This window comes from Motilimonas sp. 1_MG-2023 (genome assembly GCF_030547455.1).
GTDB lineage: Bacteria > Pseudomonadota > Gammaproteobacteria > Enterobacterales > CBDFNC01 > Motilimonas.
The window spans coordinates 115,344-173,014 of the sequence record NZ_JAUOPX010000003.1; the positions used below are offsets into that span (position 1 = coordinate 115,344).

General features: G+C 43.0%; 51 protein-coding genes (2 of these 51 cut by a window edge). 37 read left to right on the top strand and 14 right to left on the bottom strand.

Annotation, left to right across the window (positions count from 1 at the left end):
* The 3 genes from putA to Q4519_RS02595 all read left to right on the top strand — a co-directional run.
* Window positions 1–301, top strand: partial view of a bifunctional proline dehydrogenase/L-glutamate gamma-semialdehyde dehydrogenase PutA gene (gene putA, locus Q4519_RS02585; protein WP_303509175.1) — the 3' end only. The gene continues 2,828 nt to the left of window position 1, outside the view; 301 of the gene's 3,129 nt are visible here — the last part of the coding sequence; the start codon falls outside the window, past its left edge; the stop codon is at window positions 299–301.
* Complete coding sequence (locus Q4519_RS02590; protein WP_303509177.1) at window positions 301–1,032, top strand: hypothetical protein; 732 nt, start codon at window positions 301–303, stop codon at window positions 1,030–1,032. Before putA ends, Q4519_RS02590 begins: the two co-directional genes overlap by 1 nt.
* A 305-nt stretch (window positions 1,033–1,337) precedes the next feature.
* Window positions 1,338–2,354: a DUF2860 domain-containing protein gene (locus Q4519_RS02595; protein ID WP_303509181.1), complete on the top strand. Its 1,017-nt coding sequence runs from the start codon at window positions 1,338–1,340 to the stop codon at window positions 2,352–2,354.
* Between the two features lie 39 nt (window positions 2,355–2,393).
* Here the strand turns inward: Q4519_RS02595 and Q4519_RS02600 are convergent, their stop codons facing one another.
* The 4 genes from Q4519_RS02600 to Q4519_RS02615 are packed head-to-tail and all read right to left on the bottom strand — an operon-like array spanning window position 2,394 to window position 5,680.
* Window positions 2,394–3,689, bottom strand: a complete 1,296-nt coding sequence (locus tag Q4519_RS02600) for an ATP-binding protein (RefSeq protein ID WP_303509184.1) — start codon at window positions 3,687–3,689, stop codon at window positions 2,394–2,396.
* A 2-nt stretch (window positions 3,690–3,691) separates the two neighbouring features.
* Entirely contained in the window at window positions 3,692–4,405 is a 714-nt protein-coding gene (locus tag Q4519_RS02605) for a response regulator (protein WP_232801880.1), read from the bottom strand.
* Window positions 4,406–4,440: 35 nt separating this feature from the next.
* A complete protein-coding gene (locus tag Q4519_RS02610) occupies window positions 4,441–4,845 on the bottom strand; it encodes a DUF3019 domain-containing protein (RefSeq protein ID WP_303509187.1) in 405 nt (134 codons plus the stop codon).
* The gene (locus Q4519_RS02615; protein WP_232801878.1) at window positions 4,835–5,680 is read right to left on the bottom strand and encodes a MipA/OmpV family protein; all 846 of its coding nucleotides are present in this window, start codon (window positions 5,678–5,680) and stop codon (window positions 4,835–4,837) included. The genes Q4519_RS02610 and Q4519_RS02615 overlap by 11 nt, the downstream gene beginning before the upstream one ends.
* Window positions 5,681–5,931: 251 nt before the next feature.
* Here Q4519_RS02615 and Q4519_RS02620 point away from each other — a divergent pair, with 251 nt between their 5' ends.
* Window positions 5,932–6,939, top strand: a complete 1,008-nt coding sequence (locus Q4519_RS02620; protein ID WP_303509191.1) for a DUF2860 family protein — start codon at window positions 5,932–5,934, stop codon at window positions 6,937–6,939.
* A 3-nt stretch (window positions 6,940–6,942) separates the two neighbouring features.
* On the opposite strand, the gene Q4519_RS02625 is transcribed toward Q4519_RS02620, so the two are convergent.
* On the bottom strand, window positions 6,943–8,499 hold the full coding sequence (locus Q4519_RS02625) for a hypothetical protein (protein ID WP_303509194.1): 1,557 nt from the start codon (window positions 8,497–8,499) through the stop codon (window positions 6,943–6,945).
* 493 nt (window positions 8,500–8,992) lie between these two features.
* Between Q4519_RS02625 and Q4519_RS02630 the strand changes: the two genes are divergently transcribed.
* The 26 genes from Q4519_RS02630 (at window position 8,993) to Q4519_RS02755 (ending at window position 42,230) form a co-directional block, all read left to right on the top strand.
* On the top strand, window positions 8,993–10,975 hold the full coding sequence (locus tag Q4519_RS02630; RefSeq protein WP_232801875.1) for a type VI secretion system Vgr family protein: 1,983 nt from the start codon (window positions 8,993–8,995) through the stop codon (window positions 10,973–10,975).
* Between the two features lie 47 nt (window positions 10,976–11,022).
* Complete coding sequence (locus Q4519_RS02635; RefSeq protein WP_232801874.1) at window positions 11,023–11,598, top strand: Twin-arginine translocation pathway signal; 576 nt, start codon at window positions 11,023–11,025, stop codon at window positions 11,596–11,598.
* Between the two features lie 16 nt (window positions 11,599–11,614).
* Window positions 11,615–11,917, top strand: coding sequence for a PAAR domain-containing protein (locus Q4519_RS02640; RefSeq protein WP_232801873.1), 303 nt, complete (start codon window positions 11,615–11,617; stop codon window positions 11,915–11,917).
* 244 nt (window positions 11,918–12,161) lie between these two features.
* Entirely contained in the window at window positions 12,162–13,613 is a 1,452-nt protein-coding gene (locus tag Q4519_RS02645; RefSeq protein ID WP_303509202.1) for an ImpA family type VI secretion system protein, read from the top strand.
* A 43-nt stretch (window positions 13,614–13,656) separates the two neighbouring features.
* Window positions 13,657–14,178: a type VI secretion system tube protein Hcp gene (locus Q4519_RS02650; protein ID WP_232801871.1), complete on the top strand. Its 522-nt coding sequence runs from the start codon at window positions 13,657–13,659 to the stop codon at window positions 14,176–14,178.
* A gap of 15 nt (window positions 14,179–14,193) precedes the next feature.
* Window positions 14,194–14,694 (top strand): type VI secretion system contractile sheath small subunit, encoded by a 501-nt coding sequence (tssB, locus tag Q4519_RS02655; protein ID WP_232801870.1) that lies wholly within the window; start codon window positions 14,194–14,196, stop codon window positions 14,692–14,694.
* A 2-nt stretch (window positions 14,695–14,696) separates the two neighbouring features.
* The gene (gene tssC / locus Q4519_RS02660; RefSeq protein ID WP_303509209.1) at window positions 14,697–16,175 is read left to right on the top strand and encodes a type VI secretion system contractile sheath large subunit; all 1,479 of its coding nucleotides are present in this window, start codon (window positions 14,697–14,699) and stop codon (window positions 16,173–16,175) included.
* A gap of 36 nt (window positions 16,176–16,211) precedes the next feature.
* A complete protein-coding gene (locus Q4519_RS02665; RefSeq protein ID WP_303509212.1) occupies window positions 16,212–17,606 on the top strand; it encodes a type VI secretion system contractile sheath large subunit in 1,395 nt (464 codons plus the stop codon).
* Window positions 17,606–18,034, top strand: coding sequence for a type VI secretion system baseplate subunit TssE (gene tssE / locus Q4519_RS02670; protein WP_232801867.1), 429 nt, complete (start codon window positions 17,606–17,608; stop codon window positions 18,032–18,034). Before Q4519_RS02665 ends, tssE begins: the two co-directional genes overlap by 1 nt.
* Entirely contained in the window at window positions 18,027–19,781 is a 1,755-nt protein-coding gene (tssF, locus tag Q4519_RS02675) for a type VI secretion system baseplate subunit TssF (protein WP_303509214.1), read from the top strand. The genes tssE and tssF overlap by 8 nt, the downstream gene beginning before the upstream one ends.
* On the top strand, window positions 19,772–20,707 hold the full coding sequence (locus Q4519_RS02680) for a type VI secretion system baseplate subunit TssG (protein ID WP_232801865.1): 936 nt from the start codon (window positions 19,772–19,774) through the stop codon (window positions 20,705–20,707). The genes tssF and Q4519_RS02680 overlap by 10 nt, the downstream gene beginning before the upstream one ends.
* Window positions 20,708–20,756: 49 nt before the next feature.
* Window positions 20,757–23,384 carry a type VI secretion system ATPase TssH gene (tssH, locus tag Q4519_RS02685; RefSeq protein WP_303509220.1) on the top strand — a complete coding sequence of 876 codons (2,628 nt, stop codon included), beginning with the start codon at window positions 20,757–20,759 and terminating at the stop codon, window positions 23,382–23,384.
* A gap of 37 nt (window positions 23,385–23,421) precedes the next feature.
* Window positions 23,422–25,986 carry an MFS transporter gene (locus Q4519_RS02690; protein ID WP_303509222.1) on the top strand — a complete coding sequence of 855 codons (2,565 nt, stop codon included), beginning with the start codon at window positions 23,422–23,424 and terminating at the stop codon, window positions 25,984–25,986.
* Window positions 25,983–26,969: an ABC transporter substrate binding protein gene (locus Q4519_RS02695; RefSeq protein ID WP_303509225.1), complete on the top strand. Its 987-nt coding sequence runs from the start codon at window positions 25,983–25,985 to the stop codon at window positions 26,967–26,969. Before Q4519_RS02690 ends, Q4519_RS02695 begins: the two co-directional genes overlap by 4 nt.
* A 49-nt stretch (window positions 26,970–27,018) precedes the next feature.
* Entirely contained in the window at window positions 27,019–27,705 is a 687-nt protein-coding gene (locus Q4519_RS02700; protein ID WP_232801861.1) for an ABC transporter substrate-binding protein, read from the top strand.
* Between the two features lie 3 nt (window positions 27,706–27,708).
* Window positions 27,709–28,686 (top strand): type VI secretion system-associated FHA domain protein, encoded by a 978-nt coding sequence (locus Q4519_RS02705; protein WP_232801860.1) that lies wholly within the window; start codon window positions 27,709–27,711, stop codon window positions 28,684–28,686.
* Window positions 28,686–29,171 carry a type VI secretion system lipoprotein TssJ gene (gene tssJ, locus Q4519_RS02710; RefSeq protein WP_232801859.1) on the top strand — a complete coding sequence of 162 codons (486 nt, stop codon included), beginning with the start codon at window positions 28,686–28,688 and terminating at the stop codon, window positions 29,169–29,171. Before Q4519_RS02705 ends, tssJ begins: the two co-directional genes overlap by 1 nt.
* Window positions 29,172–29,193: 22 nt before the next feature.
* Window positions 29,194–30,525 carry a type VI secretion system baseplate subunit TssK gene (gene tssK, locus Q4519_RS02715; RefSeq protein WP_232801858.1) on the top strand — a complete coding sequence of 444 codons (1,332 nt, stop codon included), beginning with the start codon at window positions 29,194–29,196 and terminating at the stop codon, window positions 30,523–30,525.
* Window positions 30,526–30,537: 12 nt separating this feature from the next.
* On the top strand, window positions 30,538–31,692 hold the full coding sequence (icmH, locus tag Q4519_RS02720) for a type IVB secretion system protein IcmH/DotU (protein WP_303509235.1): 1,155 nt from the start codon (window positions 30,538–30,540) through the stop codon (window positions 31,690–31,692).
* A gap of 22 nt (window positions 31,693–31,714) precedes the next feature.
* The gene (gene tssM / locus Q4519_RS02725; protein ID WP_303509237.1) at window positions 31,715–35,113 is read left to right on the top strand and encodes a type VI secretion system membrane subunit TssM; all 3,399 of its coding nucleotides are present in this window, start codon (window positions 31,715–31,717) and stop codon (window positions 35,111–35,113) included.
* Window positions 35,114–35,902 (top strand): protein kinase, encoded by a 789-nt coding sequence (locus Q4519_RS02730; RefSeq protein ID WP_303509240.1) that lies wholly within the window; start codon window positions 35,114–35,116, stop codon window positions 35,900–35,902. It begins immediately after the preceding gene.
* Entirely contained in the window at window positions 35,889–37,367 is a 1,479-nt protein-coding gene (locus Q4519_RS02735) for a YdiU family protein (protein ID WP_303509242.1), read from the top strand. Before Q4519_RS02730 ends, Q4519_RS02735 begins: the two co-directional genes overlap by 14 nt.
* A 156-nt stretch (window positions 37,368–37,523) precedes the next feature.
* Entirely contained in the window at window positions 37,524–37,721 is a 198-nt protein-coding gene (locus tag Q4519_RS02740) for a hypothetical protein (RefSeq protein ID WP_232801853.1), read from the top strand.
* Between the two features lie 523 nt (window positions 37,722–38,244).
* Window positions 38,245–39,729 (top strand): DUF3360 family protein, encoded by a 1,485-nt coding sequence (locus tag Q4519_RS02745; RefSeq protein WP_232801852.1) that lies wholly within the window; start codon window positions 38,245–38,247, stop codon window positions 39,727–39,729.
* A gap of 281 nt (window positions 39,730–40,010) precedes the next feature.
* Entirely contained in the window at window positions 40,011–41,675 is a 1,665-nt protein-coding gene (ettA, locus tag Q4519_RS02750; RefSeq protein ID WP_232801851.1) for an energy-dependent translational throttle protein EttA, read from the top strand.
* A 189-nt stretch (window positions 41,676–41,864) separates the two neighbouring features.
* Window positions 41,865–42,230, top strand: coding sequence for a PilZ domain-containing protein (locus Q4519_RS02755; RefSeq protein ID WP_232801850.1), 366 nt, complete (start codon window positions 41,865–41,867; stop codon window positions 42,228–42,230).
* Between the two features lie 151 nt (window positions 42,231–42,381).
* On the opposite strand, the gene Q4519_RS02760 is transcribed toward Q4519_RS02755, so the two are convergent.
* A complete protein-coding gene (locus Q4519_RS02760) occupies window positions 42,382–42,801 on the bottom strand; it encodes a gamma-glutamylcyclotransferase (protein ID WP_303509248.1) in 420 nt (139 codons plus the stop codon).
* A gap of 153 nt (window positions 42,802–42,954) precedes the next feature.
* Here Q4519_RS02760 and Q4519_RS02765 point away from each other — a divergent pair, with 153 nt between their 5' ends.
* A complete protein-coding gene (locus tag Q4519_RS02765) occupies window positions 42,955–44,928 on the top strand; it encodes a sodium:proton antiporter (protein ID WP_232801849.1) in 1,974 nt (657 codons plus the stop codon).
* Between the two features lie 114 nt (window positions 44,929–45,042).
* Here Q4519_RS02765 and Q4519_RS02770 read toward each other — a convergent pair whose 3' ends face one another.
* The gene (locus Q4519_RS02770; protein WP_232801848.1) at window positions 45,043–45,642 is read right to left on the bottom strand and encodes a LysE/ArgO family amino acid transporter; all 600 of its coding nucleotides are present in this window, start codon (window positions 45,640–45,642) and stop codon (window positions 45,043–45,045) included.
* 274 nt (window positions 45,643–45,916) lie between these two features.
* On the opposite strand from Q4519_RS02770, the gene Q4519_RS02775 reads away from it, so the two are divergent.
* The 3 genes from Q4519_RS02775 to Q4519_RS02785 all read left to right on the top strand — a co-directional run bounded on the left by Q4519_RS02775 (window position 45,917) and on the right by Q4519_RS02785 (window position 47,449).
* Complete coding sequence (locus tag Q4519_RS02775) at window positions 45,917–46,339, top strand: thiol-disulfide oxidoreductase DCC family protein (protein WP_232801847.1); 423 nt, start codon at window positions 45,917–45,919, stop codon at window positions 46,337–46,339.
* Window positions 46,308–46,586 carry a hypothetical protein gene (locus Q4519_RS02780; RefSeq protein WP_303509256.1) on the top strand — a complete coding sequence of 93 codons (279 nt, stop codon included), beginning with the start codon at window positions 46,308–46,310 and terminating at the stop codon, window positions 46,584–46,586. Before Q4519_RS02775 ends, Q4519_RS02780 begins: the two co-directional genes overlap by 32 nt.
* Window positions 46,587–46,699: 113 nt before the next feature.
* The gene (locus tag Q4519_RS02785) at window positions 46,700–47,449 is read left to right on the top strand and encodes an SDR family NAD(P)-dependent oxidoreductase (RefSeq protein ID WP_303509259.1); all 750 of its coding nucleotides are present in this window, start codon (window positions 46,700–46,702) and stop codon (window positions 47,447–47,449) included.
* A gap of 3 nt (window positions 47,450–47,452) precedes the next feature.
* On the opposite strand, the gene Q4519_RS02790 is transcribed toward Q4519_RS02785, so the two are convergent.
* Both Q4519_RS02790 and radA read right to left on the bottom strand, forming a co-directional pair.
* Window positions 47,453–47,869, bottom strand: a complete 417-nt coding sequence (locus tag Q4519_RS02790; RefSeq protein WP_303509262.1) for a GFA family protein — start codon at window positions 47,867–47,869, stop codon at window positions 47,453–47,455.
* Window positions 47,870–47,914: 45 nt separating this feature from the next.
* The gene (radA, locus tag Q4519_RS02795; RefSeq protein ID WP_232801843.1) at window positions 47,915–49,279 is read right to left on the bottom strand and encodes a DNA repair protein RadA; all 1,365 of its coding nucleotides are present in this window, start codon (window positions 49,277–49,279) and stop codon (window positions 47,915–47,917) included.
* A gap of 159 nt (window positions 49,280–49,438) precedes the next feature.
* On the opposite strand from radA, the gene Q4519_RS02800 reads away from it, so the two are divergent.
* Window positions 49,439–51,784: a PilZ domain-containing protein gene (locus Q4519_RS02800; RefSeq protein ID WP_303509269.1), complete on the top strand. Its 2,346-nt coding sequence runs from the start codon at window positions 49,439–49,441 to the stop codon at window positions 51,782–51,784.
* Between the two features lie 47 nt (window positions 51,785–51,831).
* Here the strand turns inward: Q4519_RS02800 and serB are convergent, their stop codons facing one another.
* Complete coding sequence (gene serB, locus Q4519_RS02805) at window positions 51,832–52,875, bottom strand: phosphoserine phosphatase SerB (protein WP_303509271.1); 1,044 nt, start codon at window positions 52,873–52,875, stop codon at window positions 51,832–51,834.
* A gap of 108 nt (window positions 52,876–52,983) precedes the next feature.
* Between serB and Q4519_RS02810 the strand changes: the two genes are divergently transcribed.
* Complete coding sequence (locus Q4519_RS02810) at window positions 52,984–53,622, top strand: AhpA/YtjB family protein (RefSeq protein ID WP_232801840.1); 639 nt, start codon at window positions 52,984–52,986, stop codon at window positions 53,620–53,622.
* A 75-nt stretch (window positions 53,623–53,697) separates the two neighbouring features.
* On the opposite strand, the gene Q4519_RS02815 is transcribed toward Q4519_RS02810, so the two are convergent.
* A complete protein-coding gene (locus Q4519_RS02815; RefSeq protein ID WP_232801839.1) occupies window positions 53,698–54,234 on the bottom strand; it encodes a hemerythrin domain-containing protein in 537 nt (178 codons plus the stop codon).
* Window positions 54,235–54,381: 147 nt separating this feature from the next.
* Window positions 54,382–55,059: a uracil-DNA glycosylase gene (gene ung / locus Q4519_RS02820; RefSeq protein ID WP_303509274.1), complete on the bottom strand. Its 678-nt coding sequence runs from the start codon at window positions 55,057–55,059 to the stop codon at window positions 54,382–54,384.
* A 365-nt stretch (window positions 55,060–55,424) separates the two neighbouring features.
* On the opposite strand from ung, the gene grcA reads away from it, so the two are divergent.
* Window positions 55,425–55,805, top strand: a complete 381-nt coding sequence (gene grcA, locus Q4519_RS02825; protein ID WP_232801837.1) for an autonomous glycyl radical cofactor GrcA — start codon at window positions 55,425–55,427, stop codon at window positions 55,803–55,805.
* An 86-nt stretch (window positions 55,806–55,891) separates the two neighbouring features.
* Here grcA and tesB read toward each other — a convergent pair whose 3' ends face one another.
* The gene (gene tesB, locus Q4519_RS02830) at window positions 55,892–56,761 is read right to left on the bottom strand and encodes an acyl-CoA thioesterase II (RefSeq protein WP_232801836.1); all 870 of its coding nucleotides are present in this window, start codon (window positions 56,759–56,761) and stop codon (window positions 55,892–55,894) included.
* Window positions 56,762–57,002: 241 nt separating this feature from the next.
* Window positions 57,003–57,671, bottom strand: the 3' portion of a protein-coding gene (gene thrC, locus Q4519_RS02835) for a threonine synthase (RefSeq protein WP_303509279.1). It continues 609 nt past the right edge of the window; only the last 669 of its 1,278 coding nucleotides appear in the window; its start codon lies off the right edge, out of view; it ends in the stop codon at window positions 57,003–57,005.

The following is a 57,671-nucleotide window of genomic DNA, read 5'->3' on the forward strand; positions in this document are numbered from 1 at the left end:
TGGCGGAGCTTTTGGCCCAATTCTACATGTATTACGTTATGAGAAGCACCAGTTACCTCATTTAATACAGCAGATTAACCAGATGGGATACGGTTTAAATTGTGCCATCCATAGCCGTAATCAAACCAGCATTGATCAGTTGGCGAATCAATTACAAATGGGCACTATTTATGTTAACAGCCGCCAAACAGATACCACCATTGGTGCAAAACCGACTGGCGGTTGGGGCTTATCAGGTACAGGGCCAAAATCCGGCGGACCGACTTACTTAACCGCATTTAGTCAATTGGAGCCATATTAATGTCTAACCCTTGGCAAGCCGCACATACGCAATTTCAAGTTTGGGGGAAGTTACCCCAATCCCATAGAGACCATGTCTTGCGTCATTGGATCAGCGAAGTACCAAGCCATGTTGAACACATCAAGCTATCTAATGAAGCGCAGCAAACCATAGATGAAATATGTCTGTGTGGTGAGTATTTTTGCACCTTAGCTGAGCGAAATTTCAATCCGCAAACCTTAACTGGCGTTACTGGCGAGCGAAATGAGCTGCATTTTCACGGCAGAGGCATCTTCATAGTGGGCGAACTCGATCAAACTAAACCGACACTGTTTAACTTTACTCGTTTAATCAGCTTAACCGTTGCAGCTTTGTTATGTGGCAACAGCGTACTTTTACACTACATACACCCACTTGAAAAATGGCAAAAATGCTTACTTATTTCACTGTCTAAATCACTGCCCAATGAGTTATTTCAACTCACCCATCACTTAGATTGGTTACAAATGAACCAACACAGCAATATAGCCGGTGTCGCCTATCTTGAGCACCCCAATCCGGATAAAACAGAGAGCTTTCATCGTTTACTCAACCAACGGCAAGGCCCATTTATCAGCCAAGTCGGTATCTCCCATCAAGCCAGCTTACAACAGGCGTTTCATCCAGAGTGTTTATTGCCCTTTATCGGTGAAACCTGCATTAGCCAAAATTGCACCTCGATAGGAGGCCATATAGAGCTGTTAAATCGTTAATCTTTGCATACCCAATCAACTTGAAGGCGCATATTTCAGGGCTAGTTTTACACACCTTTATACTAAATGGTTCATTTTGATAAGGGAACAGCCATGATCAACGCTCAATACCTTACCTAAATGTATGTAACCCCTTACTGACGTCAAGTATCTCTAGACCGATTGGGTATAGTCATTGATTTTGAACTAAAATAAGCCACTAAACGTAAACCGACACATAAGTATGTTTTATTTGCTCTAAGCAAGCTAAATTAAGCTTAATTACACCATTTTTAACCTGTCTCGAATCACAAGGAACGTACTCCATGTTTAGCGAAAAAATGCTTGCGACAAAAGCGACCATCACCTTGGCCATCTTGAGCGCATTTTATTTACCTCAAGCCATGGCTCGGCCCCTTGCCAATGAAGCAGGTTGGGGCTTAACGCTTAACATCAATGGCGGTTTTAGTCAGTCTCAGTCGCAAATGAAAACCGATGACGACAATGAGATAACCGTCGATTTGAACAATTCAGGACAACAAGTTAATTCAGGCATTATTTTCCCTCTGGCTCGGCTTTCTTATACCTTTGAAGATTTAAAAACGCAGTTGTTTGCAGGTAATAGTTTAGAGAACGTGTCTCAAGGTCAATTCCAATTGGAGCTAGGCGCCACTCATCAATTTTCCGATACCAGTAAACTCACCTTGGCTTGGTTTCCACGGTTGCCTAGTTTTAGTAAAACTTGGCAAGACCCCTATGTTGTGAATCAATCACGTCAAAAAACTGACCAAGACTCGCAAGGCGCGAGACTGGCGTGGGAGAACATCGGCGGCAGCTTATTCAGTTTTAAATACGGCTTTGCTAAAAATCAACTGGATAATGAAACCAGCGGCACTGCCCTTGCTTTAGCGAACGAGCAAAAGCGTTTACTCGATAGAAATGCTAACTATCACCGTACCACTTTAGAAATGCTCGTCCCCATGGGCAATGGCCTATTTTTTGAACCAGCACTCACTTACACCTTAGGGGATGCGACTGGCCAAGCGATGAGCTACGACGAATACGGTACTCGTTTAAGTTTGATTAAAATAATGGATAAACATCGTATTACAGGTAATGTGTTTTATAGCCAAGCAAGGTATGACGTCAGCAACCCGATTTTTAACCGCACCCGCCAAGATGATAAGTGGGGGCTTTTCGCTTTTTATAGCTATAAAGCTCCATTGGGTTGGCAAAATGCTAGCTTCACATTATTTGGAGCTTGGGCCAACACCGACTCTAATATTCAATTCTATGAATCAGACATGCTCAGTGTTGCTGCTGGTATGGCTTATACATTTTAATATTTAACCTCAGTTTTGCTTATCCACTATTCGGGCTAATTATTCAATGATTTTAAGACGGAGCCTAAAGCAACAGCCCGTTAAGTGAGTAGGTGTAATCAGCTGAATATCGCCTTGATGCCACTGTGCAACCTTATGTGCAATCGCCAACCCTAAGCCATAATTACCTTGCTCTCGGCTGCGGCTGGCCTCTAATCGCACAAAGGGCTTAAACACACTTTGCCACTTTGCAACGGGGATCCCAGGGCCATCGTCTTCCACTTCAATCACCCAATACCCCTCTTCTACCATAACCCTAAACTCAAGTTGGTGTTTTGCAAATCGCACACCATTAGACAAAATATTTAATACCGCGCGACTTACCCATACTTTATCGGCATAAACCAACTGTTGATTGGCCTTATTAATAAAATGAATGTCCTTTCCTTGCTGCTCTGCCAGCATCTTTGCCTGCCGGTGAATATCAGTTAACAAAGCGCCTATCTGATGCTGCTCAATGGATAGCTTATCTCTTCGTTTGTCTAAACTAGAATAATCTAAAAAGGCACTGACCATTTGTTCCATTTGTTCAAGATCCCGCTCCATCCTTAAGATCATTTGATCCTTTTCATTCGCATCTTCGGCATCAAGTGTTGCTTCAACACCAAAACGCAAACAAGCCAACGGCGTACGTAAATCATGGGATAAACCACTTGCTAGCATACGGTTTTCAGCAATAAGAGCTTCAATCTGCTGAGCCATTCTGTTAAAGCTTTCTTCAAGCCAATGGATATAAGAAAAGCGACTTGCCGGAATGCGGCTATCCAGCTTTCCTTTGCCGAACTCAGTCGCCATTCGGTGGATCAGGCTTAGTCGCCTTGTTAAAGGAAAAAGCCAAAGAGCCATTAAAAGCCCTGCGCCAAGGTAAAAAGCCAAAGTGAGCCATAAATCAAGTGGGGATGGACTATCAATTTCAGGTAAATCAAGATAGAGCTGATAATGTGGATGGGCTGCTAAAGACTTGACCAAATAAGGACGACTATCTGACTCTAACAGCAATCCACCCGGCGCGAGTAACTGCGCTTGTAGTTCTTGGGGCAAAGCCAGTTCATCTGTATGATGCATAGACAGAGGTAAGTTAAAAGCGTTGCGCCACTCGGGTACTTTTAATTGTAACTGCGGCAAGGTTAGTACAGCACTTTGCTGAGCAAACCCTTCCATTAATTGAAAATAAAGCGCGTATTCGGTTTGTTTTACCTGAGAGTCATCGGCGGCTTCAAACTGATCTAACATCCAACCAAGAAAAAATAAGGATGCGAGGGCCATAACGACAATGCTGAGATATAAACGACGCATGGTTATTCCCAAGCATCTGCAACAAATAAATAACCTTTACCCCAGACCGTTTTTATTCTTTTCGCCTTGCCTTGGCTATCACCAACTTTGCGCCGTAGCCCCGAAATCAAGACATCAATACGCCGATCTAGACCGTCGTATTCCCAACCTTTCATTTTTTTAAACACGGTATCCCGATCCAGTACTTGGCCCGCAGAACTTGCTAACAACCACAATAACTCAAATTCGGTGGTGGTTAAGGCAAGATCGGTTTGGTTTAACTCAGCACGTTGCGATTGAGCGTCTAGCATTAAACCGCCAAAAGTAAGCTGCGAAGATACTTTATTACCTTTTAACTGACATTGATCTTTATATTGCTGTAATTCGGTTTTAATTCGGGTTAACAAAGCACGCGGACGAACCGGCTTAAGTAGGTAATCATTAGCGCCTAGCTCTAAACCAAGAACTTCATCAAATTCATCATCGCGGGCGGTCAACATAATGATCGGCGCATCAAAAAAAGGCCTAAGTTGTTTGCAAACTTGATGACCATCTAAGCCCGGCAACATAAGATCAAGCAGTACCAAGTCTACCTGATGCTGACGAACATATGGCTCTACCTCGTCTCCGCGCATCAAATGAGCCGTCTGAAAACCTTTATTATCTAAATACTCGATGATCCACTGTGCTAAAGAGACGTCATCCTCAACCACCAAGATACGTGCTAATTTTTCCATTTACACCTCATTTAAAGCTTTCAATCTGAGCCAGTTTAAAACAGACGCCAACGACGCTTTTTATGTTTGGTTTTATAGACCCAACTGACTTCGACTTCCGTTTCTAGCACCACACGGTTGGTGTCTTTGACTACCAATAAAAATTGAGTGGTTTGCTGTTTTGAGAAAGCAAACTTATGTTGTCCTGAAGACGAGCCTTGCCAACAACGAGCAACCGTTAAGGCCTCTTTTTCAATCAGGCAATAGTCACCTGGGACAACCGTCTGCCAATGAAACACAACATCCGCTAAACATTGGCGACCTTCACGTAGCGCCACACACTTTTCAGGTGTCACACTAATCGAATCCGTATTTGGTAATGTCTTTGAATGAGCGAATAATGGTATCAAGGTTATAAAAGTTAACGTCGCAAACAGTAAATTCAGGGGTTTAAAAAACATATTTCACCCCTAAATAACCAATGACTCTGACATTACTGTTTGTTAATGGACTTTGTTTTATGTTATCTGAGGCAACCCCAATTAAGGCAGCAGAATAAAACACCCAGCTTTCACTAAGAGGATACTCAGCGACAAACATGCCATAACCGCCAAAGGATAATCCAGGCTGATAAGCAGGTCGAACGGCACTAACCTCATCGTCCGAAACCCCGTAATAATAATTAGCCATTTTAGCTGAGTAAATATCAAAACCTAGGCCGCCACGTAGATCCCAGTTACCTGCTGGAATGGGTCGGCTTAAAACCGAACGAACCATCCAAGATTGATGAGAGCGACCAAAGTCAGTGACAATTTCGGTACTAAAGTCAGCAAAATCATAATCACGAAAAAATTTAACACCAAGGTTAAAATCGTCATTGCGACTTTTAATCCCCTGCAGTGCTGGACCTCCATCTTTAGTGTAATAGTTGCCGTTTTCATCAAAACCAAGGGTATAAGTACCTGCAACTAAGTCGGCCTGCCACGTTTCACCCTGCCAAAGGTGGTAACCCATAACGGCCCCGCCAGGCAAATTACTACGCTGAATGTCTAGATAGAAATCTTTATACTCAATAGATAAATTAACATCAAAGAACCAAGAAATTTTTTGCTCATCTTTGACGTATAAAAAATCATCCGTTAAATCCAAACCAGCACCAACACTGGCGTCCCAGCGAAACTCATCCCAAAAACCGATCTCATCTACCGGTTTTTCAGCCGTTTTATCAGCATGCGCGAATGACATAGGCATACCTAATAAAAACAGGCCGGCGACCATCCATTGGTTTATATTCATTACGTCAAAATACCAAAACAAAATACCCTAGATACGGGATTATAAGGGAGAAGAATAATTAGTTCAGGGCTATTTAAATATAATTTTGTTAGAAATTGTAAAGAGATAAGCCCTTTACCCCCTTGGTTAAACTCAGTAAACATTATTTCTCTTACAAATTATCACTAAACCATAAAACACCCTGACAGAATAATTTTTCCAATGGCGTAATCTTTGGAACAGTCCAAGGTTATCAATCGAAGGAAAAAAACATGTCACGGATAATTCACTCACTACTCGCTTCAAGTTTGTTACTAGCGTCGCAGCAAAGTGTTGCCGACCTTGCTGAGCCTGGCTTTGATTTTGTTTTAAACATCAATGCCGGAGGGGGTCAAAGTCAATCTCAAAGCAACACAGACAAAGATAACGCCATCACTAAAGATTTGAATAATTCGGGAAAAAAGCAAAGTGCTGCAACAGCCTTTGCCCTCGGTCGCTTGTCTTACACCCTGTCAAATAAACAAACACAGTTCTTCTTTGGTAATAGTGAAGATGATGTTGTACTTGGCGATTTCAAAGCCGAATTGGGCATTAGCCAAGAGTTTGATAACGGCACGGTGGTAACTTTAGCTTATGTCCCTTTACTCGCAGAGTCTGAAGCATGGAAGGATCCTTATCTGACTAATGTAAAACGCCAAAAAACTGATGTCAGCGCCCAAGGTGTACGCGTTCGGTTTGATAATATACTTAATATTTATGGTAACCCAATCAACATCCAATATACTTGGGCTGAGGCAGATTATGAACACGATCAAAGTGGCCAACAGACTAGCCTAGGATTATCAAAATCACAACAAGATCAATTAAAGCGAGATGGGGATTACCATCAAGCTATGATTGAATACAGTCATGCCCTATCGCAGCAATTTACACTGCAACCCGCCGTGACCTTAACTCGTGGGGCATTAGAGGGAGAAGCCATGGCTTTTGATAAAGCCGAGCTACAGCTGTCCCTTATCACTATGCTATCAGAGCGGAGCCAGCTAGCGACTAGCGTATTTTATGGCGCATCTCAATTTGATCAATCACATCCTATCTTCAATCAAAAACGAGAAGATAAAGAGATTGGTGCCTTTGTTTTTTACAGCTATAGCGCTCCCTTTAATTGGGAAAATGCTGCGTTTACCGCCATGACGGGCTACAGTAAAAAAGATTCCAACATTAATTTCTATGACGAACAAAATATCGCGGCCTCCATCGGCATGGTATACAACTTTTAACCACTAAAACTCGGTACGGGCATTAAAAGCGCGTACCGAGTCTTGATAGCAATGCCACAGCAGAAAGCATAATGCAGTCACATCTTGCTTTGCCTTGCACTGCTGCGCCAACTCTCGCGCTATCACTGCCAGTACAGGCAACGCAAGCCTCTCGCTTAATATAATAATTTTACTAGCATTCTCGTTAACCATTTGGCCATCAGCAACTTGCTCAGCTAACGATGCAAGATCGAATAAGGCTTCTGTCACCTTTGGTGAAAGTTGCTTTTTGTCATCCATCACTTGCTGCTTGACCATTACCTCCTGTGGCGCAAGTAAAGGCTCAACAACCTCGCTAGGCAGCTGCCCTTGTAACATTAACTCCAGTTGATGGACGGAATCACTAATGTCACCACGAGCCATGCCAGACAAGATACGTAATAAGTCTTGTCGCAAGAAAGGGGAAACCAACACCCCATCCGCCACCGCGCTATATTGCTGTATTTGCGCTTCAGACCAATGCTTATCAACTAAGACGATCAAGGCGTCAGCGCCAAATTCACTCTCTAACTGGGGCAAAGCGCCAGCTTGTGTGCCTAAATCAACCAAAATAACGTTATTTTTTATTTTGCTCAGTACGCCGCCTATTTGCGTTGCATCACTTGCAACGCTAACACTTATCCCCCATTCAATCATACTCTCTAGTTGACTCGAATCTTGGTCATGACTAAACCAAACCAACGACCACGCCGATGCATCAACACTCAATACGTGCGGCCCTAAAGGTAAAATTTTATTCGCTAAGGTGGCCGGGCGCTCTTTTTCCAAACCGACAGTATCAAGCAGCCGTTGATATTCCCTTTCAAGATCATGCTGTAACGAACGTAGCACTGCGGCTTGATTGGCCGTTGCCGGTCGCCACTGTAAATAAGAGAGCTCGTCAATCACCTGAACGATACCGTCAACCAAAGGCTGAACCAACTGACTTTGCTTCGATTTGTATTGTTCAAACTCTTCTGCAAGCTCTTGTAGCTGTTTCGGGAAAAATTGATTTAAATGTGTAATTTGCTGAGTTAGCTGTTGATTTTTTTCCTTCAGCTCCAGCATATTTAGTTTTAAGTGCCGCTTTTCTTGCTCAAGTAATGATAGTTTTTTATTCTCTCGTTGCTTTTGTTGCTGTAAGACAGTCAACTTCTCACTCAACGCTTTTTGCTGCTGTTGCTGCCAATATAAGGCATCTTTGATCGGCTTTATTTCTGATGGGTCTAAATCACTTTCTATAAATGGTGAGCCCTCATAAACAGCGGCTTCTATGTCTTGATAGGTTGATATGCGCAGCTTCGCAGCTTTAGCTATCTGCAGCTTTAATTGGTTAATTCGACACAAACTAAGCCCTAAAGCCAACAGCAATAACATAACTAACCATGACAATTTACTGCCAATAGCTAACAACCCTGACTGTAGGTCAACCCCAAGCGGCCAGCCAAAATAAAGCCATGGCTCGGGATAAAGCAACAATAACGTTAGCAACAAAGCCAAACAGGCTAAGGTATAGCTTAGAGGACGGGTAATAAGGCGCATGAAGAGCTCCACCAATCAGCGATGGAATAAGTATAGATAGCAAGTCTAATTGTTGCATTTACCAGGCTCAGTCAGGGGAAAGCACATGAATGTTTTTCAAGCAATTAGTAATGTTTTCTTAGGCGAACATCTGCCACAAGGAAGCGATGGTTAAGCCATCAACAGTTTTTGAGGAGCATGTTTCACCATTTCGGATAAGAAAAAGTGTTACTTTTTGCTAAATTGCTCACATTTTGTATGCCCATGTGCTCGCCCTGCAGACAAAATGAAGGTAAACCTTGTGGGGGGTTGACATAGCGTGACACAAACCATAATCGTGCCAATAAGCTAAGCTTTTAACAAATGTTACTTTTCTGTTTCCTTTTGAAAACCAAAGCGGTTCCGGATAAGCTAATTATTCATTAAACGCGTTAGACGACAAGCTAAAAAACTTCTAGTAAAAAATTGAGGTTTACCATAACGCTCACTATTACAGCAAGGATAGCCTGCACAAATGGCAGAACAATACACCGATGAAACGAGCTTGTTATCGGCAAGTGATTATAAGAACGACGTTTATAGCGTCATAAAACTCAGTGTCAACGAACAACTCTCGTCTCCGTTTGAAATAACACTTGAGCTAATCGCTAAAAACTTCAATGCTAAAGAGCAACTAGGCCAAGCCATGACAATCGAGCGCTTTAGCGCTATTTCAGGGATGCGTGAGCAACAGCGTGCATATCACGGTTATATTACACATATTCAACAAACCGGTTGGGATCACAAACAGCTGTTTGCCACTTATCGATTAACCTTGCGCCCTTGGCTTTGGTTATTGAGTCATACCCTGCATCACCGCGTGTATCAAAACAAAACCACGCAGGATATCGTGAGTGACATTTTCACCGAGGCGGGCTTTAAAGGCATGTTTAAATGTAATGCTATGCCTAGCACCAAACGTGAGTATTGTTTGCAATATAACGAATCAGATTTAGACTTTGTCAGCAGACTGTTAGCTGAAGAAGGCGTGCATTATTTTTTTGAACACAGCAAAGATAAGCACACATTAATTTTGCAGGACGCGCAGAAGCCATTTGTGAAAGCAAAGCAGTCCCTTTTTGATCACAGTGACACGCCCAGTGGTGAGCATCCACTGATTAACACTTGGTTGCCTCAGTATACATTCCATAGCGCGAGTTTAGAGCTAAACAACTATGACTATGAGCAAACAAAATTAGTTAGCAGCAAAGTAAAAAAATCCAGTAATAAGATAGCCAATAACACTAAATTAACAAAACAGCATTTTCCCGCAGCCAGTATTAGTGGAAAAATAGATGATTTAAGTAGCAACTTAATTAAACGACGAATTGAACAACTTGAACAAGATTATCAACAAATTACCGCAGAAAGCACATCAGATGACTTTGTTGTCGGGCAGTGGTTTAGCTTAAAAAACCATCCAGATAAATCGCAACAAGGGGATTATTTAGTCATATCAAGCCAGAGTGAATATCAAGCAGATGGGCAAACTCAGGTGCAACTTTTACTTTGTTCAAGTAATACTAATTACTATCCAACCCCAAAGCCGAAACCGCAAATTATAGGGCTACAAAGTGCGACTGTAGCAGGCAGTAGTAAAGGTCAACCTAGTCAAGATGACGAAGGCCGTGTTCGAATCTTGTTTCAATGGGACACTAAAACCAGTGGCGACAAAACCAGCTGCTATGTTCGCGTAGCTCAATCGATGGCAGGTAATGGCTACGGTTGCCAATTTATCCCACGTGCTGGACAAGAAGTATTAGTTAGCTTTATTAATGGTGATCCCGATTCCCCCGTGGTGACTGGTAGCGTTTATAACAGCAAACAAAAACCACCATACAAAGACACAGACAGTACCCAGTCTGGGATCAAAACTAAACTTAGTGGCCAGAGTAACGAATTACGTTTTGACGATAAAAAAGATAACGAAGAATTATACTTACACGCAGCTAAAGACAGTCTATTTGAAATAGAAAATAATCATACCCAAACGATTAAGGGTGAAGAAAAGCGTACCGTTACTAAGAAAATGACGATCAGTACCCAGGATGATTATGCGCTAACAGCTGACAAGGGCATTAGCGAAAAAGCAAAGACCATCACCCTTGAAGCAGATGATAAAATTGAGCTAAAAGTGGGCTCAAGTAAAATCACCATGACCACTTCATCAATTAAAATTGAGAGCTCAGATATCCAGGTTAAAGCCTCTAAGGGCTTAAAGTTACAGGGGATGACATTCGATGCCAAAGCGTCGACATCAGCCAAGTTAAGCGGCGCATCAGTAGATGTTAAAGCGAGCGGAGCTGGTTCATTCAAAGCCTTAAGCTTAACCTTAGATGCAAAAACAACGTTAACAGCACAAAGTAAATTAAGTACTGATGTAAAATCTAACCTTAAAACCTCCGTTGGCGGCGGCGTCATGACGGAAGTTAAAGGCGCAATTGTTAAAGTTAACTAAGATCAAGCAATATTTCTCACCTGCTGGTCTCACGAGCAACTAAAAATATGTCATTAAAAAAAATTCCGTATCAAACAGGACAACAGCTACTAGCTTGCTTTACTGCCAGCGATGAGGCTCACGCCTTAGTCACCGAGCCATTGGGAATTCTCGAAACAATAGAATTACTCGATAAAGAAGGACTGCACTTTGATTTGATGCAATTTATCGCCCATGGCTTACCGGTAAGAGAATCAATTTGGTGGGCGAGCTTGTGTCTCAACTTACGTAACAACGACTGGCACCCCAATCAAATACAAGCTATAGAGTTGTGTCAAAGCTGGGTAAAAAAACCAGATGAGGTACTTCGTCGCCGGATTGAATTAATGCTGAATAAAATGAGCTTGAATTGCGGCCCAAGCTGGTTGTTACAAGCCGTATTTTGGAATGGCAGTGGCAGTATCGTAGCGCCATCGTTACCCGCCGTGATGCCAGACCCTCACCTATATGCTAAAGCAACAGCAGGCGCTGTTAACATGGCAGCAGCGCTACCGGATTGGCAAGGCCAAGTAAATTATTATCAACAAGCCACTGCCACAGCCATTAATATTGCCAACGGCGGCAATGGCCAGCAGCCCAGCTAAATAAAAAGGATACTTTATGAGTTTACCGGCGGCACAACTTACCTCAATGCATGTTTGCCCTATGCTCACGCCAGCTGTTCCCCCCATTCCCCATGTTGGTGGACCGGTAGTCGGTCCAGGTGTACCCAATGTATTAATTGGCAATATACCGGCGGCAGTGATGGGTGATATGTGCGTTTGTGTTGGCCCTCCTGATTCAATCGTCAAAGGTAGTATGACAGTACTCGTCAGTAACCGTCCTGTTGCAAGAATGGGCGACACCACCGCTCATGGTGGAACAATAGTTGTGGGAATGCCAACGGTTTTAATTGGAGGCTAATAAGCAATAAAAAGATTGTAGATCGAAATATATACAGACTTAATGCTTTTTTAAGCATATGAGAGAAAAAGCACAAAAAATTAAACATCTTTGTCAAAGTTCTCTGCTAACATCTAATGTTAATGAAATGTGTAAACATTCCTACTACTCATAATAAAAACAATTAGATAACAGTATTAACATATCATCACGGCCAAAGGCCTTATCAATAGTGATTGAAAGTGTTTAAGGGAAATAAAACAGAATGGATGACTTGATTTTACCCCTATCGGAGCAAAATCCATGTGGTATCTATCTTAAAAGTGACCGCAGTGCATTTCGAGCTCTCAGAAATGCCTACAACAGCGCACTCTCAAGTTTCCGTCAGCTGGTTGAAGATCCCAGCGCCACGTTTGATGAAGCGAAAGTCGCAGCTAATCAACAAAGCTGGTCTGAATTAAGTGATATAACCCACCAAACTCTTAGCTCTCAGTCTAAAGATCTAGAGATTTTATGCTGGTTCATTAATGCACAAATTTTTTCTCGTGAGCCACTGGCTAACACGGCTCAAGCCTTAGCTGTTTTACCACAATGGATTGAACATTATTGGCCTCACTTACACCCTATGCCACCAGTTGAAAAACTAAAGTCGACAGATCCTGCTGAACAAAAAAAAGAATGGGCCGAGCTAAGAACAAAACCGTTACTGCAGTTGATTGGAGAAAGCCAAGACAGCAGCTCTCTTTATATGCCACTGCTGATGCAACCACTGATCGGTGATATTAACTACAGCCAATATCTTGCTGCCGAGCGCGCGGGAAACTTAGCTGAATTGAAAGAATCAGCCCATCAAGCCCTCGATCAACAGACCAATGAAAACTTAATCGCCCTCGGACAAGCCATGCAAGCACTGGAAAGTGCAGAAACATTACTGCATGAGAAATGCCAGCAAGACAGAGCAAAAGGACTTAGTTTTAAATTCATTAAGCAGCTGTTTGAGCAATTGATTAACTGCATTAGATACCTAGTCGGCGATAAAATACAGCCTTGGCCCCTTGACGTACAAGTAGATGAACCACTTCCTGAAGCGTCTATAAACACCACAGATATCGCCCCCCCCGATGACGCAAAAGACGTAGTATCAACACCAAGGCCTGTTGAAACGTCGTTTAATGAGGACAATGCGCTCGATATCAAAGGGCTATTGGCACAAGGAAAGATCTTAAATCGCGATCATGCCTTTAGTGAATTACGCAAAATCGCTGATTACTTTCGTGCGACCGAGCCACATAGCCCAGTCGCATCATTACTAGAGCGTGCTATCCGTTGGGGTTACCTTAGCTTACCCGAGTTACTTGCTGAAATGGTCGGTGATAATAGTCACGTAACGGATCAAATTAACATGCTGACAGGGTTAGACAAAAATAAACCAATCCCACTACCAAAGCTGAATATCACGCCTTCAGACGTAGAACGTACTATGACGACGCCTACGCAGCCCCCCACAATTGAAACGCCTAATCCAAGCAGGCGAGAAAGCCAGCAAGGGGTTGCACCTGTTCATCCGGTCCCGACTCCCCCTGCCGCAACGGAATTGGCTACAGGGCAGGCTTCTAATATTGAAGATTTAACTCACAATAATTTAGATAACGACGAGCAAGCAGAGCAAGAACCCCAAGCAAATAGCAACTCGGGCCTTTCCGATTTTGCTTGGTAGTAATTTGACAAATACAACAGCTAAATAAACCAAGGAGATTAAAATGGCTTCAATTTTCATGAGAATTGACGGTGTTACCCCTAAAGGTGCAGCAACCGTAGAAAAAATCGGCGGCAAAGACGGCTTCTTCGCGATTGATAGTGTGTCATGGGGCGCGGTTCGTGGTGTCGGTATCGACGTAGGTAATTCGAACAATGGCGACCAAGGTATGGTTGCGTTAGGTGAAGTCAGTGTTTCTCGCTCATGTGATGGCGCATCTGCGCACTTAACAAGCTTTTTATACGCCCCAGGTGCGGAAGGTAAAACCATTGAAATTGTAATGACCAAACCTAACCGTGAGGGCTCTGGCGCCGATCCTTACCTTATTTTAACCTTAAAAAAAGCTCGTATGGCTAGCTATAACATGTCTGGTAGCGATGGTTCATTACCTGCGGAATCTTTTTCTCTCACTTACACTCAGATTTCTAAAGCTTACTATATTGAATCTGATGGCGGTAAGATCGAGAAAGGTCCTGAAGTTGGCTTTGATGCACCAACAGCTAAAGTGACATCAACTGCTAAATAACAAAGGAGAAAGCCTGTGGCACTTAACTCACAGCATAAACGCGTTAGTAAAAACCGCGTAAGTATAACCTATGACGTTGAGACAAACGGCGCCGTTGAGACCAAAGAATTGCCGTTTGTAGTTGGTGTAATTGGTGATTATTCTGGCCATAAAGCCGATAAGGAAGATCTCGAAGATCGCACTTATTACAACATCGATAAAGACAACTTTGATACTGTTATGAAACGCGTAGGTCCGGAACTGAGTCTAAAAGTGGATAACGTGCTGGCAAACGATAACAGTCAATTTGAAGCAAGCTTAAAGTTCAACTCAATCAAAGACTTTGAGCCTGAAGCCATTATTGAACAAGTTGAGCCATTAAAGCAATTAGTTGAAACTCGTAACCAGTTAAAAGTATTACTTTCTAAAGCAGATCGCTCACGTGATTTAGAGAAGTTGCTAAAGGAAGTGTTACAAAGTGCTGACACCATTAATGCCCTCTCTACAGAGCTAGGTGTTAACAAGGAGGGCGCGTAACCATGACAGAACAAAGCCAAACGCAAACACAAGCCGAAGCAGCAGAAGGCAGCTTAAGCTTTCTAGACCGCGCTATCGAAGCCACTACGCAAACACCAGCAGACACCACCAAAGAGCTGTTCTCTGTACTGGCCGAACAAGCACTCGCCGGAACAGTAACGTGGGACAAAAACGTTACTAAAACCATCGAAAATGCCATTGCCGAAATTGATAAACGCTTGTCGCATCAACTATCGGAAGTGATGCAAAAAGATGATTTTCAGAAACTAGAAGGTTCATGGCGTGGCCTGCAAAAATTGGTTAAAGAAAGTGACTTAGGCCGCTCGCTTAAAATTAAAATGGTTGATTACTCTCAAGAAGAGTTATTGGAGCAGTTTGAAGATGCCCCAGCTATCGACCGTAGCCCGCTTTTTAATTCCCTATATCAAGGCGAATTTGGTACTGCAGGTGGTGAGCCATACGGCACTTTTATTGGTGATTATGAATTTAGTGCCAAGGATGAAGATGTTGCCCTACTTCGTTACATGGGTGAAGTAGCCGCTGCATGTCATGCCCCATTTATTGCCGCAGCGAACGCTGAAATGTTTGAATTTAATAGTTTTTCAACATTTAATGAAGGTAAGCCTGTTGCTGCTGGTTTTGACTCACCTGCTTATGCTGCATGGAACTCATTTCGTGAAAGTGATGATGCTCGGTATGTAACGCTGACATTGCCACGAACTTTAGCGCGCTTACCTTATGGTGAAAAAGGCTTACCCACTAATGCTTTTGCATATGAAGAATTAGCTACTGACAGTGCCGGTAACCCAAAACCGAAAGATAATTCTCAACTAGTTTGGTCAAATGCCGCTTATGACTTAGGCCTGAAAATGACACAAGCTTACACCGCCTCTGGCTGGTGCACTTCAATTCGAGGTTTAGATAACGGTGGTAAAGTAGAAAATCTACCAAACCTTACCTATCTTTCCGATGCGGGCGACATTTTGCAGCAGTGCCCAACGGAAGTAAACTTAACCGATGAACGTGAAAAAGAACTGAGTGATTTAGGCTTTTTACCCCTAGTGCACTATAAAAACAGTAACTATGCTGTGTTTATTGGTGGCCAAACTACTCAAAAGCCAAAAACTTACACCGACCCTGATGCTACGGCAAACGCGGCTATTTCAGCACGCTTACCTTATATTATGGCCAGTGGTCGCATTGCCCATTACCTAAAAGTCATGGGTCGCGATAAACTAGGCTCTAACCTAGAAGCCCCTGACATTCAACGTGAACTACAACTTTGGATTGATCAATATACCAACTCAGGTGCTATTGGTAATGAGCAACGTGCTAAAACCCCGCTAGCGGAATCTCGTATCGAAGTGGTAGAGCAACCCGGCCGTCCAGGCGCTTACTCTGCTATCGCCCATTTACGCCCATGGCTACAACTTGAAGAGCTGACTACCTCAGTTCGAATGGTTGCTAAGATCCCACGTTAATTAAGAGTATGGCCGGCTATGCTGGCCATTTTATATATGAAGTTAGCACCAGACTGGCAATATAAATTCAATCATTTAGATAGCAATGACCAAGGGTTTTTAACAGACGCTTTGTCTTTGGTATCTGAGCTATTTCCTAGCGCCCTTAAAAATCAAAGCACTTTTATGAGCTTTTTAAGCCGCTTAATAACCACAATAGATCAACAACTATCGCAACAGCTTGATGCTATTTTAGCCGCGCCAGAGTATAAGGCGATGGCTGCAAATTGGTTAAGTCTACATAACTTAACGCATCTACCGGTTAACTATCGCCGTGCACAAGTAAAGCTTCTCGACATGAGTTGGGCTGAAACCTCTAGCGATCTAAATCAATCTTACTCAATTAAACTGAGTCAACTATACAATAAAATAGCGAATCAAGAACTTAACACCTTAGGGGGCCACCCTTTTGGGTGCATTGTTTTTGCTCACAGTATTAGTATGGACATCGATTTTGACAGTGATTTTGACGACATTTATACCTTAGAGTTACTCGCAAAATTAGGTGAATCCTGTTTATGCCCAATGATATTTTCACCTGCGTTGGACTTTTTCGCGGCACAGGGAGCCGATTGGTTATCAGACACCCAACGTATTGACAAGGTGCTCAATGGTCCTGATTACTTAGCGTGGCAAAAGCTACGCAAACACTCAAGTAGTCGCTTTATTTGCTTGGCAATGCCGCGCGTTAAACTTCGTCAACGCTATAAAAACCATGGTCTTGGCTTTATTTACAACCAAGGTACCGCTAGCTTGTGGGGCAGTGCCGCCTTTACTTTTGCTGGCACCATTTTACGCGAATATCACCGCCTAAATTGGTTTGGTTTTTTAAAATCACGTTGGCCTGATAAATATCAAGGAGCGGTAATCAATTTACCCGAAGAAAGCATCGCAACAGCATTACTTAAACAGCCCGAGCCAGATGTACGTTTGTTCGGCGAACTAGCGAATTTCTATGCCCAGCAAGGCTTTATTCCAATGAGCTTAAGTCCTCTCACCAATAAGTTCTTTTTTAATGGTAACAATTCTATTTGGCAAGCAGGCGAATCGGACAACGACAAAGTACTCACGCAACTACAAACCACTTTAATTTCATGTCGTATTGCCCATTATCTCAAGGTGCAAGTGCGTGAAATGATTGGCAGTTTTAATAGTGCACAAGAATGTGAAACCTACCTAACCAACTGGATTGAAAAGCTTTCTAGTAATGTTGATTATGCCGATGAAGCAACCTTAGCCAAATACCCACTACGCTATGCGAAAGTCACAGTAAGAGAAGCAGGCGATGAAGTTGGCGCGCTGTACTGTGATTTAAGGCTCATCCCGCAGTATCAGTTTGATCATTTCAGTGGTGAAGTTGTGCTAACCACTGATTTAGCAGAGGCCAGCTAATGTCTTTCTGGCAAACCTTCATCAACACCAAAGACGGTATTAGCCCAAGTCAACGCGAAGTGGAATCCGTGCGTTACCATTTAAGCCAATTATTAACCAGTGAAGCCCCACTCATGCTAATCGACGATAGCTTCCAACAAGTTAGCTCATCAAGTATGCGTTTTGGTATCGAAGATATGCAACTACTGCAAGCTAATTTGGATAACCAACAGTTCGCATATCAAGTCGAGCACTGGATCAAAACCTTTGAACCAAGGCTTGATAAAGTGAGTGTAGAGCTCAAACAGCGAGATGAATCTAAAAACGCAATTTGCTTTACCCTATTCGCCGAACTCAGAACCGAAGCCGGCTTACAGGAGTTAGTATTTGATTCCAAAATCAAGCTTAGCGATCTTAGCGCGACTTTAGAGGATGAAGATCTTGTCTGATACCCTATTACGTTATTATGAGCGAGAGCTCGCTTTTGTGCGTCGCTCATTAGGCCAATTTGCCCAGCAACATCCAAGTCATGGTGAACAGCTAGATATCAATCAAGGTCAAATTAATGATCCTAGCCTCGCCCGTTTAATGGATGGCGTGGCACTGTTGAATGCTAAAACCGAACAACAGATAAGTGCACAGCTGCCCGAGGTTATCGATGGTTTATTGAGTGTGCTTTACCCCAGCTACAATCAAATTATTCCCAGTGTCGCCTATTTAAACCTAAAAGCCGATCCTGCGCAGCTAACCCAGAGTGTTTTGCTACCGGCTGGCAGTGCGTTAGCCGCAAATGCAGAGGGACAAGAGTGCTTGTTTCGCACTGTGGCAGATTTAACCATTCACCCTATTAGCCTTAATAAAGTACAAGCTTTTAGCGCACCGTTTAACTTCGAGCGTCCAGAGGGAGCGGAAAAAGCCAATGCCGTAATTCAATTAACCTTAGAAACCACCGATGAAGCCACTTTATTTAGTCAATTAGAGTTGCCACAACTAGCACTTTTCGTCCAAGGGTTTGAACAACATGCTGACTCTTTAATTGAGCTACTACTCGGAAAAACGTTACTGATTTCAGCCTCCGATGAACAGCAACTTAAACATCAACAAGTGCCTGCAAGTAAGCTAGTCAATCGACTTACTGACAGTCATTTTTCTTTTTTACATAAAACAGGCAATGAGTTTGAGGGGTTTCAGCAGCTTAGGGAGTTCTTTAGTTTTAAAGAGAAGGCGCAGTTTTTCCGCCTAGAAGACTTTAATCAACTGAGTCAAAGCGTACAAAGTTCGACCTTAGTCCTTAATTTTTTTATGAGTGCGATCCCAGCGGAATTTATTCGTCTGTTTGATAATAATGTATTCAAACTAAATGTAATCCCCGCCATTAACCTGTTTAGTCAACGTGGTGAACCGATCCCCTACGAGCATAAAACATTAAGTTTGCCGATTATGGCTGACGCCCATCACGACAGCCAAGTGGCAATTATTGATGTGGAACGAGTATTTGAAATTCATGCTCAAGGTGAAAAACCCCTAACACCACTCTTTGGTGAGCAATATCACCAGCCCAATACCACTACCTATTGGCAAGCGCGTCATAACGCTTTGCAACAAGTTGAGTTAGTCATTAGCGATACTTCCCCTACCAAATCCACCAACAAGAAAATCATTGGCAGTCAGTTGTTATGCAGTAACGGTAATTTAGCTTGTAGTGTAACAGGCGCTTTCGAATGTTTAGAAAACATAGATTTACCCGGAGAATTGCACTTATTGCAACCCCCTTCGTCACCCATTTTACCCGAGCTTGATACCAGTTTACATTGGCGCTTTGTTGGTTTACTGCACAGTAACTTTCATAGTTTATTACAAAGTAAACAGCCCACTGATAGCTTCAAAGAAATGCTCACCCTGTGCTGCCGAGCCAGTCAAGATGGCCAACGAATTGAAACAATTAAACAGGTGACATTCAAACCTCAAGTATCGAGCTTACGTGTGATGGGACAAAATATATTTGCAGCCGGTACAGAAATTGAAGTGACATTAGATGGTAGTGAGCATTACTTAGCTTTTGCACACTTATTAAATGGTTTTTTGCAACAATTTTGCAGCTTCGACCGCTATATTCAGTTAAAAATTAAGCTACACGGTCAAGATGGCGCGGTTAAGGTGTTTGATAAAGTGCACGGCAGTCAGTTATGTTTTTAAACTCACCTCTCGGCCAGCAACTCAGTCAGCACGCCAACCAGTATGACTTTGTACAAGTGATCCGCTTATTACAAAACATGGCCGAACAAGCTGGTCAAGCCGTGGACATTCATTACCACGCCGAAGTGATGCCAACGGGCTCGGCCCGTGAAGTACAAGCGCTAGAATGGCAATCAACAGGGGTGCATATTACTTTAGCGAAAACCGCCCTTTCTGGGGTCAAAGGCGTGCTCCCTGATTACCTTTACAGCGCCATGCTCAATGCCCTGCATCAAGATGATAATGCATTGAAAGACTTTCTCGACATTTTTAACCAACGCTATTTTGAAATTCGTCATCAGATTGAAACTCGCACTTGGTTGATCTTAGCTGCAGAGCAAAAAGCACAAGCAATACAAGACATTCATCAATTTGCTGGTTTGGCCAACAATACTTGGTTTCGTTACAGCCTATTGATGGGACAAAAGAGCCGCCATTTAGGCACTTTAAAGCAGCTACTCAATGACTACTTCCCGTACGATATCGACGTCAGGATCAACACCTTTGAGCGACGTAAATTGCCCAGTGATGCACTGTCCAAACTGAGTGCTCACTCGCCAAGAAATAATCTGTTAGGCCAAGGTTTTTTAATGGGCAAAACCTGTATTAGCCAATTTAACCACTTAAAAGTATTCATACAGCCTAATAGCCGCGCACAGTTTCTCGCAATCAAACAAGATCAGCAATTAACTCGTGCGATGGCAACCATGATCAGCCACTTTTTGCGGGATATGACGCCCGTTTCAATTTACCAAAGTGTAAAAAGGGCTTATCTAAATCGCCCTGTACTTTCAAGTAATCCAAACAAAGGTGCGAAATTAGGTGAGGTAGATTGCCTCGCGCCAGAACGAAACCCAGATAAAGTCGTCCATATTTTGATGCAGTAACGATTGACTTAAATAAACCGCGTTATACACCAGATAATAAGGGAATAGCATGACACAAGTGGCGTTAACAAAACTGATTAGTAAACTCGACAGTGACTTAAAACAAGCACTGGAAGCTGCCGCAGGCGCAGCCATGAACCAAGGTGTGCCAGCGATAGAAACCGAGCATTGGCTATTGCAATTAATTCAGCAAAACGATGCTAAGCTAAATAGCTTATTTACCAGTCAAAATATTAATCAAGACGCGGTTGTCAGTGAGCTATTGTCCTTGATCGAGCGCTTTGCTAAAGGCAATGAAGGGCAACCCACGTTAAGTCATGCCCTCACCGAACTGATTAAAGACAGTTGGATGATCGCATCAGTTAACTACGGCCACGGCCAAATTGTTAGCTTGCATTTAATTCAAGCCTTGCTACAACAAAATGTCATGGGCGTACAAAGCTGCAAACTGCAATCGTTAGCACAACTTTCCCTCGAGTCGCTGCAGGCTTTGATCAACAAAACCGCCATTACCCGTGCAAGCAATGCTACTGCGGGAACCCAAGGTGAAATGACGGATACCACGCCAGCAGGTAAAGAAGCACTCAGTAAATACACCATTAACTTAACGCAACAAGCCAAAGACGGTTTTATCGACCCTATATCAGGGCGCAACGCTGAAGTACGCAAAGCCATCGACATCTTGTGCCGTAAGCGACAGAACAACCCCATTTTAGTCGGTGAGCCTGGCGTAGGTAAAACGGCGGTAGTGGAAGGTTTAGCGTTGCGTATCGCCGCTAATGAAGTGCCAAGCGCACTGCAAGATGTGCAGATTCACTCTCTTGATTTAGGCTTATTACAAGCTGGTGCAAGCGTAAAAGGTGAATTTGAAAACCGCTTAAAAGATGTTATCAATGAAGTAAAAAACTCCGCTGAGCCTATTATTGTCTTTATCGATGAAGCGCACACCCTAATCGGTGCGGGCGGTGCTGCGGGTCAAAATGATGCCGCTAACTTACTCAAACCGGCTTTAGCGCGCGGCGAGTTTAAAACCATTGCCGCCACCACTTGGGCGGAATACAAAAAATACTTTGAAAAAGACCCCGCTCTCACCCGTCGCTTTCAAGTGGTGAGTATTGAAGAGCCTAGCGCCGCCGATGCCATGCAAATGTTACGTGGCATCGCTCAATCGCTACAGAAGCACCATGGCGCTTTTATTGCCGAATCAGCCATCGATGCCGCAGTGAATCTATCCATTCGATATTTACCTAGCCGTCAATTGCCAGACAAAGCCATTAGCCTACTCGATACAGCCAGTGCCCGCATTGCACTCACCCAAGGTGCAAAACCTGAAGTGATTGAAACGTTAGAGCAAACCATTCGCTATCAACAAAATGAATTGGCAGCATTAGAAAAAGAGCACGCCCTCTTTAACCGAGGCAAAAATGAAATAGAAGCGCTGCAACAAAACATTGCAGAGCAACAAATAGCGCTAGAAAAATATCAAACTCGATGGCAGCAAGAAATTGAATTAGTTCAACAGATTAAAGATTTACAGCAAGCTATTGGTGACAATCATAATAATTCTGAATCGAATCAAGACAATTCTACCTTGCAGCAACAAATGGCTGAGTTAACTAATCAGCTACACGAGATTCAAGGTGATGAACCGTTAGTCAATGCCATGGTTGATGACAACACTATCGCTCAAGTGATCGCCAACTGGACGGGGATCCCTGCCGGGGCCATGATGAGCGATGAAATAGCCAAACTATTAAGTCTTGAAGCTGAGCTGGACAAACGTGTGATCGGGCAAGATGTGGCCAAAAGCGAGCTTGCCAAAAGCATTCGCATTTCCCGCGCGGGCTTAACCGATAATCGCAAACCAATCGGTGTATTTTTAATGTGTGGTCCCAGTGGTGTAGGTAAAACCGAAACGGCCATGGCATTAGCAGAGCAATTATACGGCGGTAGTAATGATCTGACCGTTATCAACATGACCGAATTTAAAGAAGAGCATAAGATTTCAATGCTACTAGGCTCTCCTGCAGGCTATGTCGGATTTGGTGAAGGCGGCGTCTTAACTGAAGCCATTCGCCGGAATCCTTATTCGGTACTGTTACTGGATGAAATGGAAAAAGCGCACCCCGGTGTACATGATTTGTTCTACCAAATTTTCGACAAAGGCCATATCAAAGACAGCGAAGGACGCACCGTCGATTTTAAAAACACGATAATCATCATGACGTCAAATGCAGCCGACCAAGCCATTTGCGATGCCTGCGCCCAAGCTGAAAATCGCTTAGATAATGATGCCTTACTTGAACAAATTCGCCCAGATCTACAGCATTACTTTAAGCCGGCATTTTTAGGTCGAACCACAATTGTTCCTTATTACCCGCTTAATGATGAAGAGTTAGGCAAAATTACCGCCATAGCCTTAAATCGGATCAAGAAAAAACTGGCCAGCCAATACCAAGCTAGCTTTGTCTGGGATCAAGCATTTGTTGACTACATAGTAGCAAAAAATACAGACCCAACCACAGGAGGGCGCGCAGTAGAGCAAATTATTAATCGCTCATTAATGCCAAGACTAGCCGAACAGTGCATTACCCGCTTGAGTCAGGCCCAAGGTATCGATCATGTACAAGTTTCGGTAGCCAGTGATGGCTCTGACTTCGCATTAACGATTAATTAATTGGGAGCCGCCGGCCAACACCGGCGGATAAGCAACTTTGTTACAATCATTGTTTTTTAAGCTGTCAAAGCTGTCGTTAAGAAGCAAATTAGCCTTTGCCATTTTTATGGTACTACTGTTCTCGGTTAGTCTAAATAGCACGTTAAGCTACATTAATTTTGAGAAGCGCCTGACGCAAACATCAGACTCTGTTTATCAAATTATTCTGGCTGAGACCCATCACACCATCAATAATACCGTTGGCTTAGGGCTTCCCCTTGCCAGCATCAACAATATTGAGACTTTACTCATCAAACAGCAACAACAAGTGCCAGGCATCACCTCTATTCAAGTGAGGGATACCCAAGGCAATGCATTGTTTCAAGGAGGTAACCCACCTAAAGCACAAGACCGATTACTCAGCCTGCCCATTCATAATGCTTTCAACCAACTAGAGGGTCAGCTAGCGCTTTATTACGATAGTCAGCGCCTGAATGACAAACAAGCAGCTCTGCGTACGCAACAATTTTACTATGGGGCGATTTGGGTACTGGGATGCACCTTGTTTGGCTTTATATGTTTAAAATTTATCTTGTCAGGTATTTTACGTCGCGTGAAACGCGCAGCTGCAGCATTAGGAGATGTAGAACAGCTTTCCAGTGACGAAATAAAACAGCATCTATTCGACGCTAATAAAAACCTTAACATTTTGTCGAAAGAAGAAACGACTAAATTTGCTCGCTTTAAAGTTAAACGCTTTCCTTGGTTAATTTTAGGCCTTGCGTTTATCTTAACGGTACTCAGTAATCTTGGTTCCTCCTATCAATCAATGGCCTATTTTGCAAAGCAATATCAGCCTGAACTCGAATATAAATCTCAGGTTATCGCCAATACCCTCAGTCAAACAATCAACCAAGTTTTAAGCTACGGCGTACCACTGACTAAATTAAAAGGCCTAGAGCAAGAATTCGCCTTTTACACCGATAACCATCCTGAGATTCTCGGCGTACAATTAACGGCTCAAAATACAATATGGTTGCAATACCCAAGTCTACCCATTGAGCAAAAAAATATTTTAGCTCACCAAGTACCACTGCAAAATAACCAAGCGTCGATAAAAATAATCAGTGATGGCAATACCATTACTAACATGCTCAAAGAAAGCCTGTTAGATATGGTCACAATTCTGATTGCTTCTTGTTTAGTGGTCACCGAAATTTTGCTATTTCTGTGCGCGTTCACCATTATTTCACCATGGCGACAACTGCAAAGAATGCTCAACAAAGCCATTAGAGAGCAATTCTCTAGCCGCGGTTACATCAGTGCCAATGACGAAATTGGCCGCTTACAACACGGCATTAACCAAGCAATGGATAAAATATCCCAAGACCAAAAGGCTGAAGTCCTCAGCAAGCAACAGTTGAGTTTTGTACGTCTTCCTCTGTTTCTATTAGTGTTTGCTGAGGCTAGTTCACTGTCATTTTTCCCGAGTTTTGTAAATTCGTTCGAATTTCAAAGTAGTTGGATATCACCGTCGCTCATCACCAGTTTGCCTATTTCACTATTTATGTTGGTATGGGCGATATCCTTGCCATTTGCAGGTTATTGGTCTGATAAAGTTGGCCGTCGAAAAGCCTTTATCGTTGGCGGCGTGATTACCGCACTGGGATTAATATTTACCGCACTGGCACAAAGTTTACCGCAATTGATCATCATTCGCGCCTTCACTGCCGTCGGTTACGGTATCGTGTTTATCTCTGCCCAGGGGTATGTCTCCGATACTACAGATGATAATAACCGTACTAAGGGGATGGCCACTTTCTTGTCGGCGTTTTTCTCAGGCTCATTATGCGGTGCTGCCATTGGTGGCATTTTAGCGGAAAAACTTGGCTTTTCTGCCACCTTTTTACTGTCAGCATTAATGGCCATCGCCAGCGTGATACTGGTAACTGTGTTCTTTGAAAAACAAAAGCAGCTTAATTTAAGCCAAAAGCCCCTCGCACTTAACGACTTTAAATATTTATTTAGCAATAAATATTTTGCTCTAATTTCGCTCTTTAGCGCTATTCCGGCAAAAATTGTGCTCACGGGTTTTTTATATTACATCTGCCCAGTTTACCTTAAACATCTAGGCGAAAGCAGCGCAGCATCAGGCCGTATTATGATGGCTTATGGACTAGCCATCATCATTATTTCACCGCTTAGTGCAATATTAGTCGATAAGCTCAAAAGCAAATTAACCTTTGTTTTTATTGGTGGACTACTCTCCGCCATTGCTTTACTTAGCATCGATTACATGCCTGGACCTCTGGGGCTATTAGCGATAGTCATCGCTATCGGCATTGCCCACGGCATCGGCGTCTCACCGCAAATTCCTTTAATTGTAGAACGCTCACTTTCTAGCCAAGTAGATAAGGGGAAAATCATCGGTATCTTTCGTTTAACCGAACGCATAGGCAATGTATCTGGTCCACTGTTGGCCGGTTTATGCTTAAGTCTATTTGGCTTTAACGAAACGATCATCGCATTTGGCCTAGTGTTGCTGGCCAGCTCGTTAGCTCTGATCAGTTTATTCATGATATTTGATAGCTTTGATAAAAGAAAACTGGAGCAAGGTAAATGAAGCGTATTCTCGTATTAACCAGCTTTATTTTTGGTCTCGTCTTAAGCCCTGTGACTTGGGCTCAGCCTAGTCATGTCGTGATGTTACTGTGGCGTGGCACAACTGACGCCGAACGCGGCTTCATGGATTATTTGAAAAGCCAGCGCGACGTGCGCTTTACCTTGCTTAATGCCAATGGCGACAAAGCAAGTTTACAACAAAATATTGCGCAGTTAACTCAGTTAAAACCAGATCTAGTCTACTCGTTTGGCACTACCATCACCTTAGCACTGCTAGGTACCCATTTTGCTCCAAGTGAATTTACACAGCAAAAAATTGCTCCTGTGGTATTTAGCGTGGTAACGGATCCTGTGGGCTCACAATTAACAGAAAAGCTCGATCAAGGTCATGAGCTGTTCACAGGAGTCACCCACATTGTTCCCCTTTCCACTCAACTCAATACCATTAACATGCTTGGTGATATCAATCGTATCGGCGTTATCTTTAACCCATTGGAAAGTAACTCATCTTTAGTAACCGAAAACATGGTGGAAATGGGCGCGCAATATAAAAAATCAATTTTTTCCTATTCACTGAGTGTCGTAGACGGTAAACCGGATCCCAATTCAGTTGCACATATTGCTAAACTAATGAAAAAACACCGGATCCAGATGGCATATTTACCGCCTGATTCTTTTATTATTACTCAAGGGAAATCTGTGATTGAACAACTTCATCAAGCTGGGATCCCTACCTTTTCTGCAACCGAGACCCCTATTCGTGATCATCAAGCTTTATTAGGCGTGGTGGGACGCTATTATAGTGTTGGTCAATTTGCCGGATTTAAAGCCGAACAAATTTTAAGCAAGCGCTACCAACCAACAGAGATAGCCATTGAAGGGCTCAGCCAATATAGCTATATCGTTAATTTAAGTGCCGCAGGATCATTAGATTACTATCCGCCTATTTCAGTACTAAAAATTGCGGAAGTAATAGGAAAATAAGATGAATGGAGTACTCGCTATATCAACCCTGAGCAAAACTATACTCCACATGAGTGGATTAACATTAATACTAAGCTTACCGACGACTGCTTGGGCTGCGACTGGGCCCAGCCGTTTGATGCTCACGACACAGGATTGGCCGCCATACCAAGTGTATCAAGATGGTGAAATGCGTGGTACGGCACTCAACAAGGTAAAATGCGCCTTAGGCAAGCTAGGTCAACCTTACCAACTCACCATGACCAGCTGGCAGAAAGCTCAGCTTGCAGTACAAAGTGCAAAACAAGATGGTTTTTTTGTTGCTGCTCAAACCCAAGAGCGCGATGAATACGCAACATTATCGACTCCCATCGCCCAGCAACGTATCAGTTGGTATTTTGCCACCGGCGTTAAACCTTTGCCTAGCTCCTTAATCAAATTAGATTTACGGGTATCAGCCAAATTTGGCAGCAACAAATGGTTTGAATTAAAACGAGGTGGCTACAACGTAGTGAAAAAGCCAAGGGATGCGAAAACCTTATTAAAACTATTAAAAAATAGAGAAATAGATGCCATTTTGGAAGATGAGCTAGTATTCAAACATACTTTAAAAGACGCCGGACTAAAGGCGGATTATTTTCAATCGGAATTAGTCGAAACCCTCTCTATGGGCGTGTACTTTTCTAATCACTTTATAAAGCAGTATCCTGACTTTTTAGGGCATTTCAATGCTGCCGTGTCGTCTTGTGAGAAATAAGTTATGACCTTAAGTATTCACCTAATTAAAGTTCCAGCAGAAGAAACCTTATCTGCCCGAGTCGTGCACCTGCCCGCCAATGGCGGCACCATCGGACGCTCTCCCGACGCTAATGTATTTTTACCAGACCATAGCCAGATGATATCGCGACTACATGCTGAAATATCACTACACAACGGGGGGTACCAGCTTATCGATAAAAGCACGAATGCAACCCTCATCAATGATAAAAAGATATTAAAGGGTCGGCCTTACCTATTAAATGATGGCGACGTAATACAAGTAGTTAATTACACTATGCTAGTCAGCACGCTTAATAGTGCCCCAACGGTAGCCCCCACTCAAGCGGAAGAAAGTGACCCATTTAGTCATCCTTTTGCATTAGATTTGGCTGATGATGACATCGATTTTCTAGAACAAGTGGACGCTAACCCAGATGCCAGTAACAACACGGAACAACATCTATTTTCAGCTCAAGGCGTATTTAGCGACGATCCCTTTAACTCAGACCCTTTTGCAGACTTTAGTCAAGATGAAATGCCTGATGAAGCTTACTTAGCTCCGGACACAGCGTCTGACAATATCACCAGTAGTCAAAAAGAGAATAATGCAGAGCCAGCCAGTCAGCAATATTTCCCAATTCAAGGTGCAGAGCAAGACAATTTATCCGAGCGCGTGGATCAACTGCTGTCGCTGACCGAAGAAAATCAACGCTTTTTGCAAAATCCTCAGTTACAGCATCAAATGCTATTTGAAGTGCTTGAAGAAACGCTCGATCAATTTCTCGATGAGTTTTCACCTAGCCATCTTGAAAGCTTATTTGCCGATTTTGTTAGTGGTGGCCTGTTTAGTAACAAAGAAAAAAAGTATTGGCGGATCTACCGTTCTCATTTTAATAAACGCCAAAACAAAGGGGATTATCGCCGTCAGTTTAAAGCCCTGTTTATGGAAAATATGCAAAAACAAGGAATGAAAAAATAATGCGGCTATTACTCATTAGTATAGGTATCTGGTTGCTTAGCGCATGCTCATCAGCCCCAGAGCCAATTGCAACCCCCTTTCAATTAACGCTATCAAGTGATGGACTTATCAATCCTTATCAAGATAACGATGCCAACCCTGTGGTACTGCGACTTTATCAACTGCGAGACGAACAAGCGTTTAAACAAGCCAGTTATATCGAGCTGTATCACAATGATAATCAAGTGTTGGCCAAAGATTTAGTAAGTAAACAGCTGCTTGCTCCCTTTCTACCGGCGAGGGAATTGAGTATGACCTTAGACATTCACCGTGACAGCCGCTTTATTGCGGTGTTTGCCGAATTTGCTAACTATCAAGATAGCCAAGCCAGCACTGTCATAGCCTTACCGGAAACCGCTGAGCAACGTCTGTTTCTAAATATTTCAGGCAATACCGTCTTACTCACTAGCCAAGAAAAGAAAAAGCCTTGGTGGTCAGTGTTTTAATTTTATTACAAGGAATTTGGCCGTGGATGCCTACAAAAAAGTAATTTGGCAAGAAGGGATGTTTATTTCTCCCCAGCACTTTCAGCAGCAAGACCGATATTTGCAGCATTACATCCGTCAAAACGTGGAGACCTTAGCCGGTTACGCCCCGTTTTATGGCATCACTCAGCTGACAATTAATCATGACCTATTGAAAATGGGTAAACTTTCCGTCACCAGTTGTGCCGGTATATTTCCAGATGGCACACCATTTCAACTTAATCACGAAATCGTGATCGATATTGCACCCAACACTATCGACAAAGGTATTTTGCTTGCGCTTCCCATGTCGCTACAGGGGAATAATGATTATGGCCACAGTGAGGGTGATCAGAGTCGTTACTTAAGCCAAGGAGTCAATGTATTTGATAACTCCACCGATGAAAATGCCAGCATTGAAATTGATGTCGCTCAGCTTAATCTGCGTTTAAAAATGGCAGGCGAAGATCTTTCTGGCTTTACCACTTTACCCCTCACCAAGGTTTTAGAATGTCGTGAAACAGGCGAAGTCATATTAGACCGCAGCTTTATTCCAGCGGCACTGCATTATGGCGCAGCCTTATTTCTTATCGAGCGGGTAAAAGAGATAAATGCCTTACTAAACCATCGCGTAAAAACCTTATTGCAACGTATCGAAGCAGGCCAAGAACAAAAGAGTGGCCAAGCCCTGATGCAAGATTACCTTTGGTTACAAACCCTAAACAGCTGGACACCTTGGTTTGAATTAACCTTGAATAATCCAAACCTGAGTACTTACGAGCTGTACGCACAATTGCGACGTTTTCAAGCTGAACTACTGGCCTTGCAACCCGCCGCCGCGCCAGCTTGTCCGCCGCTTCAGCTTGATGCCCTATATGGTAGCTTTAACCCACTGTTTGCTAGCCTGCGCGAAATGCTCACTTTAGTTCAACAAGATTCGGTCATAGAGTTTACTTGGGATCAAAGCTTGTTTGAAAAACGTCGTTTACTGCGCACCTTAATAAAAGATCCACAAGCACTGCAAAACCGACGCTTTATACTGACTGTAAAATCGAGTTTAAATGCAAACCAGCTGAACGAGCTATTCCCTGTTGCCGCTAAACTTAGTGGTAATGGCCGCATTGTCGAACTCGTGCGCAATGCTCTTTCGGGCATTGATCTACACCCGCTTCCAGTGGCGCCGAGTGAGTTAAGGCCAAGCCCAGGTTTGGCTTATTTTGAAATAAACGACCAGCATCCATTATGGTTAGAAATGCTCAACAATCGTGATGCCCTAGCGCTTCATGTTGATGCTCGCATTCCTACTCTTGATGTTGTGCTATACGCATTAAAATAATCAGGTATGGCGATGGATTTTTTAGATCAAGTTACGCAAGTTAAAAATAAACAATCGACTCAAACAGAGTCGGCGGAACAAGGCATTGACGAGATCGGCCATTCATTGATTTTGGTTCAAGACGATATTGGCCAAATAGAATTTTTGCGCCATTTTGATAAATCAGAAAATCAGCTGTTAAATATTAGTAGTGAGCTGCTGGGACTAGTACTAAAACTGTCACAACTGCCTGCACCTGATAATATTGCTGAATTTCGCCGTCATCTTATTGAGCAAATAAATGAGTTAAAGCAACGCGGCGCGCAGCTTACCTACCCCGTTGCCGTTATCGACAAACTGTGCTTTTTATTTGCAGTGGTACTGGATGAATTCATTCAATACAGCTCATGGGGAGAAGAAAGCAAATGGGAGAACAAGACCTTACTCAGTGAGTTGTTTGGCATGCGAAATGGCGGCGAGCTATTTTATTCCGTAGCAGATAAGGCCTTGCGTCAACCTAGTAAATTAATTGATTTAATTGAAATCATTTATTTATTTTTAAGTATTGGCTTTAAAGGTCAATATCGCGATGCCAATGCCGATCAATTAGCGATTTTTATGCATGAAATTGAGCTGCAAATGCATCAACATCGCCCAGTCACAGGGTTACGTTGTCAACTCAACGCAACCTTACCGAAAGTGCGTAACCCTAGTCGACGTAAGCGCTATTTTCTAACGACTTTATTCTTTAGTGGCTTAATCATAACCAGCATCGGCTTAGCGCATTTTTGGTACAAAAACACCACCGAGCAGCGAGCGCGTGATTTCATAGGACTGACCAATTATAGTCCACGCTACATTGTATCGGGTCAGCAAAATGACATTATATATATTAGTACCGACCAAGATTTAACCAGTGCCCCAAAACGTGGCTCTTCAAACACCCTGTTAGACACTGACTGGCTAGTACAGCTTGCCACCTTCTCAAGGCGAAAAAGTGCCTTAGCATTTACTAAGTCTCTCTCTCCATCGAGTTACCAGCCTTATGTGCAACCCTATAAGCAATACTATCGCGTTGTGCTTCGTGCCGATAGCAAGCAGCAAGCCAACCAAATAAAGGATTGGTATCAACAACATGACGGGGTGAATGCGATGATCATTCAAGCTCAGAATAGCAATAATCAATAGTATGTTAGGTAACCAATAAGCCATGACTAATCGCCAAAAACTCCTCATCAGCCTTATTACTAGCACCGTGTTAAGTGTGCTGCTTTGCCTGCTTATTTGGCTAATTCCTTTAACTGAGCACCCTCTAATTTGGAGTAGTATCAGTATCTTATTTATTGTAAGTAGCGCTTATGGTGGCTACATGTGGTGGCGCACCACGCCAGAAACTGCCCAAAAGAAACAACAAAAACAAGCTGTGCTTAAACGTCAAAGTCAGTTATTGGCAAAACATTTTGATCGCATGCTCACTCAGCAAAAACAAAAAAAGCGCCTAACCAGTCGCTACGATCAGCCCATTTATTTATACCTTTCAGAGCAACCCAAACACGAAAAAAATGTGATCAGTCAAATGGGCTTTGAAGCCTATAAATTGGATGAGTTTGGCAATGACATCGATTTCCCAATCCTGTTTTGGTTAAGTGAAAGTGCAATATTGATCAGCATTAGCTTAGGCGATGATCAGCAGGCCGAATTTTTGGATGTTATCACTAAAAAGCTAAATCAATGGCGACCAAGCCAAGCGGCTAATGGCATATTGCTGTCTACCCCTATTTCTCAACTACTCGCTAGCAAAGAAGTGATCCAACAAGCGGCAGATCAACAACGCAGCCATATTCAATTTTTCAATCAAAAATTTGGCTTAAACCTTCCCATCTATAACTTAATCAGCGATATCGGTGAGTTAGCAGATTTCTGTCAATATTTCTCCGCGTTTGAGGAAACCAAACGTGACGACGCATTTGGTGCCACCATGCCTGTTAACCGTAATGGTGGCATTGACGCAACCTGGTTTGACCAATCATTTAACCACCTAATTGAACAATTAATGGCGAATATGTCACGCGCGATTGCTGGTCAGCTCAACCCACTTTATCGCAACGCCATTGCCAGCGCCCCTTACCAACTGGGCTTACTAAAGCAAAACTTGTGGCTATTTTTCAAACGCCTTTATCGCCAGGAGCAACTTAATCGTTCGTTGCACTTTCGCGGTTATTATCTCATTCATGGCGGTAATGATAAAAAGCAACATGATTTACTCGCCGCGACATTGGCCCATGAGCTTGGCCACGAAGTGATTAATCAATCGCCCTTAGAAGCCATTAAGCAAACCCTGTTTGCACAACACCTTATGGGCAATGTTATCTTGCCTGAGCAGGCATTAGTGGGTGTCAATAAGCAAAAAGAAAATACCCGGATGTTAACCCAAGGCGCATACATAACGTGCTGCGCCTTACTATTTATCGGGTTATTGACTGTACTGAAATTCAATTTTGACTTCCAAAGCATGAGGGAAGAGCGAGCTGATTTGTTGCTTGAACGCTATAAGGAAGCCATCGCGGCGGCTCCTTATGATTTAGAAAACATGGCGGAAAACTTGCCTAACCTCTATTCCCTATATCAAATTTACGATTTATACCAACAACCTGAACCTTGGTATAGCAAACTGCCGTTACCGAGCCCAAGTATCAAACAACAAGTAGAAGACGCCTATTATGCAGAGCTTGAAGCAGTCCTGTTACCGTCAATGGTAAAAACTATAGAAAAAGATTTATTTGTTTACGTTAATTTGGAAGATCAACCAAATACATTAAATATAATGAATAACTACAAGTTGCTATTCAGTAAAGACAAGCCATCAAGCCGAGAGTTAATCGACTATTATGAGGAAACATTAAAAGCGCAAAGTGAAAATAACAGTATTAATACAGCGCAACTAAATGTGTTACTCCAAGACGTGTTTGAGCAGAAGCTGGTCCCACAGTCCCCCAACCAAGACTTACAACTATTAGCGGCGAAAGTGATCAATCAATCTGGTTTAGAAGCACTTATTTACCAGCACATTCGCCATTTGCCGCAATTTTCTCGACGTATCGATTTAAGTAAAGAGTTAGGCAGCGCCTTTTTTAGCAGCTTTCGTTTTGACCAAGATTTTGTTGGTTACCTCGTCCCTAATATTTTCACTCCAAATGGATTTCAGGCTCTTGATTTATCCGTCACCTCTCCATTATTAAAAGAAGCACTAGCAGATTATGCAGGGGTCGCGGGTAAGTCACCAAGCCCATTAGAGGTTTACCGCATCAGTCGTAACCTTAATATCATTTATCAAAATGAATATATTCAGTTTTGGCGCGAATTTATTAGCCAAGTTAAAGTGGTACCATTTGCAGGTGATGTCGGCTTGAAAAACAGCTTTGAACGGTTGGCCAGCACCACACAAAACCCGTTACAACAGCTCTATCAGACCTTACATCGCTATACCTATATCGACGTAAGCCAAAACAATACTGAGATGCAAGCCAGTGGGGCCTTAAGTACGCTGACAAGTAAATTGCCTGGCGATAAATTATCTGCAGATTTGCTAGCAATGGATAAGGATAAAGCAGAAATTGCCCGTCAAATTGCACTAAGCTTCCAAAACTATCATCAATTACTGGCACCCGATCCACAAGGGATCACGCCATTGGATCAGTTACAACAACAGGTCGCAATGACTAACGACTGGCTCAGTGCTTATTACAACAGTGCGACACCTGACTCCCTTGCTTTTGAAACATTAGCTAAACCGTTACAAGGTGCAAATCCCTTAGCTGCACTTTATACCTTATCTAGCTCTCATAATGATCTAATTAAAAAGGTGGTTCAGCGCATGTGCCAGCAAGGCAACAGCATGTTACTCAGTCTTGCTGGGCAACACATTAACAAACAGTGGCAACAGCTGGTTTACAGTGAATATCAACAAAAAATTGCGGCCTATTACCCTTTTAATCCAAATGCAAAGCAGCAAGCTGGACTTAAAAATGTGCAGCAATTTTTCTCTAGCAAAGGCACGTTAGAGCAATTCATTAGCGAAAAGCTAAGTGCATTTTCATCTCTTGCTAATGGTGAGCCGGCGATTGTTGGTTTTTTACCACGTACCCAACTGACCTTAAATGCTGAGGTTTGGCCGATGATTATGATTGCCAGAGAAATTCAAAACGCTTTATACCAAGGTGGACCGGATACTTTTGGTCTTAGCTTCACCCTAAAAGCCCATACCATGTCATCTGAGCTCACGCGCTTTGATATTAGTGCCGAGCAAAGTTTATTTCGTTACCGCCACGGCCCAGCCTTATGGCAGCAAATTACTTGGCCCGACCCAAAACAACTGGAATATGACCTAACGGTAACGATGAATACTCCGCAAGCTCAAGTACTTAAAAAAGAAGTAGCAGGGCCTTGGAGTTGGTTTAAATTGCTCAGTTTACCGGCAGACAGTGACTCTCGCTTGGTAGAGATCAGGAATGAGCAATATAAGATGGTGCTTGAATTACATTCCGACCAGCAAACAAACCCATTTTTGGCAGACTTTTTCACTCGCTTGCACTTACCCGCTAGCTTATAAATGTTAAAAGTAGCAATCACAGATCCGCTACCGACAGCGCTTGCAACCATGACATGGCTGCAAGCGCCGACCCCATTAACACCGAATATTTATGTCGGTGAGCATGCGCAACATGGCTGGGTAAAAATAAAGCTAGCCCGTAGCCAAACTGACAAACAATTACTACAGCGAGAAATTCAAGCTCTGAAGCATTTATCCAATGCTCCCCTACCCTACATAGCTCGATATATCAGCAGCTTTGAGCAAAACAACAGCTATTATTTGCTCACGCCTTGGCTCAAAGGCGAGCCTCTGTCAAACTTGATTAGGCAAAATCGAGCCCCTTTATTTGATTGGCGGTCCCAGCTGGCTACAGCACTCAGTCATTGCCATCAACTCGGTTTTAATCACGGTGATATTAAACCAAGTAATATTTTAGTGATGCGAAAGCAAATTGTGTTGCTGGACTTTGGCGCTAGCTTGCCCCATGGCGAGTCATTATCTCGCGTCATGCAATACGGCTTCAGCCCGCATTTTTGTCATCCTGAATTATTAACCGGACAAGGTATTATTCGGCCCTGTCACGATTGGTATGCCTTCGCTGTCACTGTGTTATCAGCGCAAGGCATGCACCCATTTAACGGCTTAGATATTCTATCTGCCGCTCAGCAAAGGCGACATCCCCATTACCCAAGCAATAGTCGAACGTGTTATCAATTATTGGTTAATCAAGCATATGCTCTATCCTTACATCATTCGGGTCGATTTAACTCACCACTGAGTTATGATAAGGGCAATGAACGTTGCTAGTGATGTGCCCATGAATAACACCTTAGAACAGCTCAACTACGTCACCTTATTTAGTCAACTACCCGATAGCTTCTATCAACAAGTCATACCAACGCCATTGTTACGCCCGAAGTTAGTACACGCTAACACCGATGTCGCCAGATTATTAAACTTAGATATCAATGAACTACAGCGAGACAAGTTTACTCAACTGTTTTCAGGCAATACACTGCTCAACAACATGGCTCCTTTAGCGATGAAATACGCAGGCCATCAATTTGGCATTTACAACCCCGCTTTAGGCGATGGTCGCGGTTTATTATTGGCACAAGTGAAAAGTGATAATGGCGTTATTTGGGACTTACATTTAAAAGGCGCAGGAAAAACGCCTTATTCACGTCAGGGCGACGGCCGAGCGGTATTACGCTCAAGTATTCGAGAGTACTTGTGCAGTGAAGCGATGCACCATCTGGGCATTGCTACAACCCGCGCCCTTTGCTTAGTTGACAGCGAAGAGCCTGTTTGGCGTGAACGACTAGAAACAGGTGCCACCCTAGTTCGAGTCAGTGAAAGCCATATCCGCTTTGGCCATTTTGAATATCTGTACCACAGTAATCAACATCACCTATTGCCAGTGTTGGCCGACGCGGTGATCGCACAACATTACCCTCACCTAGTGAACGAACCAGAGCCTTATTTGGCCTTATTTAAACAAGTAATAAGCACCACTGCCACGTTAATCGCACAATGGCAAGGGGTTGGCTTTTGCCATGGGGTAATGAACACAGATAATATGTCGATACTCGGGCAAACCTTTGATTATGGTCCATTCGCCTTCCTTGATAGCTACCAAGCCGACTATATTTGTAATCATTCTGATTACGAAGGACGTTATGCCTTTAATCGCCAAGCCGACATAGCACAGTGGAACTTATCTGCTTTGGGCTATGCGCTAACACCGCTCATTTCAAACCAAAGCTTAAATGATGCGCTGGCTGAGTTTGAACCGCAACTCGTCCACCAATACCGCAGCCTACTGCAAAGCAAGCTTGGGTTTAGTGAACACCAAGAGCAAGATGGCGATTTAATTCGAACCCTGTTTAATTTACTGGCCGCTAATCAAGTAGATTACACTTGTTTCTTTCGCCGCCTCGCCAACACCGTAGGGCCGGAACAAATGTATGATCTATTTGAAGACCAACGGGGCTTTAGTGAGTGGTTTGATCGCTATATGCTAAGACTTAGCCAAGACAGTATGCCAGCTTCAACGCGCAAGCTCAGTATGTTAAGTCACAACCCTAAGTATATTTTGCGTAACCATTTGGCCCAAGCCGCCATTGAACAAGCAGAGCAAGGTGACTATAACGAAATTGCGCGGCTATTTGCCTTACTGCAACACCCTTTTGATGAGCAAATGGAACATCATCAATATAGCCAGCCACCAGCCAAAGGCACACAACAACGCCCTCTAAGTTGTTCTTCTTAATACTATATGATGAATAAAATGATGTAAGACAAGTAACTAAACACTAAGTTTGTTTAACTACACAATTGTGAACATGCTTAAACATTTGTTTTGCTTTGGTTGAATCATCACTAATAAATCGGCAAGGTTTATCAAAATGATTCAAAGGAGTGGAACATGTTTTTTTCTTTCTTCGTTATCATCAAAGTGATAGCCATCATGATATTACTTCACAAATTTTGGGTGTTTGATCAGCGTTTAAAACCATTAAGTTTATTTCAATTTTGGCTAGTCGCTATTATCAATTTCATTTACGTATTATGTTTACAAGACACCGTCTCTTTTACGCAAGCTTACCCAAGTCGGCTTCATTAACCTTCACCACTGTTTAAAAAGGCCTATTTTTTAATAGGCCTTTTTTATATCACTAGCCACCCCATTAATAGCAAATCTATTAATTAAATCAGCTCTATTCACTTTAACTACAACAAGCGCAAGTTCTCAATTTTATTCAATTGCAGCGCGAGATAAAATATCGTTTTCAAGAAAGCAAAAGTAAAAATAAAAAATATAAAATCTTCATATTTACTAAATAACAGCAATCGGTTACGAAAAAACCGGTCAAAATACACACAACAAACACCTACAAAAACACCACAAAGCATTAACAGAAATAAAACAAAGTGTGAGCCAACTAGATTTTTAAGCCAAAAAACAATAGCTACCAAGCAGTTTCATCTAGATAAAATTAAAAACGCTGATATCGTTCATCAGGAAAATATATACATGAACCTGATTTAGATCAGTAAACACAAAGGCAAAGCCATTTTTAATGCTCCCCAAAGGATGCCAAAACATCAATGCATTGAACCTTTTTGTTTTTATTTAGAGGGATATTATGAATTCACAACAAGACCCAGTCGAAACTAAACCGCCGGCAGAGCAAAATAACTATCAGCAAAAACATAAACCAGCCAGCGAGTTTAATAGTCGCACCGAATATTTAGAGCACGAGCTCGAAATTATGGAGCTAAAGCGCTGGAAACTGAATCTACCGTTTCGTGATTTTAGAATTGAGGTAGAAGATTGGGTGCCCGCATTTGCCGCTACTATAGGTAAAATTGTGATGGTAACAGCCATGGTCGCGGCTTTTGCCAGTCAATTTAATTTATCGCCAGAGTTTATTGTTGAAAACGTCCGTTATGAGTTATTAATTGCTGGCGTACTGTTTGTGGTTTTATTTTCTGCATTAATTAACCCACTCACCAACCTTGCCGGTACACACGGCCCGATGATCCCATTAATTCCCTTAATTGCTGCAGCAGGGGGACATCCTTTAGCGTTAGGTATTATGGTGGGCATATTTGGTTTACTACTCAGTGCCAGTAAGGGCGGCTCAAAACTGGTTACATTAACCGGTGAAGGCGTGCGCGGCGGCTTGCTGATTTACCTTGGTGCAATGGGCTTAGTGGGGCAAATTAAAAAGTTTGATGAATGGTCGGTCAGTATTGATCAAGAGCCGGTATTTTTTGTGGTGATCTTTGCCACTATTGTTATTTATGCTTATTTAGCAAAAATTCAAAAACGTTGGCTTGCCATTCCATTATGCTCGGCCATGGCCGGTATTATCGCTTACGCGATGGGCACGCCTTTTAGCTTTGTCACTGAGCCAGGTCTGCCCAACATGAGCCCATTTTATTGGTGGGGAGAAAATACTGGCTGGCAGATGGGCTGGCCTGAATTGCATCATTACATTGCCGTTATTCCCTTTGCCATTTTAGCGGTGGCAATGTGGTCACCCGATTTCTTAGGACACCGTGTATTCCAAGAGCTAAATTACCCACGCAAGGCCCACAAGGTATTAATGAATGTGGATGACACCATGGCGGTATGTTCTGTTCGTCAAATTATCGGTGCGGGCTTAGGTGGTGGTAACTTAGCGTCATCTTGGGGTACTTATATGATCCCTGCCGCTATCGCCAAGCGCCCTATTCCAGGTGGCGCGGTGTTAACCGGTCTGGTTTGTGTGCTGGCCTCGGTGATTGGCTATCCAATGGACTTAGCCATGTGGGAGCCGGTATTACGTGTAGCACTATTAGTGGGCGTGTTTTTACCACTACTTGAAGCGGGCATGCAAATGGTACGCAGCGCGCAAAACTCTCAAAGTGCGGGTATCTGTATGTTCTCTTGCGCCTTAGTTAACCCAGTATTTGGTTGGGCACTGGCCATGCTGCTGGATAACCTTGGCTTAACCGGCGACAAAGAGCGTGCGGAATCCCTATCTTGGACTGATAAGCTAACTATCCCGCTTATCACTTTCATTATCTGTGTTGGCTCACTGGCACTAGTGGGTCAGCTGCCGGGCTTTCCTGCACTGCTCTAAAACAACAAACTTAACCACAATTTGATAACCCATTAATCCGAGGCGCAACGTCTCGGATTTTTTTATCTGCTTAAGCAGTATTACTTTCCAGCCAACGCCAACAAAATTAGCCATACTTTTACGCCTTTACGGTTGTCAAATGCCTTAAATCCTGTTTTCATTGCTGCATTATTGTAGTGGGTCAGCACGCTGCGAGCTTATCGCATTTTCTAGCGTTATCACCAAGCTGACAAATACCACTACGAGAGCAATTCAATATACTGTTATTAAAGGAAATATTAATGGCACAGTTTATCTATACCATGAACCGCGTGGGCAAAGTCGTTCCCCCCAAACGCACTATTTTAAAGGATATCTCACTTAGCTTTTTCCCGGGCGCTAAAATTGGCGTATTAGGTCTAAACGGTGCGGGTAAATCTACTCTTTTGCGCATTATGGCAGGTGTAGACACTGAAATTGAGGGCGAAGCACGGCCCATGCCGGGCATTAAGATCGGTTACTTACCGCAAGAGCCTAAACTCGATTTAGATAAAACCGTGCGTGAAGTGGTAGAAGAAGCCGTTGCCGAAGTGAAAAATGCACTGGTGCGTTTAGATGAAGTGTACAACGAATACGCCCTTGAAAACGCTGATTTTGACGCCCTAGCTAAAGAACAAGGCGAGCTAGAAGCCATTATTCAAGCTCATGACGGCCATAATCTAGACAACCAACTAGAGCGCGCTGCAGATGCACTGCGCTTGCCTGAATGGGACGCGCAAGTTAAGCACTTATCAGGTGGTGAGCGTCGCCGCGTTGCTATTTGTCGCTTGTTACTCGAAAAACCAGACATGCTGCTACTTGATGAGCCAACTAACCACTTGGATGCCGAGTCAGTGGCTTGGTTAGAGCGCTTCTTACACGATTACGAAGGCACTGTTGTAGCCATTACCCATGACCGTTACTTCTTGGATAACGTAGCGGGTTGGATCTTAGAGCTAGACCGTGGTTACGGCATTCCTTGGGAAGGTAACTACTCATCTTGGCTTGAGCAAAAAGATGCACGTTTGCAACAAGAAGCGTCACAAGAAAAAGCGCGTCAAAAATCCATTGAAAAAGAATTGGAATGGGTACGCTCTAACGCCAAAGGTCGTCAATCTAAAAGCAAGGCACGTATGGCGCGTTTTGAAGAGCTTAATAACCAAGATTACGCTAAACGTAATGAAACCAATGAACTGTTTATCCCAACAGGTCAGCGCTTAGGCGATCAAGTTATTGACGTCACTAACCTGAAAAAATCCTTCAATGGCCGTGTGTTAATCGATGATTTGTCTTTCAGCATTCCGAAAGGCGCTATCGTGGGTATTATCGGCCCTAACGGCGCGGGTAAATCGACCCTGTTTAAGATGATCAGCGGTCAAGAACAACCCGACTCCGGTGAAGTAAAACTCGGTGAAACAGTTCAACTGGCGAGTGTTGACCAGTTCCGTGACCACATGGATAACAATAAAACGGTATTCCAAGAAGTCACCGGTGGCGGCGACATGATGATGGTAGGCAATATCCAAATTCCTAGCCGCGCCTATGTAAGCCGTTTTAACTTTAAAGGCACCGACCAACAAAAGCGTGTAGGCGATTTGTCTGGTGGTGAACGCGGTCGTTTACACTTAGCCAAACTATTGCAAACTGGCGGTAACGTATTGCTACTGGATGAGCCAACCAACGACTTGGACATCGAGACCCTACGTGCGCTGGAAGATGCGCTATTAGAATTTGCTGGCTGTGCCATGGTTATTTCCCATGACCGTTGGTTCTTAGACCGTATTGCCACACACATTCTTGATTACCGAGATGAAGGCCAAATCAACTTCTATGAAGGTAACTACACCGACTACGAAGCTTGGCTGAAAAAAACCTACGGTGCAGCAGCGGCAGAGCCACACCGCATTAAATACAAACGAATTTCATAAGCTAAGTTTGAACCTAGCAAATACGCCCAGCCTTGCTGGGCGTTTCTTTTTCGGCAAAGTCGCACAAAGCTCACATCTTAGTTATGCTTAAAAGCGCAGAGGATGATCTTGGGTAAAAAAAGCGCTAATCTGCCAGATATCGCTTGGGGAAGCATCCCTAACAGCCATATTAACTACAGGAACAGATGTATGTCAGAGCGTAGAAAGTTTTCCCGCGTGGTATATGAAGCCAGCGCATCAATTGAAGCGAATGGGCAACAATGGTCTACTCAATTATTAGATTTGTCGTTAAAAGGTGCACTTGTTGCCACTCCTGACAATTGGACCGAAGCCGTCGGCACTGAGTTAGTCTTGCATTTTACGTTAGTCGATACCAACATCGAACTCAGTATGAATGTCTCCTTATGCCATCAACATGACGATCATTTAGGCTTAAAAACTACCAGTATTGACATTGAAAGTGCGACTCATTTGAAACGTTTAGTACAGTTGAATGTTGGCGATGATGAGTTGCTCCATCGAGAGTTAGAGCAGCTGGTGAAAGAGCAAGACTAAACGCGATTTATCTTTCATTGCTACATTTAGGCTCGACTGATTACACCACCACTTAAAGCAAAACTAATCGGGATAGCGCTTGTTGATTATTTCTTATGTGTTATCCCATCATAGCGCCATTAAGAATCAAAATGACGAGTGCTCACGACCTCTACTTGGCTAGCTCTTGCATAAAATCACCAGAAGGTATTAACTTACTTGGCTCTACTGGCCAGCAATAGCGATACAACCTGGCCCTAATAAAGCGATTGCTAGGCGCGTGGGTGATCAACTCAACTTCTTTAAGCTCTCTAATATATTCGTGAGGTTGCGGATAGGCTAATGTACACTCCTCGTATTCATCAAGCAGGCGTAATAACTTACCGGGGTCATTCATCTTGTACACTTCACCTAACACCCAATCGTTGTCAGACTGGGGGGTCACTAAACCGGGATAACTCGCAACCAAAAATAAACGACCGGAAACACGCGCATCACTCACATATTGGCTTTGCTGCTTAATTAAATCATGACGCGTCCCTGCTCGACGTAACGAACCATAGACAAAAACAAACTGACTTTGGTGATCCATTATGGCGACTCCAAACTAAACTCACCGTAAATGTAACAAACTTATGATGCTATTGAAGGCAACACCACAATTATTAACAAAGCTATCAAATATACTGGTAACTTGTTTTTAGCCTGATCATTTTAATCTTTCAAATACCACAAAGGAATAAACATGGTAGAACACATAACCGGTATGCTGGCACTTATAGGGGTACTGTCTCTGTTATGTCAATGGGTGGGATGGAAACTACGACTTCCAGCCATCTTACCTTTATTATTGTGTGGCCTATTACTTGGCCCCGGTTTAGGCTGGCTTCAGCCGGATGCTATTTTTGGTGACTTACTGTTCCCCATTATTTCATTAGGAGTGGCCGTTATCTTATTTGAAGGGGCGCTCACCCTTAATTTTAAAGAAATTAAAGAGCACGGCCGGATGGTGACCCATTTAGTCTCAATTGGCGTGCTGATCACTTGGGCTTGTGTCACTCCTGCGGCCTACTTTTTGCTCGGCTTTGACTGGCCTATCGCCTTGTTGTTTGGCACCCTGGTAGTGGTAACTGGACCGACTGTGATTGTGCCCATGCTGCGCTCAGTGCGGCCAAAATCAAACCTAGCCAGCATCTTGCGCTGGGAAGGCATAGTAATCGATCCCATTGGGGCACTACTTGCCGTATTAGTATTTGAGTACATTACTGTCACTGCCGATCCCACGACTCATGTCATGGTCTCTTTAGGATTAACTTTATTGATTGGCCTTGGTCTCGGTGCATTGGGTGGATATGGCATAGGCATGGCCATTAGAAAAAACATCTTTCCACATTACTTACGCAATACCGCAGTACTGACCATTATGCTCGGTATTTTCGTTGGCTCCAATATTCTGCAAGAAGAGTCCGGTTTATTAACGGTCACGGTAATGGGTATTTGGCTTGCCAATATGCGCGCAGTAGATATTGCGGATATATTGGAGTTCAAAGAAACACTAACTGTTTTGTTGATCTCTGCGTTGTTTATTCTATTAGCTGCGCGATTAAACTCCGACGCCATGCTCAGCCTAGGTTGGGCTGGCTTAGGTGTATTACTGGTGGTTATGCTTGTCGCCAGACCACTGAGTGTTTGGATCTCTGGTATTGGTACTTCTCTCACCAGAGCCGACAAATGGTTCTTAAGTTGGCTGGCTCCCCGCGGTATCGTTGCGGCAGCAATATCTTCTTTATTTGCCATCAAACTAGAGCAGCTTAATGTCGCGGGCTCAGAATTAATTGTTCCCTTGGTATTTTTGATCATCATCGGCACAGTTGTGGTGCAAAGTTTAACCGCAGGAAGTTGGGCTCAGTTTCTCGGTGTTCAAGCTGGCTCACCACAAGGTTTGCTGATGTTCGGCGCTTCTAAATTTTCTAGAGAACTGGCCCTTATTTTACAAAGTAAAAACATTCCCGTTGTGCTCACAGATACCAACTACGACAATATTCGTTTGGCGCGAATGCAAAACTTACCAGTGTATTTTGGTAACCCAGCTTCCGAGCACGCAAGTAACTACCTTGATTTAAATGGCATTGGCCGCGTATTGGTGATGTCGCCCTACCGCCAACTTAATCCTTTAGTGAGTTTTCATTTTCAGGATTTATTCGGCATTAATAAAGTGTATGGCCTTAATAGCCGTGATAGCAGCAGTGCTCGGCATCAGTTATCCGAGTCTTACCTTAAGCGCCTATGCTTGTTTGGTGAGAATGTAACCTACGCCAAGCTAGCCAGCTTAATGGCAAAAGGGGCCATATTAAAAATCACCAGTATTACTGATAACTTTACCCACGAGCATTTCCGCCTGCGCTACGGTGAAACAGCGATCCCTTTGGTATATATCACGAAAGAAAATAAAGTTAAGATCATTTCAGAAACAGAAAATAACCAACAGCAAAATGATATTGAGCTGATCAGTTTACTGCCCCTTGATGCCCAAGAGCACGCTATTCTACAACGTGCAAAAGAAGAAGCGGCTGAGCGAGAGGCCAAAGCAAAAGCGAAAGAAGAAGCTGAGCGAGCCAGTGAAGCGGTCAAGGAGCAAGCGCGCCTAAGTTCCACCGCTGAGCCTGAACTGCAGGCCACCGCTAACAACAAAGAAGTAAAAACAAACCACAACGAGTAGTGTTAAAAAGGTATCCAAGCAAAATTTAGATGCTTGGATACCTTTTTAACCAAACAAACTCTCGCAGAGCAAACAGGTTGATATTGCTTACGCAAGGCGAAAAAGTGCTCTTCTTTATAGAATTAATGATGCGGCAATAAACCACATGATGCCCGCAATGACAAAATCAAGCAATCGCCATGATAAAGGATTCGCGAATAGCGGCACCAATAAACGAGAACCAAAACCTAAGGCAAAAAAGAACAATAAAGAAGCCAACATGGCACCAAAGCCAAATAACCATTTTTGCGCGCCGTACTGAGTCGAAATAGAGCCCAATAAAATAACGGTATCTAAATAAACATGAGGATTAAGCCAAGTAAACGCAAGGCACGTAAGCACAACCTTACCAATGGAAAAGAAAGTATCAGATGCAGGGGCTAATGAATCGGCCTTATGGTTAATGGCCGCCCACAAGCTCCGAGCACCATAAACAATTAAAAACAGCGCACCGGCATAACGTGCAAACTGTTCTATCCAAGGCGCTTGTTTCACCAGCACTCCAAAACCAGCAACACCAAGAGCAATCAAAGCCGCATCAGATAGTGCACAAATGGTACACACTAAGAGCACATGCTGCCCTTTAAGGCCTTGGCGCAATACAAACGCGTTTTGTGAGCCGATAGCAATAATTAAACTGAAACCCAACAATAACCCTGTAACAAAAATATCCACTTTTACCTCTAGATCATGAAAAAACCTACCTGATGTAACCAGTTACAACAGCAATAAACACAAAGTTGCTCATGGTATACATTAAAAGACATGTAACAAAACAGCTGATCCTTTGAAACATGTACATACCGAGCTCAGATAAAAACAAGCGGCAATATGTACCACAATATGCCTTAACCGAGTTAAAGTTAAATAAGATCTAATTGACCAATTAATACGTTATCTAGTGTGAGACTCATTAATTTACATTAAGACAACTTATCAAGGAGCTGAGATGACTTCCCCCTATGAGCTGACGATCTATTTTGATGGACTTTGTCCGCTATGTCATCGCGAAATGCAACAGATTAAGCGTCGTGATCGGCATAACCTCATTGCTTTAGTCGATATCAACCGCATCGATTTTGAACAAAACTATCCACATATAGACAGAAAACACGCCAATGATATTTTACATGGCGAGCTAGCAAATGGCGCTATTCTGCTTGGTTTAGACGTCACACATAAAGCTTGGTCATTGGTTGGTTGTAACAAGCTAACATCGCTACTACGAGCCCCCGTAGTCAGGCCCTTTGCCGACCGAGCCTACTTAGTATTCGCCAAACACAGATATAACATTTCATTGCTGCTCACGGGTAAAAAGCGTTTAGCACACAGTGCCTGTGATGACGGCCACTGCATCACAAAAATTCGTTAGTTATTTTGGGGAAAATACGCCAAATAAACCGCAATATTATTGCGCCATCATCATTGATGAGAACATTGCATCACAAAAATTCGTTAGTTATTTTGGGGGAAATACGCCAAATAAACCGCAATATTATTGCGCCATCATCATTAATGAGAACATGGCATCACAAAAATTCGTTAGTTATTTGGGGGAAAACACACCAAATAAACCGCAATATTATTGCGCCATCATCATTGATGAGAACATTGCATAACAAAAATTCGTTAGTTATTTTGGGGAAAATACGCCAAATAAACCGCAATATTATTGCGCCATCATCATTGATGAGAACATTGCATCACAAAAATTCGTTAGTTGGAGTAAAATATGCCAAGTAGACGGGAATATTGCGCGTTGGTTATTGGTGCGAGTAGCGCCATTGCTCAGCAGTTAATTAAGCAACTTAGCAGCGATGAGCAGATCAAAACTATTTACGCCATCAGTCGTCAGCATACCAACTCGCCTACGGGCATCAAAGTTGTACCGCTAACTTGCAACAACACTGAAACAGAAATTTTAGCTAACTTAGAGCAAATTGATACACTCTTACCTGTACGTTATGTATTTATATGCAATGGATTTCTCTATGGCCAGCAGCCAATAACCCAAGCTGAGATAACACCCGAAAAGCGCTTGGAAGATATAAGCCCTGAGAATATGCTGGCGCTTATGCAAAGTAACATGCTCGTGCCACTAATGTGGCTAAAGCATTTGGTGCATCAACTACCCACTAAACTGGAATCACATATCGTCATTTTCAGCGCACGAGTCGGCAGTATTAACGATAACCGTTTAGGCGGCTGGTACAGTTATCGCGCCTCAAAAGCAGCCCTTAATATGATGATAAAAAATGCCGCGATTGAATACGGGCGACGACTCAAACAGGCGAAAATCATTGCATTTCACCCAGGGACAACCGACACCCCGTTGTCTAAACCTTTTCAAGCCAAGGTGGCTAAAGAAAAGTTATTCACCGCTGAATTTGTTGCCGCGCAGTTACTAAGCTTGTTACCAAACTACCCGCCTAATGGCCAAGCAAGTTTTATTGATTGGCAAGGACAAGCCATTGACTGGTAGCCATTAACCTACCCCTTGAGCAAAACATTGGGTTGAACTATCAACCATTAATTGGCTAACCCAATCTAATTGGTCATCACAATACACGTTTAATTGCGGTTTTAAACCCGCTTTTTGAAGCCCATGCACGCAACCTAAATACACCATACTCAAGCCGGGTAATTTAAGGTTTCGATTAAACAACGGCGTAGCACAAACACGACAAGTATATCGGGTAGCATTATCAGTAACAGCGTAGGTATTGAGTAATGCCATATCGACCACTAACTGCTCGGTATCTACAATCACATAAGTTGAAAAAGCCGAGCCATTCATCGCGCGACAAAGATCACAGTGACAACTAACGACGGTTCGCGCAGGGGCACCGCTCGTAAACGTCACAGCACCGCAGTGGCATTGTCCATTTAACAACTCATTCATCCTTCATTCCTTTTATCATTGCCCTACGATTTTTCATCGTTAGGATTACAACACTTCTAATGCATCACTCAGTTTTTTAACGCCAATCACTTCCATGCCTTCTATTGGCTTTTTCGGCACGTTGGCTATGGGCACAATAGCACGTTTAAAACCGTGTTTAGCCGCCTCAATAATCCGCTCCTGACCACTGGGTACAGGGCGGATCTCACCCGATAAGCCAACCTCACCAAACACCACTAATTCTTGCGATAAAGGTTGATCACGAAAACTCGAAACCAATGCCACTAATAAGGCCAAATCGGCACTGGTTTCAGCGACCTTAACCCCACCGACAACATTCACAAACACATCTTGATCGGCCATTTGTAAACCGCCATGACGATGCAATACCGCTAATAAAATAGCCAACCGGTTTTGCTCAGTTCCCACCGCCACACGGCGCGGGTTACCTTGTTGGGAATAATCCACTAAGGCTTGAATTTCCACCAGCAGCGGCCGAGTGCCTTCCCATATCACCATCACCACCGAGCCAGAGGTATTTTCTTCCCCGCGAGACAAAAAAATCGCCGATGGGTTACTAACCTCACGCATACCGCGATCGGTCATGGCAAATACACCTAATTCATTCACCGCACCAAAACGGTTTTTATGACCGCGCAGTGTGCGATAGCGAGAGTCTGCATCACCATCAAGCATCACCGAACAGTCAATACAATGCTCAAGTACTTTTGGCCCAGCCAAAGAGCCATCTTTCGTGACATGGCCGACCATAAAAATAGCAACACCAGTCTGTTTAGCAAAACGCGTTAAATAAGCGGCGGCTTCACGGACCTGCGATACACTGCCCGGCGAGCTTTGCACATCAGCCACATGCATCACTTGAATCGAATCAATCACCATGATTTGCGGTTTTACTTGCTCCGCTAAATGACAAATTGTTTCAACACTGGTTTCAGAGAGCATTTTTAACTTGTCATTTGGCAACCCTAAACGGTTCGCACGCATGGCAACCTGTTGCAACGACTCTTCACCTGTAACATACAACGCTCCCATGGTTTGCGCTAAATGACACATGGTTTGCAGTAACACAGTACTTTTACCGGCACCTGGGTTACCACCAATCAAAATAGCACTGCCGGGAACAATGCCACCGCCAAGCACGCGATCAAGCTCCTTAAAACCACTACTAAAACGTGGCAAGTCCGCCAGCGAAATATCATTTAACACCTGAACTTTTGCTTGAGTGGCCCCACTGTAACCTTGATGGCTGGCATTACGACTGCCTTTGGCCGGCGCTAAACGTACTTCTGTGATGGTATTCCACGCCTTACAGTCATTACATTGGCCTTGCCAACGTGAAAATTCTGAACCACATTCATTACATACATAAGCGGTTTTTGCTTTAGCCATAAGCCCTCTAAACGTTATTAAACCCGTTTTGCCGATTGTTCGGCACAATTTTTGTATCATACTACGCAATAATAAAAAAAAGCGACTGCTCCCCGTTGTCATTACGGGTAAAGTAAATACGCAGTTTTCTCTTTGACTCTATTGGCTAATCATACTTTCATGGATTTAAAAGACTACCAAGGACAAATCGAACAGCTATTGCCATTAATGCGCGAGTCTGATTTTAATGATCTGCTCGATAGGATTTTATTTGGTGAAAGTACCAATGTGAAATTCTTAGTTAAGATGGAACTCAATCGCCTTAACGCCCCCTGCCAACGCATCATAGATTTGCGTGACAAATACCCTGATACCAAAGAGTTTACCTTTGGTGAAAAGCGTCACTTTCTTGACGACACGGCGATCAAAGCCTTTGAAAAATCCCTCAAGAGGTTCAATAACATCTATACCATGGGGGTGTTTGAAGATGTTGTTAATCAAAAACGCGAGCCTAAAAATACCGAGAAAACAGAAAAAGTTAAAGCCCTACTCCAAGCTGAGCACCTAAACCTGCAGCGCTCTAATGCCCGAGGCGCTGAGCGAATGCACTTTGCCATTCCAGTGCAATTTCTGACTCAAGATGGCCAAGAGATAGCAGCAACCACTTCAGATATTTCAACCACAGGCTTAAGAGTCAAAGTAAGCCTTGAACATCGCGTGCAAACGGGTACCGATGTCGGCATTATTTTTACTGGCTTACAAAAAGAATTTAGCGGCCCTGAACTTAGAGCCCCAGTGCCTTACACGCTAGTTGGACAAGATAAAACAAAAGACATCATTTGGCTTCGCCTAGCACGAACTCAAGACCCTACTCGATTTGATAACTTTCTTGATGGCTTTATTAAAGGCAATAAGCATCGCTACAAAATTAATACTGACAATTTATTGCACTCGGTCACAACCAAAGGTTACGAACAATATTACCTGCCTTTAATGAAAGGGTTACCGCTTTTTTTCAGTCATCACAGCGAGCCCAAACTTGAGAGTGTGCTGTGTAATAGCCAAAACCTGCCTATCTTAGAATACTGGCGTGATGAAAAAGGTGAAAACAGCCTTTCTCAATTACTTAATCCAGAGCGGATAGCGCTGATTTTAAAGCAACCAGGTGAAATTAAAGAAACCCTGATATTTAGCTTTATTCACCATACCGAAAGTAAAGCCTTCTTTATTGCTGCGAGTAAAGAAGAGCTGCAACAAAGTGGACTTAAAACATTATTCCTTTCTTTTGCGTCCAGAAAAGCCAGTTGGCGAGTGTATAAGTTACAATTAACAGTCGCTGAGCCGACCATACTTAAGCGCCAGTTTAATGAGCATAGCCCGCAAAACGTATCGCGTATTGCCTTAGAGAAGGCCTTAGAGGTGCGTTATGTTGGCTGGTTAGCCGATGTGACCTTAGAGCAACATAAACCTAGCTACCAAAGCCTTGCCAGTGAGATAAAAAGTGCAAACCAGCTCAACCGTTTTGTTAGTAAAAAACAAACCCATTTTGAGCAGTTGCCTTTCAAATTTGTACAGCAGCGCCAAGAGAAACGCTATAACTACAACACACTAGTAGAGCTCACCACTAAAGCGGGAGTGTTAGAAGGGAGCACACAAGATTTTTCACCAAGAGGATTAAAAATAGCCCTCACCCAAGCGGCCCAAGTCAAGAAGGGAGAAAAGGTACTGATTTCTCTACCCAAGTTACAGAGCTTGACTAAAACCATGAACCTGTCGCGCATGGTGTATCGAGTGGTTGGATTTAATCCTGCACGCACTATTGTTCACCTATGCGTCGGCAAACATGCGGAATCCCATACAGGTACAGAATTTTTTAATTTACTGATTGAAAGTAACCCCGGCAAACTCAGTGAAGCAGTTGAAAAGCTGCCAAAACCTGGCTTAGAGCTCGCATTACGCCATTTATGCTGCCACCATTTATTATCTGCTGTAAACTTTGTCAGTCGTCATCATGGTCATTTTGATATTGGTAAGCTGGCAATTAACGCCCAGTCCCATAGCCTAGTACCACTACTTAAAGCATTTAATAAAGAAAAGGCTCAGTTCAATCTGTCGCCTATTTTTGGTGATAAACAATTAGAGCATTTAGTCGCCACACGATTGAAAAATTTACCCGGTAATGAAGCAAACCAGCGCATTGAAATGTATATACATATCGACGATAAAGACGAGCTTAAGGTAATACGCGGGTTAGATGAAGACTTTATTGATGATAGTGAACGCAAGGCCTTTATTAACCATGCACTACAACATGGCCATTTTTACTCCCTGATTATTGATTTAACCCGAGTAGGTAAACCAGATATAGAATCGATCCAAAAAGAACTCGATTACATTGCTCATTATGCAATTCATAAAGCAAAACAAGTTGAAAACGAGCTATGGGCGATTTGCGCCCTCGTTGAACTTTTTGATACAACTGAAGAAACGTTATATCGCTTTGGACTGCGCGATCCACAGTCGTAATGAGAAGGACAAGTAGCCAGCCAGCTATCAAACTGGCTGGCGTTTACTTATGACCAAGCCGTACTCTGACTGGTGCTTAAAATGCAGAGTGCCGCTTCCAAATCCAAATGATTAATGGATACCGCTGCCTGTTCTTGCACCACAGGCTTCGCATGAATAGCCACACCCATTGCCGATGCAGCCATCATCACTAAGTCGTTTGCACCATCACCAATCGCGACGGTTTGCGCATGACTAACACCATACTGTTGGGCAAGCTCACCTAAAACGCGTGCTTTAACTTGGGCATTAACGATTTCGCCCAACACTTTACCCGTCAACTTGCCATCGACAATCTCTAAGGTATTGGCAAATACCTGATCAAAACCTAAGTTATCTTTTAACGCTTGAGCAAAATAAGTAAAGCCGCCAGAGGCAATACAAACTTTCCAGCCCGCTTGCTTTAGACCTGCAATTAAGCCTTCCAAGCCAGGCATCAGCGGCATATTATCAATCACCTGATTAAGAATACTTTCATCCGCGCCTTCGAGTAAGGCCACTCGACTGCGCAAGCTTTCATTGAAGTCTAACTTACCATTCATGGCTTGAGCGGTCACCGCTGAGACTTGCTCGCCGACACCGTATAAGCGTGCAATTTCATCAATACATTCAATTTGGATTGTGGTTGAGTCCATGTCCATTAACACCACACCTGGCTCGGCCAAGTTAGGGATATGATCAACAAAAGCAAAATCCAATTGATGTGTTTGGCAAAAATCTTGAACTAAGGCTTTCGTTCCTGCTGGCGCCTGAACTAAATCAAGGCGAACAACGGTGGCCCCCAATATATTCTTTGGCGCGTAGGCATAAATACCATCGACTTTATTTTGTAATAGAATGTTACTGAATTGACTCAAAACTGGGCTAGTTAATGTGCGGCCCATTAACACTAACTGCTTAGCGGGTAACGTTGACACCTGAGTAACAGCACTGGCACCTTGAGGTTCAAACAAGAGAGCATCAAATGCCCCCACTTGCTCAATTAATAATGCCTTCCATTGTATAAGGCTCTCTGGCAATTGGGTCACTTTGACTTCACGTAACTTTTGCACAATACTTCCCTGATTTTTATTTAAATAAATTGCGCTCAAGATAGCTATTGCGTTTTACCTTTGCAAGTACCAATCTTAGTGTGTTTCTTGGTTAGGAGTCTTTTGTTAATGACACTAAATGCAAAATTGCCTCGATTATTTATTTGGCGAATGCTGCAACTAATTGTTGCTATTGGTTTAATTGGCTACCTTGCCTACCTCACGACCAACTTACAGGTACTCGCCGATAAAAACCGAATAGAACAAACACAGCGTTTTGGCTATACCCTAACCAACCGAGCAGCGAATGATGCCGCACGCTATCTCGAAGCCGAAGACAACGAGGAGTTATCGCGCCTTGTTGATGGCCTGTCCAATGACCCTTTGGTTAGAGATGTGACCATTTACAATGCCTTTGGAGTCGTATTGCATCAATCTGCCGATGCCTTACCACTCGATTTAGTTCTCAACTTATCACCTAAAACAACTTCGGCTGATGCGCGCGAAATTGCCCAAAATCGTATTCCTTATATTGCTGAGTTATTTAAAGAAAGTACTAAAATTGGCTACCTAAGAGTAACCCTAGAGCAAGGTAAAATATTGGCGGTAATGAATGACTACCAACAAAAAGCCAATGAACTGCTCAAAACCATGCTAATAGTCGCGCTACTAATAGGCTTTTTACTCACCCGCTCACTCTCGAAAAAACGCCATTGGTGGCAACAGCTGATGTACAAATCTAAGCAACAAGGAAAAGACCTCGCTTAATAGCCTTAAGTGGCACGCTTAAAACCAAAAATCCAAGCCAAGGCTTGGATTTTTATACACAAAGAGTTGGACCGTTTACAAATTTAAGCGTTTTGCTAACGATTTATATTGATCAGCAACAGTGCGGCCAAATAGCGGGTCATCTTGCGGATCATGATGCCAGTTTTGCTCAAGGTGACGCCAATCATCCGCACTTAAGCTAGCTTTAATCGCAGGTAAAATCTCAACCTCTTCATAATCAAGGTGGGCTTTTTGTAAATTAACAAATTGTTGTAATTTTTCGATGATGTCATCACGAGACACAATCGCATCAAGTAAAATGCTGTCTATCATCTCTTTTAGTTCAGCACTAATCATTTCTAGGTTCTGGTGTTCATCATGTAAACGGTTAGCTACGCTGTCATCGACAACCCGATATTTAAGGTAGTATTCGTAAATACTGTCTTCGAGAGGATGATGAAACTTCCCTGAATAAGTTTGTAAATAAGAAACAATATCTCTCACTAAGCGGTAGTCCACTTCATCCTCAAGCTTAATCCTACTGAGCTTATCTGTTAGCACGTTGAGCAACTTGGCAATATTTTTATGATCGTTATGTATGATACTTAACACGACTGCATCCTTATGCTTATCCTTGAAAATCCACTCTATCAAGGGCTTGGGAAAAATAACTTGATGTAGAGCATTACAGCTAACTGTTACTAAAAAAATACAAATAACCTTATGATATTAGTCGATTAATATTATATCGCCAAATTATTAAGGTAATTCAGGTTGCCAATCAATTGGCGCTAGACCTTGCTGCTTCAATCGTTCGTTAGTCGCCGAAAAATGGCCGCATCCGAAAAAACCTCGATGAGCAGATAATGGCGAAGGGTGTGCTGCTTTTAGTACGTGATGACGCTCATGATTGATCATTGCACCTTTTTTTTGCGCATGAGCCCCCCACAGCAGAAAGACCACACCGTCACAATGTAGATTAACTTGCTCTATTACCTTATCGGTAAATTGCTCCCAACCACATTTAGCATGGCTATGGGCTTTACCCGCCTCAACGGTCAACACGGTATTCAGCAACAGCACGCCTTGTTCGGCCCAACTTTGTAAAAAGCCATGACTTGGAATAACAAAACCCGGTATATCATTTTGTAGCTCTTTGTAAATATTGACTAATGATGGTGGTGTTTTGATACCAGGTAAGACCGAGAAACACAAACCATGGGCTTGGTTAGGCCCGTGGTAAGGATCTTGACCAATAATAACAACTTTAACATCAGACAGTTCAGTTAGTTTGAACGCATTAAACACCTCATGCTGGGGGGGATAAACAACTTTTCCTGAATCACGCTCAGCTTTAACAAAGGACATTATTTGCTGAAAGTAAACTTGTTCTTTTTCTACACCTATTACTTCCGCCCACGTTTTATGCTGCGTCATGAGTGCTTCCTTTTAGTTAGCTAACCTACTCAGTTAGCTGATAATAAGTCATGAAGCTAGAATAACACCGTTTATAGCCGCTAGAAACCGCGCCTTAAAACTGTAACTAAAATACGTAAATTAATAACAAATAAAGATTTAAGGCTCACGTATCTGCATATCACGCCCACAATCCCTATAATCGATATTTCATTGATTAAGATCAAAGAACTAAAAGCAAAAGTACCACTTTGGGGGTATTAAATTGATTTACATCAAGCTGGGAGCTGCCTATAATAGTTCATAGATTAATCAGGAAATAAAAGTACTTATATTTCATTTTTGTTATTTTATTTCATTACTTCTATCTTAAATGGAGCTTGACCATGACAGTTGGTGTGCAAATTACTAAAGCAAATAATGCCTCTTTAATTAACTCATTTTGGTTGTTAGATGAAGCAAAGCAAGAAGCACGTTGCCTTTGTGTAAAAGACAATGCTTACGCAGAGGACCAAGTTGTTGCGTTAAATGATTTGGGTGATATCGAATACAAAGAAGTACCAGTGCAAGTAGCCCCGCTACAAGAAGGTGGCCAACACCTAAACGTGAACGTGTTAAAGCGTGAAACGCTGGAAGATGCGATAGCGCATCCAGAAAAATACCCACAACTGACCATTCGCGTGTCAGGCTATGCTGTACGTTTTAACTCGTTAACAAAAGAGCAGCAACGTGATGTGATCACGCGTACTTTCACTGAAAGCCTATAATTTTTGGGTTTTAGTCTCCATTTAGCCATGGAGCGTAGAAATAAAAAGGGCGCAGTGCGCCCTTTTCCATCTTAAGACTAAGACGATTATTTTTTCTCAGGTCTTTTTCTAATTAGCCCTTCTTGAATGGTTGACGCGACTAACAGCCCATCGCGATTAAAAATTTTCCCTCGCACTAAACCGGTCCCACCCGCTGCGGCTTGACTATCAATTTCATAAAGTAGCCATTCATCAAAACGAAACTCATGATGAAACCACATCGAATGATCGATAGTAACCACTTGCATATGCGGCGAAAAGAAAGATTCACCATGGGGGTATAGGGCTGTCGGTAAAAAGTTAAAGTCTGATGCATAAGCCAATAAATATTGATGTACCCGCAAGTCGTCGGGCATCGCACCTCTGGCTTTCATCCATACCGCACGCTTAGGCTCAGATACTTCAGGAGCCAGAGGGTTAACCATTTTTACGGGACGAATTTCAATAGGTCGATCGCAAATAAATTTTTCACGTATATACTCAGGGAGTAGATCACGGTGTTTCAACGCATAATCTTGCTCTGATTCAAGTTCCTCTGGAGCCGGTACATCAGGCATTTTATCTTGATGTTCAAAGCCGCGCTCGGGCACTTTAAAAGAGGCCGTCATGTAGAAAATATCTTTGCCATTCTGAATCGCTTTGATCCGGCGAGTGGAAATAGTACCGCCATCTCGAATCGCTTCTACATCATAAACTATCGGTTGATTAACATCGCCCGCCAGCAAAAAATAACAATGTAGTGAATGTACTTTGCGTTGCTCTTCTACTGTTTCTTTCGCAGCAGACAAGGCTTGCCCCAGTACCTGACCACCAAACACGGCACCAAACCCTAAGTCTTGGCTCTGGCCACGGTATAGTGTGTTTTCAATGCGCTCAAGCTGAAGTTGAGAGAGCAAATCGGTTAATACTTTACTCATATGATGACCTGCTGTTGAAAAAGTTGCCCATGATAGGCATATACCCCAGCAACTTCAAGGAGCTTGTTTAGCGAGAGTTTGTGGTATGTGGCGCAAGTACTGTTTGGCCGCGAGATCACTAGAGGTGTGCCCAAAACTACCTTAACCAGAAATAGGCACCAGTGACAACATGCCATGGTAGGTAGCCAAGAGCAAAAAAGGGGCAAAAGCCCCCTTTAGTAGTCATTAAACCTGTGGTGTCTTAGTTATTCATTAATAGTTCGCGCAATTGTGCAAAATCAGCCGGCATCTCTTTTGATAACAGCTCAAGATCGGCGCGATCAGCTAGCTCTTTTGGCAAACCAATATCTTTACCTAAGATGGACTCAACACTTTCTTTAAACTTAGCAGGATGCGCAGTACATAAGAAAATACCGGTCTCCCCTGCTTGTAACTGCTTAGTCAGTTGATCATAGGCGATTGCACCATGTGGCTCACATAAGTAGCCCGCAGCGTCTAATCCTTTTAAAGCCACTTCTGTTTCAGCGTCAGTTAGCATGCCTTTACCTAGTTCAGATAACGACTTACCTTTTACCTTAAACAGCTCTTCGATACGCGGCCAGTTATTTGGTTGACTGACATCCATCGCATTAGAAAGCGTGGCAACTGTTTTCTTCGGCGCCCAATTACCGTCTTGCAGGTAACGTGGCACGGTATCATTTTCATTAGTCGCAGCAATAAAACGCTTAATTGGTAAACCTAACGCTTGCGCCAATAAACCTGCCGTAAGGTTACCAAAGTTACCACTTGGTACCGACACCACAACATTGTCACGCTTATCAGCGGGTAGTTGTGAAAAAGCTTCAAAATAGTAACAAATCTGCGCAAGTAAACGGCTAATATTAATAGAGTTAGCTGAATTCAGACCAAT

Excerpts from the sequence above, each read along its gene's own strand:
- Q4519_RS02730 (WP_303509240.1), top strand. The coding sequence starts at position 35,114 with ATGTTAAAAGTAGCAATCACAGATCCGCTACCGACAGCGCTTGCAACC.
- Q4519_RS02610 (WP_303509187.1), bottom strand. The coding sequence starts at position 4,845 with ATGTTTTTTAAACCCCTGAATTTACTGTTTGCGACGTTAACTTTTATA.
- Q4519_RS02625 (WP_303509194.1), bottom strand. The coding sequence starts at position 8,499 with ATGCGCCTTATTACCCGTCCTCTAAGCTATACCTTAGCCTGTTTGGCT.
- Q4519_RS02665 (WP_303509212.1), top strand. The coding sequence starts at position 16,212 with ATGAAGTTAGCACCAGACTGGCAATATAAATTCAATCATTTAGATAGC.
- tssJ (WP_232801859.1), top strand. The coding sequence starts at position 28,686 with ATGCGGCTATTACTCATTAGTATAGGTATCTGGTTGCTTAGCGCATGC.
- Q4519_RS02680 (WP_232801865.1), top strand. The coding sequence starts at position 19,772 with ATGTTTTTAAACTCACCTCTCGGCCAGCAACTCAGTCAGCACGCCAAC.
- tssE (WP_232801867.1), top strand. The coding sequence starts at position 17,606 with ATGTCTTTCTGGCAAACCTTCATCAACACCAAAGACGGTATTAGCCCA.
- Q4519_RS02695 (WP_303509225.1), top strand. The coding sequence starts at position 25,983 with ATGAAGCGTATTCTCGTATTAACCAGCTTTATTTTTGGTCTCGTCTTA.
- Q4519_RS02605 (WP_232801880.1), bottom strand. The coding sequence starts at position 4,405 with ATGGAAAAATTAGCACGTATCTTGGTGGTTGAGGATGACGTCTCTTTA.
- Q4519_RS02635 (WP_232801874.1), top strand. The coding sequence starts at position 11,023 with ATGTCATTAAAAAAAATTCCGTATCAAACAGGACAACAGCTACTAGCT.
- Q4519_RS02780 (WP_303509256.1), top strand. The coding sequence starts at position 46,308 with ATGACGGCCACTGCATCACAAAAATTCGTTAGTTATTTTGGGGAAAAT.
- Q4519_RS02765 (WP_232801849.1), top strand. The coding sequence starts at position 42,955 with ATGGTAGAACACATAACCGGTATGCTGGCACTTATAGGGGTACTGTCT.
- Q4519_RS02740 (WP_232801853.1), top strand. The coding sequence starts at position 37,524 with ATGTTTTTTTCTTTCTTCGTTATCATCAAAGTGATAGCCATCATGATA.
- Q4519_RS02760 (WP_303509248.1), bottom strand. The coding sequence starts at position 42,801 with ATGGATCACCAAAGTCAGTTTGTTTTTGTCTATGGTTCGTTACGTCGA.
- Q4519_RS02735 (WP_303509242.1), top strand. The coding sequence starts at position 35,889 with ATGAACGTTGCTAGTGATGTGCCCATGAATAACACCTTAGAACAGCTC.
- Q4519_RS02775 (WP_232801847.1), top strand. The coding sequence starts at position 45,917 with ATGACTTCCCCCTATGAGCTGACGATCTATTTTGATGGACTTTGTCCG.
- ung (WP_303509274.1), bottom strand. The coding sequence starts at position 55,059 with ATGACGCAGCATAAAACGTGGGCGGAAGTAATAGGTGTAGAAAAAGAA.
- Q4519_RS02790 (WP_303509262.1), bottom strand. The coding sequence starts at position 47,869 with ATGAATGAGTTGTTAAATGGACAATGCCACTGCGGTGCTGTGACGTTT.
- Q4519_RS02615 (WP_232801878.1), bottom strand. The coding sequence starts at position 5,680 with ATGAATATAAACCAATGGATGGTCGCCGGCCTGTTTTTATTAGGTATG.
- Q4519_RS02640 (WP_232801873.1), top strand. The coding sequence starts at position 11,615 with ATGAGTTTACCGGCGGCACAACTTACCTCAATGCATGTTTGCCCTATG.
- Q4519_RS02595 (WP_303509181.1), top strand. The coding sequence starts at position 1,338 with ATGTTTAGCGAAAAAATGCTTGCGACAAAAGCGACCATCACCTTGGCC.
- radA (WP_232801843.1), bottom strand. The coding sequence starts at position 49,279 with ATGGCTAAAGCAAAAACCGCTTATGTATGTAATGAATGTGGTTCAGAA.
- Q4519_RS02755 (WP_232801850.1), top strand. The coding sequence starts at position 41,865 with ATGTCAGAGCGTAGAAAGTTTTCCCGCGTGGTATATGAAGCCAGCGCA.
- Q4519_RS02705 (WP_232801860.1), top strand. The coding sequence starts at position 27,709 with ATGACCTTAAGTATTCACCTAATTAAAGTTCCAGCAGAAGAAACCTTA.
- Q4519_RS02745 (WP_232801852.1), top strand. The coding sequence starts at position 38,245 with ATGAATTCACAACAAGACCCAGTCGAAACTAAACCGCCGGCAGAGCAA.
- tssC (WP_303509209.1), top strand. The coding sequence starts at position 14,697 with ATGACAGAACAAAGCCAAACGCAAACACAAGCCGAAGCAGCAGAAGGC.
- Q4519_RS02645 (WP_303509202.1), top strand. The coding sequence starts at position 12,162 with ATGGATGACTTGATTTTACCCCTATCGGAGCAAAATCCATGTGGTATC.
- Q4519_RS02800 (WP_303509269.1), top strand. The coding sequence starts at position 49,439 with ATGGATTTAAAAGACTACCAAGGACAAATCGAACAGCTATTGCCATTA.
- Q4519_RS02700 (WP_232801861.1), top strand. The coding sequence starts at position 27,019 with ATGAGTGGATTAACATTAATACTAAGCTTACCGACGACTGCTTGGGCT.
- ettA (WP_232801851.1), top strand. The coding sequence starts at position 40,011 with ATGGCACAGTTTATCTATACCATGAACCGCGTGGGCAAAGTCGTTCCC.
- Q4519_RS02650 (WP_232801871.1), top strand. The coding sequence starts at position 13,657 with ATGGCTTCAATTTTCATGAGAATTGACGGTGTTACCCCTAAAGGTGCA.
- Q4519_RS02810 (WP_232801840.1), top strand. The coding sequence starts at position 52,984 with ATGACACTAAATGCAAAATTGCCTCGATTATTTATTTGGCGAATGCTG.
- grcA (WP_232801837.1), top strand. The coding sequence starts at position 55,425 with ATGACAGTTGGTGTGCAAATTACTAAAGCAAATAATGCCTCTTTAATT.
- Q4519_RS02620 (WP_303509191.1), top strand. The coding sequence starts at position 5,932 with ATGTCACGGATAATTCACTCACTACTCGCTTCAAGTTTGTTACTAGCG.
- icmH (WP_303509235.1), top strand. The coding sequence starts at position 30,538 with ATGGATTTTTTAGATCAAGTTACGCAAGTTAAAAATAAACAATCGACT.
- Q4519_RS02600 (WP_303509184.1), bottom strand. The coding sequence starts at position 3,689 with ATGCGTCGTTTATATCTCAGCATTGTCGTTATGGCCCTCGCATCCTTA.
- Q4519_RS02785 (WP_303509259.1), top strand. The coding sequence starts at position 46,700 with ATGCCAAGTAGACGGGAATATTGCGCGTTGGTTATTGGTGCGAGTAGC.
- tesB (WP_232801836.1), bottom strand. The coding sequence starts at position 56,761 with ATGAGTAAAGTATTAACCGATTTGCTCTCTCAACTTCAGCTTGAGCGC.
- Q4519_RS02630 (WP_232801875.1), top strand. The coding sequence starts at position 8,993 with ATGGCAGAACAATACACCGATGAAACGAGCTTGTTATCGGCAAGTGAT.
- Q4519_RS02590 (WP_303509177.1), top strand. The coding sequence starts at position 301 with ATGTCTAACCCTTGGCAAGCCGCACATACGCAATTTCAAGTTTGGGGG.
- tssM (WP_303509237.1), top strand. The coding sequence starts at position 31,715 with ATGACTAATCGCCAAAAACTCCTCATCAGCCTTATTACTAGCACCGTG.
- tssH (WP_303509220.1), top strand. The coding sequence starts at position 20,757 with ATGACACAAGTGGCGTTAACAAAACTGATTAGTAAACTCGACAGTGAC.